The 54,532-nt window shown below is 66.9% G+C and carries 55 protein-coding genes, 3 tRNA genes, 1 other RNA gene and 1 pseudogene (2 of these 60 cut by a window edge); 27 read left to right on the forward strand and 33 right to left on the reverse strand.

Translation table 11 applies throughout. From position 1 onward, the window contains the following. The 3 genes from CJZ82_RS02555 to CJZ82_RS02565 all read left to right on the forward strand — a co-directional run. Window positions 1–1,328: the 3' portion of an ATP-binding protein gene (locus tag CJZ82_RS02555; RefSeq protein WP_094554244.1), read on the forward strand. Its footprint begins 37 nt before the window's first position; only the last 1,328 of its 1,365 coding nucleotides appear in the window; the start codon falls outside the window, past its left edge; it ends in the stop codon at window positions 1,326–1,328. A gap of 66 nt (window positions 1,329–1,394) precedes the next feature. Further along, window positions 1,395–2,423, forward strand: coding sequence for a polyphosphate kinase 2 (ppk2, locus tag CJZ82_RS02560; protein WP_369820010.1), 1,029 nt, complete (start codon window positions 1,395–1,397; stop codon window positions 2,421–2,423). Between the two features lie 35 nt (window positions 2,424–2,458). After that, window positions 2,459–2,821: a hypothetical protein gene (locus CJZ82_RS02565; RefSeq protein ID WP_094554245.1), complete on the forward strand. Its 363-nt coding sequence runs from the start codon at window positions 2,459–2,461 to the stop codon at window positions 2,819–2,821. A 184-nt stretch (window positions 2,822–3,005) separates the two neighbouring features. On the opposite strand, the gene CJZ82_RS18585 is transcribed toward CJZ82_RS02565, so the two are convergent. Next, complete coding sequence (locus tag CJZ82_RS18585; protein ID WP_198949624.1) at window positions 3,006–3,515, reverse strand: hypothetical protein; 510 nt, start codon at window positions 3,513–3,515, stop codon at window positions 3,006–3,008. Here CJZ82_RS18585 and CJZ82_RS02575 point away from each other — a divergent pair. Further along, the gene (locus CJZ82_RS02575; protein ID WP_094554246.1) at window positions 3,514–3,918 is read left to right on the forward strand and encodes a hypothetical protein; all 405 of its coding nucleotides are present in this window, start codon (window positions 3,514–3,516) and stop codon (window positions 3,916–3,918) included. The two genes, CJZ82_RS18585 and CJZ82_RS02575, sit on opposite strands and share 2 nt — an antisense overlap. Here the strand turns inward: CJZ82_RS02575 and CJZ82_RS02580 are convergent. The 3 genes from CJZ82_RS02580 to CJZ82_RS02590 form a co-directional block, all read right to left on the reverse strand. Continuing rightward, a complete protein-coding gene (locus tag CJZ82_RS02580) occupies window positions 3,866–4,075 on the reverse strand; it encodes a hypothetical protein (protein ID WP_094554247.1) in 210 nt (69 codons plus the stop codon). The genes CJZ82_RS02575 and CJZ82_RS02580 overlap by 53 nt on opposite strands. A 107-nt stretch (window positions 4,076–4,182) precedes the next feature. Continuing rightward, entirely contained in the window at window positions 4,183–4,434 is a 252-nt protein-coding gene (locus CJZ82_RS02585) for a DUF6737 family protein (protein WP_094554248.1), read from the reverse strand. 13 nt (window positions 4,435–4,447) lie between these two features. Continuing rightward, window positions 4,448–4,690, reverse strand: coding sequence for a hypothetical protein (locus CJZ82_RS02590; RefSeq protein ID WP_094554397.1), 243 nt, complete (start codon window positions 4,688–4,690; stop codon window positions 4,448–4,450). A gap of 103 nt (window positions 4,691–4,793) precedes the next feature. On the opposite strand from CJZ82_RS02590, the gene CJZ82_RS02595 reads away from it, so the two are divergent. Both CJZ82_RS02595 and CJZ82_RS02600 read left to right on the forward strand, forming a co-directional pair. Continuing rightward, entirely contained in the window at window positions 4,794–6,005 is a 1,212-nt protein-coding gene (locus CJZ82_RS02595) for a glycosyltransferase (RefSeq protein WP_094554249.1), read from the forward strand. A 134-nt stretch (window positions 6,006–6,139) separates the two neighbouring features. Then, window positions 6,140–6,808 (forward strand): sugar transferase, encoded by a 669-nt coding sequence (locus tag CJZ82_RS02600; protein WP_233129990.1) that lies wholly within the window; start codon window positions 6,140–6,142, stop codon window positions 6,806–6,808. Here CJZ82_RS02600 and cbiB read toward each other — a convergent pair. The 6 genes from cbiB to CJZ82_RS02630 all read right to left on the reverse strand — a co-directional run bounded on the left by cbiB (window position 6,802) and on the right by CJZ82_RS02630 (window position 12,512). Further along, window positions 6,802–7,836, reverse strand: a complete 1,035-nt coding sequence (cbiB, locus tag CJZ82_RS02605) for an adenosylcobinamide-phosphate synthase CbiB (RefSeq protein ID WP_094554399.1) — start codon at window positions 7,834–7,836, stop codon at window positions 6,802–6,804. The genes CJZ82_RS02600 and cbiB overlap by 7 nt on opposite strands. A 35-nt stretch (window positions 7,837–7,871) precedes the next feature. Then, the gene (locus CJZ82_RS02610) at window positions 7,872–8,897 is read right to left on the reverse strand and encodes a hypothetical protein (protein WP_094554250.1); all 1,026 of its coding nucleotides are present in this window, start codon (window positions 8,895–8,897) and stop codon (window positions 7,872–7,874) included. Window positions 8,898–8,961: 64 nt separating this feature from the next. Continuing rightward, window positions 8,962–9,957 (reverse strand): ketol-acid reductoisomerase, encoded by a 996-nt coding sequence (gene ilvC / locus CJZ82_RS02615; RefSeq protein ID WP_094554251.1) that lies wholly within the window; start codon window positions 9,955–9,957, stop codon window positions 8,962–8,964. 50 nt (window positions 9,958–10,007) lie between these two features. Next, window positions 10,008–10,610 carry an ATP-dependent Clp protease proteolytic subunit gene (locus CJZ82_RS02620; RefSeq protein ID WP_094554252.1) on the reverse strand — a complete coding sequence of 201 codons (603 nt, stop codon included), beginning with the start codon at window positions 10,608–10,610 and terminating at the stop codon, window positions 10,008–10,010. Between the two features lie 82 nt (window positions 10,611–10,692). Further along, window positions 10,693–11,367, reverse strand: a complete 675-nt coding sequence (locus tag CJZ82_RS02625) for an ATP-dependent Clp protease proteolytic subunit (protein WP_094554253.1) — start codon at window positions 11,365–11,367, stop codon at window positions 10,693–10,695. 32 nt (window positions 11,368–11,399) lie between these two features. Beyond that, window positions 11,400–12,512: a PIN/TRAM domain-containing protein gene (locus tag CJZ82_RS02630; protein ID WP_198949625.1), complete on the reverse strand. Its 1,113-nt coding sequence runs from the start codon at window positions 12,510–12,512 to the stop codon at window positions 11,400–11,402. Between the two features lie 141 nt (window positions 12,513–12,653). Between CJZ82_RS02630 and hemW the strand changes: the two genes are divergently transcribed. Then, window positions 12,654–13,880: a radical SAM family heme chaperone HemW gene (gene hemW, locus CJZ82_RS02635; protein ID WP_094554255.1), complete on the forward strand. Its 1,227-nt coding sequence runs from the start codon at window positions 12,654–12,656 to the stop codon at window positions 13,878–13,880. On the opposite strand, the gene panB is transcribed toward hemW, so the two are convergent. Further along, window positions 13,777–14,619: a 3-methyl-2-oxobutanoate hydroxymethyltransferase gene (gene panB / locus CJZ82_RS02640; protein ID WP_094554400.1), complete on the reverse strand. Its 843-nt coding sequence runs from the start codon at window positions 14,617–14,619 to the stop codon at window positions 13,777–13,779. The two genes, hemW and panB, sit on opposite strands and share 104 nt — an antisense overlap. 46 nt (window positions 14,620–14,665) lie before the next feature. Between panB and ffs the strand changes: the two genes are divergently transcribed. Next, window positions 14,666–14,762: signal recognition particle sRNA small type (gene ffs / locus CJZ82_RS02645), an RNA gene on the forward strand. Between the two features lie 43 nt (window positions 14,763–14,805). Here ffs and ftsZ read toward each other — a convergent pair. The 5 genes from ftsZ to miaB all read right to left on the reverse strand — a co-directional run bounded on the left by ftsZ (window position 14,806) and on the right by miaB (window position 19,965). Beyond that, window positions 14,806–15,912 carry a cell division protein FtsZ gene (gene ftsZ, locus CJZ82_RS02650; protein WP_094554401.1) on the reverse strand — a complete coding sequence of 369 codons (1,107 nt, stop codon included), beginning with the start codon at window positions 15,910–15,912 and terminating at the stop codon, window positions 14,806–14,808. 213 nt (window positions 15,913–16,125) lie between these two features. Further along, complete coding sequence (locus CJZ82_RS02655; protein WP_094554256.1) at window positions 16,126–16,965, reverse strand: cell division protein FtsQ/DivIB; 840 nt, start codon at window positions 16,963–16,965, stop codon at window positions 16,126–16,128. Then, window positions 16,962–17,372 (reverse strand): hypothetical protein, encoded by a 411-nt coding sequence (locus CJZ82_RS02660; RefSeq protein WP_094554257.1) that lies wholly within the window; start codon window positions 17,370–17,372, stop codon window positions 16,962–16,964. Before CJZ82_RS02660 ends, CJZ82_RS02655 begins: the two co-directional genes overlap by 4 nt. Next, window positions 17,369–18,490 (reverse strand): D-alanine--D-alanine ligase family protein, encoded by a 1,122-nt coding sequence (locus CJZ82_RS02665; protein ID WP_094554258.1) that lies wholly within the window; start codon window positions 18,488–18,490, stop codon window positions 17,369–17,371. Before CJZ82_RS02665 ends, CJZ82_RS02660 begins: the two co-directional genes overlap by 4 nt. A 50-nt stretch (window positions 18,491–18,540) precedes the next feature. Continuing rightward, window positions 18,541–19,965 carry a tRNA (N6-isopentenyl adenosine(37)-C2)-methylthiotransferase MiaB gene (gene miaB / locus CJZ82_RS02670; RefSeq protein ID WP_094554259.1) on the reverse strand — a complete coding sequence of 475 codons (1,425 nt, stop codon included), beginning with the start codon at window positions 19,963–19,965 and terminating at the stop codon, window positions 18,541–18,543. Window positions 19,966–19,999: 34 nt separating this feature from the next. Between miaB and CJZ82_RS02675 the strand changes: the two genes are divergently transcribed. Beyond that, a complete protein-coding gene (locus CJZ82_RS02675; RefSeq protein ID WP_094554260.1) occupies window positions 20,000–21,121 on the forward strand; it encodes a dipeptide epimerase in 1,122 nt (373 codons plus the stop codon). A 71-nt stretch (window positions 21,122–21,192) separates the two neighbouring features. Next, window positions 21,193–22,083: pseudogene (locus CJZ82_RS02680) on the forward strand (DUF1611 domain-containing protein); the annotation flags it as partial. Window positions 22,084–22,175: 92 nt separating this feature from the next. Here the strand turns inward: CJZ82_RS02680 and CJZ82_RS02685 are convergent. After that, a tRNA-His gene (locus CJZ82_RS02685) sits at window positions 22,176–22,248 on the reverse strand. A 42-nt stretch (window positions 22,249–22,290) separates the two neighbouring features. On the opposite strand from CJZ82_RS02685, the gene CJZ82_RS02690 reads away from it, so the two are divergent. From CJZ82_RS02690 to CJZ82_RS02700, 3 genes are read left to right on the forward strand one after another with little or no spacing between them, the layout of a single operon-like run. Further along, complete coding sequence (locus CJZ82_RS02690) at window positions 22,291–22,740, forward strand: DUF4359 domain-containing protein (RefSeq protein WP_233129991.1); 450 nt, start codon at window positions 22,291–22,293, stop codon at window positions 22,738–22,740. Further along, on the forward strand, window positions 22,734–24,065 hold the full coding sequence (locus CJZ82_RS02695; protein WP_233129992.1) for an amidohydrolase family protein: 1,332 nt from the start codon (window positions 22,734–22,736) through the stop codon (window positions 24,063–24,065). Before CJZ82_RS02690 ends, CJZ82_RS02695 begins: the two co-directional genes overlap by 7 nt. Window positions 24,066–24,117: 52 nt before the next feature. Then, window positions 24,118–25,605 (forward strand): FAD-binding oxidoreductase, encoded by a 1,488-nt coding sequence (locus CJZ82_RS02700; protein WP_094554261.1) that lies wholly within the window; start codon window positions 24,118–24,120, stop codon window positions 25,603–25,605. Window positions 25,606–25,610: 5 nt separating this feature from the next. On the opposite strand, the gene CJZ82_RS02705 is transcribed toward CJZ82_RS02700, so the two are convergent. From CJZ82_RS02705 to murA, 5 genes are all read right to left on the reverse strand, one after another. Further along, the gene (locus CJZ82_RS02705; RefSeq protein WP_094554404.1) at window positions 25,611–26,243 is read right to left on the reverse strand and encodes a pentapeptide repeat-containing protein; all 633 of its coding nucleotides are present in this window, start codon (window positions 26,241–26,243) and stop codon (window positions 25,611–25,613) included. Between the two features lie 38 nt (window positions 26,244–26,281). Then, complete coding sequence (locus CJZ82_RS02710) at window positions 26,282–27,460, reverse strand: folylpolyglutamate synthase/dihydrofolate synthase family protein (RefSeq protein WP_233129993.1); 1,179 nt, start codon at window positions 27,458–27,460, stop codon at window positions 26,282–26,284. Window positions 27,461–27,504: 44 nt separating this feature from the next. Next, window positions 27,505–28,710 (reverse strand): aspartate aminotransferase family protein, encoded by a 1,206-nt coding sequence (locus CJZ82_RS02715; RefSeq protein WP_094554263.1) that lies wholly within the window; start codon window positions 28,708–28,710, stop codon window positions 27,505–27,507. Between the two features lie 80 nt (window positions 28,711–28,790). Further along, a tRNA-Leu gene (locus CJZ82_RS02720) sits at window positions 28,791–28,872 on the reverse strand. 32 nt (window positions 28,873–28,904) lie between these two features. Beyond that, window positions 28,905–30,206 carry a UDP-N-acetylglucosamine 1-carboxyvinyltransferase gene (gene murA / locus CJZ82_RS02725; protein WP_094554264.1) on the reverse strand — a complete coding sequence of 434 codons (1,302 nt, stop codon included), beginning with the start codon at window positions 30,204–30,206 and terminating at the stop codon, window positions 28,905–28,907. Between the two features lie 196 nt (window positions 30,207–30,402). On the opposite strand from murA, the gene CJZ82_RS02730 reads away from it, so the two are divergent. The 6 genes from CJZ82_RS02730 (at window position 30,403) to CJZ82_RS02755 (ending at window position 35,282) form a co-directional block, all read left to right on the forward strand. Next, window positions 30,403–30,486 (forward strand) — tRNA-Leu (locus CJZ82_RS02730). Between the two features lie 77 nt (window positions 30,487–30,563). Beyond that, a complete protein-coding gene (locus CJZ82_RS02735; protein WP_094554265.1) occupies window positions 30,564–30,812 on the forward strand; it encodes a hypothetical protein in 249 nt (82 codons plus the stop codon). Continuing rightward, entirely contained in the window at window positions 30,787–31,659 is an 873-nt protein-coding gene (locus tag CJZ82_RS02740; RefSeq protein ID WP_198949626.1) for an RNA methyltransferase, read from the forward strand. Before CJZ82_RS02735 ends, CJZ82_RS02740 begins: the two co-directional genes overlap by 26 nt. Continuing rightward, a complete protein-coding gene (locus CJZ82_RS02745; RefSeq protein ID WP_094554266.1) occupies window positions 31,656–33,104 on the forward strand; it encodes a dihydrolipoyl dehydrogenase in 1,449 nt (482 codons plus the stop codon). Before CJZ82_RS02740 ends, CJZ82_RS02745 begins: the two co-directional genes overlap by 4 nt. Window positions 33,105–33,180: 76 nt before the next feature. After that, window positions 33,181–34,065 (forward strand): indole-3-glycerol phosphate synthase TrpC, encoded by an 885-nt coding sequence (gene trpC / locus CJZ82_RS02750; RefSeq protein ID WP_094554267.1) that lies wholly within the window; start codon window positions 33,181–33,183, stop codon window positions 34,063–34,065. Between the two features lie 101 nt (window positions 34,066–34,166). Next, window positions 34,167–35,282, forward strand: a complete 1,116-nt coding sequence (locus CJZ82_RS02755; protein ID WP_158218477.1) for a sialidase family protein — start codon at window positions 34,167–34,169, stop codon at window positions 35,280–35,282. A 94-nt stretch (window positions 35,283–35,376) separates the two neighbouring features. Here the strand turns inward: CJZ82_RS02755 and rpsD are convergent, their stop codons facing one another. Further along, window positions 35,377–35,985 (reverse strand): 30S ribosomal protein S4, encoded by a 609-nt coding sequence (rpsD, locus tag CJZ82_RS02760; protein ID WP_094554269.1) that lies wholly within the window; start codon window positions 35,983–35,985, stop codon window positions 35,377–35,379. Window positions 35,986–36,057: 72 nt separating this feature from the next. Between rpsD and yidD the strand changes: the two genes are divergently transcribed. From yidD to aqpZ, 4 genes are all read left to right on the forward strand, one after another. Next, window positions 36,058–36,354 (forward strand): membrane protein insertion efficiency factor YidD, encoded by a 297-nt coding sequence (gene yidD, locus CJZ82_RS02765; protein WP_094554270.1) that lies wholly within the window; start codon window positions 36,058–36,060, stop codon window positions 36,352–36,354. A 2-nt stretch (window positions 36,355–36,356) separates the two neighbouring features. Next, a complete protein-coding gene (locus tag CJZ82_RS02770) occupies window positions 36,357–36,656 on the forward strand; it encodes a glutaredoxin family protein (protein ID WP_233130008.1) in 300 nt (99 codons plus the stop codon). A 51-nt stretch (window positions 36,657–36,707) separates the two neighbouring features. After that, window positions 36,708–38,234, forward strand: coding sequence for a UDP-N-acetylmuramoyl-L-alanyl-D-glutamate--2,6-diaminopimelate ligase (locus CJZ82_RS02775; protein WP_094554272.1), 1,527 nt, complete (start codon window positions 36,708–36,710; stop codon window positions 38,232–38,234). A 95-nt stretch (window positions 38,235–38,329) separates the two neighbouring features. After that, the gene (gene aqpZ, locus CJZ82_RS02780; protein WP_255380715.1) at window positions 38,330–39,070 is read left to right on the forward strand and encodes an aquaporin Z; all 741 of its coding nucleotides are present in this window, start codon (window positions 38,330–38,332) and stop codon (window positions 39,068–39,070) included. Window positions 39,071–39,074: 4 nt separating this feature from the next. On the opposite strand, the gene CJZ82_RS02785 is transcribed toward aqpZ, so the two are convergent. The 3 genes from CJZ82_RS02785 to CJZ82_RS18220 form a co-directional block, all read right to left on the reverse strand. Then, window positions 39,075–39,386 carry a hypothetical protein gene (locus CJZ82_RS02785; RefSeq protein ID WP_143593518.1) on the reverse strand — a complete coding sequence of 104 codons (312 nt, stop codon included), beginning with the start codon at window positions 39,384–39,386 and terminating at the stop codon, window positions 39,075–39,077. A 179-nt stretch (window positions 39,387–39,565) separates the two neighbouring features. Further along, entirely contained in the window at window positions 39,566–40,768 is a 1,203-nt protein-coding gene (locus CJZ82_RS02790) for an aminotransferase class V-fold PLP-dependent enzyme (protein ID WP_233129995.1), read from the reverse strand. 29 nt (window positions 40,769–40,797) lie between these two features. After that, entirely contained in the window at window positions 40,798–40,953 is a 156-nt protein-coding gene (locus CJZ82_RS18220; RefSeq protein WP_158218478.1) for a hypothetical protein, read from the reverse strand. Window positions 40,954–41,607: 654 nt separating this feature from the next. Between CJZ82_RS18220 and CJZ82_RS02805 the strand changes: the two genes are divergently transcribed. Then, a complete protein-coding gene (locus CJZ82_RS02805; protein ID WP_094554276.1) occupies window positions 41,608–44,073 on the forward strand; it encodes a plasma-membrane proton-efflux P-type ATPase in 2,466 nt (821 codons plus the stop codon). Between the two features lie 66 nt (window positions 44,074–44,139). Beyond that, window positions 44,140–45,042 (forward strand): polyphosphate kinase 2 family protein, encoded by a 903-nt coding sequence (locus CJZ82_RS02810; protein WP_094554277.1) that lies wholly within the window; start codon window positions 44,140–44,142, stop codon window positions 45,040–45,042. A 28-nt stretch (window positions 45,043–45,070) separates the two neighbouring features. Here CJZ82_RS02810 and CJZ82_RS02815 read toward each other — a convergent pair whose 3' ends face one another. Beyond that, complete coding sequence (locus tag CJZ82_RS02815; RefSeq protein WP_094554278.1) at window positions 45,071–46,360, reverse strand: APC family permease; 1,290 nt, start codon at window positions 46,358–46,360, stop codon at window positions 45,071–45,073. 5 nt (window positions 46,361–46,365) lie between these two features. Continuing rightward, a complete protein-coding gene (locus CJZ82_RS02820) occupies window positions 46,366–47,835 on the reverse strand; it encodes an MFS transporter (RefSeq protein WP_094554279.1) in 1,470 nt (489 codons plus the stop codon). A gap of 250 nt (window positions 47,836–48,085) precedes the next feature. Here CJZ82_RS02820 and CJZ82_RS17650 point away from each other — a divergent pair, with 250 nt between their 5' ends. After that, entirely contained in the window at window positions 48,086–48,325 is a 240-nt protein-coding gene (locus CJZ82_RS17650; RefSeq protein WP_143593519.1) for a hypothetical protein, read from the forward strand. 19 nt (window positions 48,326–48,344) lie between these two features. Here CJZ82_RS17650 and CJZ82_RS02825 read toward each other — a convergent pair whose 3' ends face one another. The 3 genes from CJZ82_RS02825 to CJZ82_RS02835 are packed head-to-tail and all read right to left on the reverse strand — an operon-like array spanning window position 48,345 to window position 50,662. Then, complete coding sequence (locus CJZ82_RS02825; protein ID WP_094554280.1) at window positions 48,345–49,436, reverse strand: helix-turn-helix domain-containing protein; 1,092 nt, start codon at window positions 49,434–49,436, stop codon at window positions 48,345–48,347. A 1-nt stretch (window position 49,437) separates the two neighbouring features. Continuing rightward, the gene (locus CJZ82_RS02830; RefSeq protein WP_094554281.1) at window positions 49,438–49,746 is read right to left on the reverse strand and encodes a chaperone modulator CbpM; all 309 of its coding nucleotides are present in this window, start codon (window positions 49,744–49,746) and stop codon (window positions 49,438–49,440) included. Next, a complete protein-coding gene (locus tag CJZ82_RS02835; protein ID WP_094554282.1) occupies window positions 49,739–50,662 on the reverse strand; it encodes a DnaJ C-terminal domain-containing protein in 924 nt (307 codons plus the stop codon). The genes CJZ82_RS02830 and CJZ82_RS02835 overlap by 8 nt, the downstream gene beginning before the upstream one ends. A gap of 132 nt (window positions 50,663–50,794) precedes the next feature. Between CJZ82_RS02835 and CJZ82_RS02840 the strand changes: the two genes are divergently transcribed. Then, window positions 50,795–51,496, forward strand: coding sequence for a VIT1/CCC1 transporter family protein (locus CJZ82_RS02840; protein WP_094554283.1), 702 nt, complete (start codon window positions 50,795–50,797; stop codon window positions 51,494–51,496). A 794-nt stretch (window positions 51,497–52,290) separates the two neighbouring features. Here the strand turns inward: CJZ82_RS02840 and CJZ82_RS02850 are convergent. Both CJZ82_RS02850 and CJZ82_RS02855 read right to left on the reverse strand, forming a co-directional pair. Then, window positions 52,291–53,556, reverse strand: a complete 1,266-nt coding sequence (locus CJZ82_RS02850) for an alpha/beta fold hydrolase (RefSeq protein WP_233129996.1) — start codon at window positions 53,554–53,556, stop codon at window positions 52,291–52,293. A gap of 966 nt (window positions 53,557–54,522) precedes the next feature. Beyond that, window positions 54,523–54,532, reverse strand: the end of a protein-coding gene (locus tag CJZ82_RS02855; protein ID WP_094554285.1) for a hypothetical protein. The gene runs 422 nt beyond the window's last position; only the last 10 of its 432 coding nucleotides appear in the window; the start codon falls outside the window, past its right edge — the gene reads right to left on this strand; it ends in the stop codon at window positions 54,523–54,525.

Raw genomic sequence — 54,532 nt, forward strand, 5'->3', positions numbered from 1 at the left:
GTCTCGGGGTGTTTTTTCTGGGGGGATGGGCCCTCAGCCTGGTGCTGCTTCAGGTCCTGCTCGGCACCCGGACCGGCCAGGCCCAGATCGCTCAGATGGCTCCCCAGGTGGCCCTGAACCTGAGGCTTTCGGAGCTGGCGCTGGAGCGCTTCCCGCCGGCCACGGTCTCCCAGCTCAGTGGGCTGCAGCTGGGGGTGGGCCAGCCACCGCGGCGTCCCCGCAGCTGGGGCCTGCTCGGCCAGGGGGATGATGTCCGCCTCGAGCGGCAGGCCGATCAGCTCCAGCTGGAGCTCTGCCGCCGTCTGCCCCGCTGCCCCGAGGTGGTGCCGAACCATGGCGCTGCCCGTGGTGTCTGGATCGAGCTGGCCTCACCCCTGGAGCCGGTCTGGCTCTATGCCTCGATCCGGCCCCGTTTCGGCTGGCCACCCGACCCGCTGCTGGTCACCCTCTCGCTGGCGAGTGGCAGTGTGATGGCAGGGGCCCTGTTCCTGCTGCTGGAAGTGCAGCGGCCGCTGCGGCAGCTGGAGAGAGCCATGGCTCGGGTGGGCCTCGAGGCACAGCCCGAGCCGATGCCCCAGCGGGGTGCTCCCGAAGTGCGCCGCCTGGCTCAGCGCTTCAACTCGATGCTCCTGCGCCTGGAGGAGAGTGAGCGTGAGCGAGCCACGATGCTGGCAGGGATCGCCCACGACCTCAAGACCCCGCTCACGCGCCTGCGGCTGCGCCTGTCGATGCTGGGGGATGCTTCCGCCAGTGCCCGGGCTGGTGCCGATCTCGACGATCTGGAGCGGATCACCGGTCAGTTCCTGCTCTTCGCCGGAGGCGGGGGAGCGGAGCCAGCGGTGAGCGTGCCCCTCGCGGAGCTGCTGGCGGAGCTGGCCGCCCGTTACGACGGCCAGCCGGTGGAGCTGGATCTGGCCCCGGTCACTGCCACGGTTCAGCCGATCGCCCTGGGCCGAGCCGTGGCCAACTTGATCGACAATGCCCTCAGCTACGGGCAGCCGCCGGTGAGGCTGGTGCTGCGTGCCTGGCAGCAGGACGGTTTCGAGCTGCAGGTGTGGGATCAGGGGGAGGGCATCGCTGAGGATCAGCGCTCCCAGGCGCTGATGCCCTTCCAGCGGCTTGACGAGGCTCGCGGCGGCCACGGCCACTGCGGCCTGGGTCTGGCGATCGCCCAGCGGGTGGCCCGCACCCATGGCGGTGAACTGCGGCTGGGGGGTGAGCCCCTGGTGGACCTCTCGCCCCAGGAGGCTCCCGGGACGTTCTGTGTGAGCCTCTGCGGCCATTCCCTGGTCGCTGGACGTGTCAGGGCCTCAACAATCTGTCCTTAACCCACACCCTGTTCAAGGGGATGCCTCTAGACAGGGGGCATCGTTGGGGGTTCGGAGCTGAGCTTGATGGCTAAAGACAAGAGCAAGAGTGACGGCAAAAAGCCCAGTTCCGCCAAGCACGGCTCCGCCAAGCACGGTTCCGCCAAGACCAAGCTCAAGTCCAAAAAAGGCAGCCATGGAGACTCCAGCCTGGATCTCTCCTTGAGCGGCTCCCATTCCCCATTCCCCCCCAATGGTGAGAATGATCGCTACCACCCCTCCCATCTGCTGGGGGAAAGTGAAGACGATCTGGGAGCCCCCCCAGAAGATAAAGTTGTCAAGCTAAGCCGTAAGTTCTACGAGAAAGAGCTGGAGAAACTCCAGGTCGAGCTGGTGAAGATGCAGTACTGGGTGAAGCACGTTGGCTTTCGCCTGATTATTCTCTTTGAAGGTCGTGATGCCGCCGGCAAGGGCGGAGCGATCAAGCGCATCACCGAACCGCTCAATCCCAGGGGCTGCAATGTGGTCGCCCTGGGTACGCCCTCGGATCAGCAGCGCACCCAGTGGTATTTCCAGCGCTACGTGGAGCACTTCCCGGCAGCCGGAGAGATCGTCATGTTCGATCGCAGCTGGTACAACCGGGCAGGTGTGGAGCGGGTGATGGGCTTCTGCACGGAATCTCAGGTAGAGGAGTTCATGCAATCGGCTCCCCAGTTCGAGCGCATGCTGGTGCGTTCGGGAATTGTTCTGCTCAAATACTGGTTCTCAGTCAGCGACGAGGAGCAGGAAGTTCGTTTTCGCTCCCGGCTGGATGATCCAGCCCGTCGTTGGAAGCTTTCACCGATGGATCTCGAGTCACGTGACCGTTGGGTGGAGTTCTCCAAGGCGAAAGATCAGATGTTCTCGCACACCAATATCCCGGAAGCGCCGTGGTTCACCGTTGAGGCTGATGACAAGCGCAGGGCTCGTCTCAACTGTATCCGCCATCTGCTCTCCAAAATCCCTTACGAGGACATGACGCCTGCACCCATTGAACTGCCTCCGCGCAAGACTGTTGGTGATTACCATCGCCCGCCGATGAACGAGCAGTTCTTTGTTCCCAACGCCTATCGCTGAATCACCAGCCCTCCCGCCCCCATTGCCCCCTGGCCATGACCAGTTCCGACGACGATCCGGCCCCGGGTCCGGACTACTCCCAGCCCTCCCAGTCCGGAGAGGGGCCCGAGGACGCCCTGACCGTGCCCGCCACGGCCCCCTTGCGGGGTCCTGAGGGCAGCCTGCTCTACACGGGAATCGACGGTCGCCAATACATCGTCTGCGGCGATCCTGCCCAGGCCCTCGACCAGGAGCTGATGGCCTCCTTTCAGGCTCTGCGTTCGGGAGCCCAGGATCTGGAGGCCCTGATCCGGGGTGCCCAGGACTGGGTGGAGCACGCCACCGACCAGGGCCTGAGCCCGGAGGTGGCCCGCCGCACATTGCTCTCGCGTCTCAGCCAGGCCCTCGACGATCAATAGGGTGGCTCAGGCTCAGTGGAGTCGCTCGAACCAGAAGCCTGCCAGTTGCCAGCTGCTGAAGAGGAAGATCAGCAGGAACAACCAGTTCAGCCAGGGGGGACGTTGCTTGTTCTCCAAACCCATCAGCCTTTGGCGGCGGCAACGGCCCAAACCTATCGGCTGGTCTGGCCATGGGGCACCTGGGTCAATCCTTGGGCTGCTCAGAGTCGCAGGGGACCAACTCCCCGGAGGAGTCGCTCTGACACAGCCCCCAGCGCTGGCCGCTGGCGCCATCCACCCAGCGCAGCACCTGCGGCCCGCCAGAGCCGCCTGGCGCGGCGGGAACGGTGATCACCGCCAGCCTGGCCCCGCCCCTGCGGTAGTCGAAGCGGCAATAGCCCAGCCCCGTGCCGGCGCAGCCACTGAGGCTGGCCAGAGAGCTGCCGGAGCGCTCCTGGTCAAGAGCAGCTGGGCTTGCGGCTGGGGCAGGCCGCCAGCCCAGCTGCAGCAACCGTTTGTCGGCCGCGATAACCGGTTCACCCACCCGCAACAGTGACGCCAGGCCCTGGCTGTCGTTCCGGCGCTGCTGGGCCAGGGCCAGTCCGGCACAGCCCAGCAGGGCCAGCAACAGAACAGCCCCCAGGGAGCGGCCGCCCCAGCGCCCGATGGGACAGCGGGGGCATTGGGGAAGCGGACCTTTTCGAGCCGTTGCCATGGACATCCCCGCGGTGTATTCCTTCCTGGGTTTTCCCGGCTGGGGACCTGTTCATCTCTATCTTCCCCATCAGGGGGATCCGGCCGGGGCGGCCCTGAGGCTGGGCGCAGCCCTCGAGGCCTGCCAGGCCGATGGGAACGGTCCCGGCGGGCTGGTGGCCGGCTTTCTGCGCTGCCATCTCCAGGCTGAACCCCTGGGATCTCCGGAGTTTCGCCGTGATTGCCGCTACCGCTATCTGATCGTTTACAGGCCTCAGGGGCGCTGGGCGCTGCGGATCACTGTCTGGCGGCATCCGATCGCTGAGCAGGGCTGGCGGCGGCGGTGCGGACCGATCGAGCTGGACGGGTTCCTCAGGCGTTTCCATCCATGCCGGGGGACGCAGCGGCTGGCTTGGTCCGCCTGAGGTCGTGAAGGCCCTCCAGCTGGTTGTAGACCGCCAGCAGCTGCATGCGGATGTGATCGGTGTTCTCAAGCTTGGCCAGGTTGGCGAGGACCGCCTCGATCTGGTCCTTGCTGTCGATCAGCAACCGGCATTCACTGGTACCGGGTTCGTAACTCATGGGGACTCGCGGGTGGAAAGGAACGGAATGGCGTACGCCCTCTGCATCGTGATGGCATCACCATCCAACGGAAAGGAAGGCGCTGATGCTGTTGGATCGGTTGCATTTCAACCGATGTCATCTGGTCCTGACAGGCTGCTGAGCTGACGGGGCATCAGCACCAGGAACAGCCACCACCACAGCAGCACGCCTGCCGCGAGCGGAACGGTAAGCCACCAGCGTCCGAGCCATAACCAGCTGCCGGTGATCATCAGCACACCGGTGAGCAGGATCGACCAGGGCTGGCACCACCAGGGTTTGAGCTGCCAGATCGACACCGCCCCTGGTGCTGGGGCGGTGTTGTCGGGGGCATCGCTCATCGGTTGAGGGGCATCAGGAATGGAACAGCAGCACCAGACCCATGCGCAACTGGTGGAACTCCCGTTCCTCGCGGCTGAGATCCAGCCCTACATCGAGCCCTTCCTTGAGGGCGGCCTCGTAGGGGGGGATGGAGGGTGCTGCACCAGCACGCCAGAGGGCGGCGATTCCCACGGGGGTGGCATGCCAGCTGAAGCATGGGGTGAGCCCGATCGAGGGTTCCTCGAGGGCGTCTTCAAGCAGGTCGCGGATCGGCATGGCTGACTGAGCTCCGTTCAGCATCCAGATCCAGGCCTGGGCACGCAATCAGCTGAGAGTTTTCGTGATGTGGTGGCGAGGGCGCGGGCCCTACCCTGCCGCCATGTCAGGACTGCCCAGCCGGATCGCCCTCGTGCATGAGTGGTTCACACCCCGCTCGGTGGGGGGCTCTGAACTGGTGGTGCAGCAGATCGATCGGCTGCTTGCTGCGGGTCGCCCCGCCGCCAGCCTCTTTGCCCTGGTGGATGGTGAAAGTGACCGGCCGGGCAGCTGGCTGCAGGGCCGGCGCATCCGGACCAGTTTCATCCAGCGCCTGCCCTGGGGGGTGAGCCATGTGCAGCACTACCTGCCGCTGCTGCCCCTGGCCATCGAGCAGCTGGATCTGGCCGGTTATCCCCTGGTGCTCAGCAGCAATCACCTGGTGGCCAAGGGGGTGCTCACCGACCCGGACCAGCTTCACATCAGCTATGTGCACACACCGGTCCGCTACGCCTGGGACCAGATGCAGGCTTACCTTGCCGGTTCCGCCATCGCCCGCGGACCCCTGGGACCGTGGTTGCGCTGGCAGCTGCATCAGCTGCGTCAGTGGGATGTGAGCAGCAGTGCCCGGGTCGACCATCTGCTGGCCAACTCCAGCTTCACGGCGCGGCGGATCTGGCGCTGCTGGCGCCGTTCCAGCCAGGTGCTGCATCCGCCGGTGGAGGTGGACCGCTTCCGCCCTGACCTGCCCCGGGAGGACTTCTACCTCTCCCTCTGCCGCCTGGTGCCCTACAAGCGGGTGGATCTGGTGATCGAGGCCTGCAACCGCCTGGGGCTGCCCCTGCTGGTGGTGGGTGACGGGCCGGAGCGGAGCCGCCTGCAGGCCCTGGCCGGCCCCACCGTGACCCTGCTGGGGGCTTGCTCTGCCGAGCGGGTGACTGATCTGATGGGGCGCTGCCGGGCCTATCTCTACGCCGGTCTGGAGGATTTCGGCATCGCCCCGGTGGAGGCCATGGCCGCGGGGGCTCCTGTGATCGGCCTGGGTCGGGGGGGGCTGCTCGATACGGTCCGCTGCCTGGCTTCAGGGACTTCCCATCCCACCGGCCTGCTGTTCGAGCAGCAGAGCGCCGCAGCCCTGGTCCAGGCGCTGGAGCATTTCGAGCAGGGACAGTTGTGGCACCGTCTGCCGCCGGAGCGCCAGCGCCAGTGGGCCGAGAGCTTCTCGCCTGAACGGTTCCGCCAGAGGCTGCAGGTGGTTCTGGAGCGTCGCTGGCAGGGGCATCAGAGGCGCCTGCGGCGCTGTGCCTCTGGGGTGAGTGACCGCGAAAGCTGGTGATTGAACCAAACGATTTTTAGTATTCCGACACCTCGGGGGCGTTGATGTCCGGAACGTCACTCAGCGCTTACCAGGCCGCCGGTCCCGTTGCCCGGCCCTTGCACCTGGTCCCCCAGCCCGCGGTCGCTGATGCGATGCCACCCGCGGTGCCCACGGCCGAGCAGTTGATCCGGGCGCAGTCGAAGCGCTCCCGCGTCCTCAAGCGCAGTGGCGACATCGTCTTCTCCCTGGCGGTTCTGGCCCTGGGCAGTCCCCTGCTGCTGCTGCTGGCGGTAATAGTGAAGCTCAGCTCCCCCGGGCCGGTGTTCTATGTGCAGCGCCGGATCGGCCGGGGCTACAAGGGTTTCGGCTGCATCAAGTTCCGCACGATGCGCAAGGACGCCGACCGCATCCTCAAGACCCTGCTGGAGCAGTCGCCAGAACTCAAGGCGGAGTTCAAAAAAGACTTCAAGCTCAAGGCCGACCCACGCATCACCCCGATCGGGCGCTTCCTGCGCCGCTCCAGTCTCGATGAGCTGCCCCAGTTCATCAACGTGCTGAAGGGTCAGATGAGCGTGGTCGGGCCGCGGCCGATCGTCTGGGACGAACTGGAGCGCTACGGCCGCCAGATGGATGAGGTGCTGGCGGTCCGTCCCGGACTCACCGGTCTCTGGCAGGTGTCGGGGCGCAACAACCTCAGCTACAAGGCCCGGGTCCAGCTCGATATCAGCTACGCCCGCCGCCGCACTGTCCAACTGGATCTGGCGATCATTCTGCGCACGGTGGGGGTAATCCTCTACCCGCGAGATCGCGGCGCCTACTGAGATCCTCCTGCCCAGCCCGCCAGCCCGCGCATCTGGCTCAGCCCAAGCAGGATGGGCAGGCTCAGGACCAGCCAGAGCCCCTCGAGCCGGGCGCTCAGTTTCATGATCCGGGCCACAGCAGCGGGATCGGCTGCGGAGTAACCCTCGCCGAGGATCGGTTTGGCCCTGGCCACCCCGCCGTAGTGGTTCACGCCCCCCAGCTGGACCTGGCCCGCCAGGGCAAAGGCCGCCATCGACACCCCGGCGTTGGGAGATGGATCGGCCCGCCCTAGGCGGAGGGCTTCCCGCCCCAGCTCAAGCCCCTGCCACAACCGGCCCACGGCGGCTGGCAGCGTGAACGCCACCAGCCGGGCCGGGAACCAGGTGAGCAGGTCATCGAGGCGGGCACCGGCGGTGCCCAGCCAGCGCAGGCGGCCGCGGCGGTAGCCCAGCATGGAATCCAGGGTGCTGGCGGCCTTGAAGGCCCAGGCAAGGCTCAGGGGTCCCGGAGCCCCATCAGCCACTCCCAAGGACGCCCAGATCCCAGCGCCCACCAGCATCCAGAGCAGGGGGCTGAACAGGCCGTCGACGGCGTTTTCAGCGGCAGTCTCCGCCGCCGCCCGCAGGATGGCCGACTCCGTCAGGCCGTCAACGTCGCGGCCCACGATCCAGCCCAAGCGTTCGCGGGCCTGCTCCAGGTCGCCGTCAGATAGGCCTGCCAGCACGCTCTCCACGGCCTGCTCAAGGCTGTGTCCGGCCAGGGCACTGGCGAGGCCGATCAGAAGCAGCGGCAACCCAAGCAGCGGAAGAGCAAAAGCCAGGTGCTCCACCGCCAGGCCTGCGGCGGCACTTCCCCCCACCAGCAGCAGGGTGATCAGCACCCCCCCCAGCCGCAGGGCAGCGGGCCGATCGCCCGCCCAGGTCTCCGCCGGGCTCCGCAGGCCGGTGATCACCCAGCCCATCACCTGCACCGGATGCAGCCAGCGGCGCGGGTCCCCCACCAGGCGATCGAGGCCACAGGCCAGGGCCACCAGCAGCCAGGTCCCCATTGCCGTTGTGGCGGTTGTGTCGAGGCTGGTGGCATTCACGCCTGTTGCAGGCTCCAGCGGCGATGCATCAGCAGGCCGGCGAGCACGAAGGCCGCCAGAACGATCGGCAGGGCACGCTCCAGACCCAGAACCTGACTGAGGGCTCCGATCGACAGGGTGCCCAGCAGGCCCCCCAGGACCCCCGAGCGCTCCAGCACCTGCCAGCGCACGGCCAGGTCCCCCGACGGGGCCAGAGCGTCGATCAGATGGCCATCGCTGGCGGCCGCCAGCAGGCCCATCGGCAGGAACAGCAGCACCGCCCCCCAGCCAGGCAGCGCCTGGGTGGCCGCCAGCACCAAGGCGATCAACAGATAGGGAAGCCCAGGCACCAGCCGGGGCTGCAGCGGTGTGGCCCCCAGGGCTCGCCCGAGCCCGTAGGCGGTCAGCACCATGCCGAAATCGAAGCAGTTGCCCGCGCCCACCTTGCGCACCCACAGCGCCAGCAGGGCGAACAGGCTGCCGAACAGCACCCCCTGCAGGAGGCTGCGGAGCTCGAACCCACCCTTGCGAACCGGCACCGGCACCGGCGCTGAGGCCCAGGCCAGGGGCAACAGGGGCAAGAGCAGCACCAGGGCGCTGGCGTACTGGGCGACGGCCTTGCCGATCGGGAACAGCGCGCCGGTGAGCAGGGTGCCGAGCAGCTGACCGAGGGATCTCCCCTGGCGCTGCTGCTCCATCGCCACCCGTGAGCGGCTGAGCAGGATCTGCTGCAGGGGCAGGTGGCTCATCCTCCCCCCAAGGCCGAACAGAAGCACCGCCAGCAGCGGCCAGAACACCGAAGGTCCGGTGAGTCTGACGCTCACCGCCAGCAGCAGCAGCGCGCCGGCCAACTGCAGGCCGTATCCCTCCCTGGCCTTCAGGGGCAGGGGAAGCAGTGCCGGCAAGGCTCCGAGCGCGGGGAGCAGGCTGTTGACCAGCGGCGAGGGACTGAGCCCGCTTACCAGCCAGCCGGTGGAGGCCACCGTGAGGGCTCCACCGGCCTGGGCACTGCCCCAGGCCAAGGAGGGAAGCACGCCGCTCATGACATCAGACAAGCGATACCTGTTTGCCCCTTGGCGAAGATCTAGGCCGCCTATTGAGCCGTGATCAGGAGGCCTTGAGCCAGCTGAACATGGAACGCAGGCCCACGCCCACCTGCTCGACCGGATGGGCCGCATCGCGTTCGCGGGCCTTGTTCATCTCCGGCTTGCCGGCCTCGCATTCGGCCACGAAGTTGCGGGCGAACGTGCCGTCCTGGATGTCGGTGAGGATGCGCTTCATCTCCGCCTTGGTGTCGGCGGTGATCAGGCGTGGACCGCTCACGTAATCGCCGTACTCGGCGGTGTTGGAGATCGAATCGCGCATGGCGGTGAGGCCACCCTTGACCATCAGATCAACAATCAGTTTCACTTCGTGCAGGCACTCGAAGTAGGCCAGCTCGGGCTGGTAGCCCGCGTCCACCAGGGTTTCAAAGCCTGCCTTGACCAGTTCGCTCAGGCCACCGCAGAGCACCGCCTGCTCACCGAAGAGGTCCGTCTCGGTTTCTTCTTTGAAGTTGGTTTCCAGGATCCCGGCGCGGGTGCCACCGATCGCCTTGGCATAGGCCATCGCCAGGGCACGGGCGTGGCCGGAGGCGTCCTGCTCGATCGCGAACAGCGCCGGTACCCCCTGCCCGTTCTGGTACTCCCAGCGCACGGTGTGACCCGGCCCCTTGGGGGCGATCATCACCACGTCCACATCAGCCGGTGGCTTGATCAGCCCAAAGCGGATATTGAAGCCATGGGCGAAGCTCAGCACTTTGCCGGGCTTGAGGTGTGGTGCGATCTCGGCGTCGTAGACGGCCCTCTGGGTTTCATCGGGCAGCAGCACCATGATCCAATCGGCGCGTTCGGCGGCTTCGGCCACGCTCAGCACCTCAAGGCCATCAGCCCTGGCCTTCGCTGCTGAGCGGCTGCCTTCGTAGAGGCCCACCACCACGTTCACTCCGCTGTCCTTGAGGTTGAGCGCGTGGGCATGTCCCTGGGAGCCGTAGCCGATGATGGCCACCGTCTTGCCGTCGAGCAGGCTCAGATCGGCGTCTGAGTCGTAGAAGAGCTGGGCCATCCGGCGAATCGGGCAGGGCAAACAGCGACTTTACGGTCGCGCCTGACCGCTCAGGCTTCGCCGGGGTGGGAGATCACCCGGTCGATCAGGCCGTAGTCCTTGGCCTCAGCAGCGCTCAGGAAGTAATCGCGGTCGGTGTCCTTGGTCACCTTCTCAAGGCTCTGACCACACATGTCGGCCAGGCTCTGGTTGAGCATGTCCTTGATGCGCAGGATCTCGCGGGCCTCGATCTCGATGTCGCTGGCCTGGCGCTGGCTGGTGCCGCCCAGAGGCTGGTGAATCATGATCCGCGCGTGCGGCAGGGCCAGGCGCTTGCCCTTGGTGCCCGCAGCCAGCAGGAAGGCACCCATGCTGGCCGCCAGCCCCACACAGATGGTGATCACATCCGACTTGACGTACTGGATCGTGTCGTAGATCGCCAGCCCGGCCGTGACCGATCCGCCCGGAGAATTGATGTAGAGATAGATCGGCTTGCTGCTGTCGTCGGAATCGAGGTACAGCATCTGGGCGACAAGGCTGTTGGCGACGCTGTCGTTTACCTCAGAGCCGAGGAAGAGGATGCGCTCCACGCCGAGGCGGGTGTAGATGTCGACCCAGCGCTCGTACTGGCTGCCGGGCAGGCGATAGGGAACGCTGGGGGTGCCGATGGGCATGGCGGTGGGTGTGAAACGGGATGTTGACGAATGAAAGACGAGCCGCGAACTGGCTTGGATCAGCGAGCTCAGCGGGCCTGATTCAGACCGAGCCGGCCAGGGGGACCGGCAGAGGCTTCTGGCTGGTGAGGATCCGGTCGATCAGTCCGTACTCCAGCGCTTCCCTGGGCGTTAGGTAGGTCATGCGGTCGGAGTCCTTCGAGAGCTGCTCCACACTGCGCCCGGTGTTGTCGGAGAGCATCTCCAGCATGACCCTCTTGTTGTGCAGGACTTCCTGGGCGCGAATCTGAATGTCGCTGGCCTGGCCGCGGGCTCCGGAGCGGGGCTGGTGCAGCACGATCGAAGCGTGGGGGAGGGCGGCACGGTGACCCTTGGTACCCGCCGAGAGAATCATGGCGGCCGTGCCCATGGCCTGGCCGATGCAGATGGTGTGCACCGGTGGCTTCACGTACCGGATCGTGTCGCAGATGGCGAAGGCCTCGGTTTCGAAGCCGATGGCATCGCCTGAATACCAGCTGGTGCCGGTGGAGTTGATGTAGAAGAAGATCGGCTTCTCGGGATTGTCGAATTCGAGATAGAGGAGCTGGGCAATGATCAGCTCCGTCACATCGATCCCCATCTGACGCTTGGCTTCGTCGTCGGAGAAGAGGGGCAGACCGAGGTACACGATCCTCTCCTTCAGCATCAGCGACGGCAGATCGGGCGGCGGTGTGCGCATCACGGCGGAATCGCCGTAGTAAGGGGCCGACACCGACATCTGGAAACGCTCTACAGGGCCTGAAGTGGAGCCTAGCGGGGGCCAGCCGGCTGCTGGACCTGGGCGGGCTGTTTCGGCCCCTCCTGGTCGCAGCGGGCGAAAACCATGCGCCCAGCAGGGGTCTGGAGGGCGCCGGTCACGGTCACGGGCAGCCGCTGGCCGATGCGGGCCCGGGCGGATTCCACCACCACCATGGTGCCGTCCTCCAGGTAACCCACGCCCTGATTGGCCTCCTTGCCCTCGCGAACGATCTTGAGCTGCAGGGCGTCACCGGGCTGCACCTCGGGCCGCAGGGCGATCACCAGGGCGCTCAGGTTCATCACCTTGAGGGCCTGCACCTCAGCCACCTTGGCCAGGTTGTAGTCGGCTGTCAGCAGGGTGCCGCCGGTGTCGGCGGTGAGCTTGAGCAGCTTGTCGTCGGCGCCGTTGCCCTCGTAGCGGGTGCTGTTCACCACCAGGCGGCGGCCATAGGTTTCACGCAGGGCCGCCAGCAGGTTCAGGCCGCGCCGACCCTTGCCACGCTTCTCGGCATTGCCCGAATCGGCCAGCTGCTGCAGCTCATCGATCACAGCCTGGGCCACGATCACCTGGCCTTCCAGCAGTCCCGACTCCAGCAGGCCGCGGATTCGTCCGTCGATGATCACGCTGGTATCAAGAATCTTGGCGGTGGCCGGCTGCAGAACCCCGTCGGCGACCAGCAGCGCCTCGGTGCTGGAAGGGTTGAACAGTCGCAGCAGTGTGCGCCCGTGAACCTCGGCGAGGTTGTAACCCAACACACCGAAGAACACGTTGCTCAACACCGCCGCCAGCGGCTTCACGAAAATCACTTCCCAGGGCAGCGGCAGCAGCAGGATCGGTGCCAGCAGCAGGTTGGCCACCAGCAGACCCAGGATCAGCCCCACCGCGCGGCTCACCAGAAGATCGGTGGGCATCGAGCGCACCTGACGCATCAGGCGCCGCCGCAGCAGCTGGAAGAAGAATCCGGCCAGCAGCCCGAAGAAGGCCCCGAAGCCGCCCAGCACCCAGCGCAGGCCCTCGAGGTTGGTCACCTCGATCAGCAGGTTCTCCGGCAGCAGATCCACCCCCAGCCAGCCGGTGGCTGCGCCGGAGATCAGGAACAGCAGCAGGATGATCGGGTCCACCATGAATGGGTTGTGTACTGCCTGGGACCGGGAACTCGCAGCATGGCTGATCCCACTCCATCTGGCTGGGAAAGGTATCCGTACATTTGCCTACGGACATGTGGCGAAACCTGAAGGCGACCGCGCCCAAGTCCACGCCAGCCCGTGACCGCACCCCGCGCCGCCTACCTCCACATCCCCTTCTGCCAACGCAGGTGCCTCTACTGCGATTTCGCGGTGGTGCCACTGGGGGACCATGCCGACGGGGCCAATTCCGGCTCGATCGCCGCCTATCTGCCCCTGCTGCAGGCTGAGATCGCCGCCAGCCCGAACCCTGCGCCGCTCTCCACCGTCTACATCGGAGGTGGCACCCCCTCGCTGCTCACTCCCCGGCAGATGGAGGGGGTTCTCGATGGCCTGCGGCAGCGATTCGGCTTCGCCCCCGGGGCTGAGATCACCCTGGAGATGGATCCGGCCAGCTTTGATCGTCCGCGGCTGGAGGGGATGCTGGCTCTGGGCATCAATCGGGTGAGTCTGGGGGGACAGAGTTTCGATGACGGGGTGCTGGAGCGACTGGGGCGCCGCCATCGCCGCCAGGACCTGCTCCAGGCCGCCGGCTGGCTGCGCGAGGCCCTGGCCGCCGGTGATCTGGCCAGCTGGAGTCTGGATCTGATCCAGGGGCTTCCCGAGCAGGATCTGTCCCACTGGCGGCAGCAGCTGCTGCAGGCCCTGGAACTGGGGCCGCCCCATCTCTCCGTCTACGACCTGATCGTGGAGCCCGGCACCGTGTTCGAGCGCCTGCAGCAGCGCGGGCAGCTGCCCCTGCCGGATCCGGATCTGGGGGCCGACCTGATGGACCTCACCGGGGAGCAGCTGCGCAGCGCCGGCTACGGCCGCTACGAGATTTCCAACTACGCCCTGCCGGGGCATGCCTCCCGTCACAACCGCGTTTACTGGAGCGGGGCCGGTTGGTGGGGTTTCGGCCTGGGGGCCACGTCGGCTCCTTACGGACAGCGCCTGGCCAGGCCCCGCACCCGTGAGGCCTATGCCGCCTGGCTGCAGAGCAGAGCGGCCAGCCCGCCGGCAGGGCGGCCGCCGTTCGATGAGTGGCTGATGGTGGGTCTGCGCCGGCGCGAAGGGGTGAACCTGGAGCGGCTCGCCCGGGCCGCGGGTCTGAGTACCGCTGGCTGTGCGTCGTTGCATGCCTCGATGGCCCCCTGGCGCGAGCGTGGCCTGCTGCTGGTGGAGGGACGGCGCTGGCGGCTGGCGGATCCCCGGGGGCTGGCTCTCAGCAATGCGGTGCTGAGGGAGCTGCTGGCCTGGTGGGATGACCATCAACCTCAAGAGGTGCCTCTGCCTCTGGCCGGGTCGCCGATTGCAGCCAGCCCCTGAGGGCGTCCACGCAGAGCTCGCGGCCCGCCAGCAGCGGCGCACTGAAAGGAGGTTGGCTTGGGGTCAGGCCCAGCAGGTCCGCCGTGACCCGTACCTGGCCGTCGCAGTCGTCGCCGGCGCCGATCCCGATCACCGGAATGGCCAGCTGCCGGCGCAGGCTGCCGGCCAGATCCGCCGGCACGTGTTCCAGCACCAAAGCGAAGCAGCCGGCGGCCTCCAGATCCAGCGCCTGGCGCCGCAGGCGCTCCTGGCTGATCGGGTCCCTGGCCTGGCGCCGGTAGCCCAGCCGGTGCACCGACTGGGGAGTCAAGCCGAGGTGGCCCATCACCGGGATCCCGCTGCGCACCAGCCGGTCGATCACGGCCACGGTTTCCGGCTCACCCCCCTCCAGCTTCACGGCGGCCGCCGCGCTTTCCTTGAGCACCCGCCCAGCTGCAGCAACCGCCTGATCAGTGCCGCACTGGTAGCTGAGGAAGGGCAGATCGCAGATCAGCAGCGGTTGCTGGCCCAGGGGCCGCCGCAGTCCCCGGGCCACGGCCTGGGTGTGGCCGATCATCTCCGCCAGGGTCACCGGCAGGGTTGTGGCATGGCCGAGCACCACCATCGCCAGGGAGTCGCCCACCAGCACCACCTCGGCACCGGCCTCCTCCACCAGCGCCCCTGAGAGGGCATCCCAGGCGGTGAGCATCAGGATCGGCCGCCCCGCCTGTTTGCGGGCCACCAGATCACGGGGTCTCAGGGGCACGGGCAGAAACCTCTCGGGCTTCCATTGCTACCATTGACCAGACTCGGACCCACGCGGCCCGGACGCCCAAATCTGGTCAGGACCGGAAGGGAGCAGCCACACGGGATGCTCCAGGCAGGCGTGGACTCCGGGTCACCCTCTTCAAAACCTGGAGCCTTCAGGCCTGGTCGCGCTGCCCGATCAGGGGTTGCTGGAGCGGCTCTGGCGGTTGAGCAGGAAGGGAGGGATCTTGGCGCCGCGCTGCTCTGCTTCGGCTTCGGAGTGGGTCAGCTCGGGGCTGGCGGCAAATTTCTCGCGTGGGCGCTCGGTGCGGTAAATGCTGCCCGCCTCGAAACCGGTGGCGATCACAGTCACGTGGATCTCACCTTCGAGCTTCTCATCCACAACTGCGCCCACAATGATGTTGGCGTCGGGGTCGACCACGTCGTAGATCACCTCGGAGGCGGTGGTCATGTCCTCGAGGGTCATGTCCTTGCCGCCGCTGATATTGATCACGCAGCCCTTGGCCCCGTCGATTCGGGCGGCTTCCAGCAGAGGGCTGCTGATGGCGGCCTGTGCAGCTTCCACGGCCCGTGAGCGGCCAGAGCCCACGCCGATGCCCAGCAGGGCTGTGCCTGCAAGGGTCATGACCGAGCGCACATCGGCAAAGTCAACGTTGACCAGGCCAGGACGGGTGATGATGTCGCTGATTCCCTTGACGCCCTGTCGCAGCACGTCGTCGGCGGCTCGGAAGGCCTCCTGCAGGGGCGCACCGGAGATGGCATCACGCAGGCGATCGTTGGGGATCACGATCAGCGTGTCGACGTGCTCCGCCAGCCGGGCAATGCCTTCCTCGGCCTGCTTCATGCGCTTACGTCCTTCAAAGCTGAAGGGTTTGGTGACGATGCCCACGGTGAGGGCACCGCATTCCTTGGCCACCTCCGCGAGGATCGGAGCCGCTCCGGTGCCGGTGCCGCCCCCCATGCCGGCGGCGATGAACACCAGGTCGGCTCCCTCGAGGGCGCTCTGCAGGTCGTTGCGGGATTCTTCGGCCGCCTTCTGACCGATCATGGGGTTGCCGCCAGCCCCAAGGCCCCGGGTGAGCTTCTGGCCGAGCTGCACCCGCCGCTGGGCGGCCGATTGCAACAGAGCCTGGGCGTCGGTGTTCAGCACCCAGTAGCCGACGCCTTCGAGATCCGAGGCGATCATCCGATTGACGGCGTTGCTGCCGCCACCTCCAACGCCGATCACCTCGATCCTGGCGCTCTGGCTGGGAACAATGCCGTTACTGGAGGGCGAGGAGGTCAATGGGGATCCGAGTAAGGCGTCTTGTGGGATGGGGAAGATTCCTGCGGTGAGCTGGCCGCCCGGGGAACCGTTGGCACTCATCTCGGGCAGCATTATGTCGGTGGAGGGCTGAGGAAATCCTGTGCGATGCGGCACTTTTGCGTGAAATCGATTTTCTCGCAATGCTCCGGTGAGGGTTTGCGCTCCATTTGGGAGTCCCACTCCCCTGGCGCATCAGTCCACTCCTTGCCCTGCTCGTTTCGGCTGAGCGGAATCGACCGCCGGAGCCGGCAGCCCCAGTTCGGGTTGGTTGGGGTCGCTCAGATCGATGGAGCGCACCCCCTGGCCCTTGACCTGCTTCGGCAGTTCTCCGGACAGATAACGCAACACATAGAGGCGGCGGGCGAGGTCGCCGTCAGGGCCACCGAGCTTGACCTCTCCCAGAGTGCCGGTGCTCAGAAAGAGGGTGCCGTCCGGTTCGAATCGGATCGTCTGGAGCGGACTGCCCAGGTCGTTGCGGCGGCCGATGAGCTGCACGATGGTGGGCTTGAACCGGTCCTGCCAGCCCTGCACACGGATCGCCGTTTCGGGCTGGCTACCGCTGGACCCGATGGTCGTCTGACTGATGCTTATCCAGTTGCCCAGGCGGTCGATGTAGCCCTGCTCGTTCCCACTGGCTGTGCGGCGCTCAGCCCGCGCCACCAACTTTCGGTCCATAAGCTCAATGCGCAGGCGGGGCGGCAGGATCAGGCGCTGCACCGTCACCTGTTCCACCGGCAGGGCGCCCAGGAGTTCGGAGCGCAGCCGCCGGGGGTCGAGGGTCAGCAGGGGCATGGGGAAGCGCAGTTCGGCTGCGGTGATCACCTGCTCACGGCTCACCCGTTCGCTGCCGCTCACCTCCACCTGGGACGGGCCGCTAAGGCTCCAGCCCTGGCGCAACAGTCCGTAGCCAAGGCCCGCGGCTGCCGCTGAGAAGACCACAAGCCTCCAGAAGTTGCGAAGGCGTTCCTGCCGGCGCTGCAACCGCAGCTGCCGCCGTCTTTCAACCCCTGGCGCCAGAGGACCGGGACTCACAGCTCACAACGGGATCGGGCCATCAGCTCATCCATCCAGCTCCGGGCTCGCTCGGCATCGGAGAAGGGCAGGTCCTTTTGCTGGCCATCTCCCACCAGCCGAACACGGCAGCTGCCCTGGCTTTCTTCAGTGAGGGGAGCATCACCTGATCCCAGTGACATCAGCTCCAGCAGTTCGAGCTTGCTGATGACAAACGATCCCTGGGGCTTGAGCACCCCGGCCTCAAAGGTGCTCCATGTCAGGACCCCATCGGCGAGCCGCGCCGCACCGCAGCCATCGAGTTTCGAGAGTTCCGAGCCGGCTGCCCAGTCGCGGAACAGTCGTTGACGGCGCCGCTCTAGCCAGCCGAGGGCCGTGAGCAGCACAAAAACCACCAGCAGGGGCAGCCAGAGCAAGCCGTGACTCATTCCGCCAGGTCCTCTCGAGATGATTCACCATCCCATTCTCCCGCGCTCTCCACCAACTGGTGCACGAGGTCGGCCAGTGGCACCCCGCTGGCGGCCCACAGCATCGGATACATGCTCTGGCTGGTGAAGCCGGGCATGGTGTTGATCTCGTTCAGCCAGAGCCGCTGCGCCGCTTCGTCGTAGAAGAAATCCACCCGCGCCAGCCCCTCGGCCGCCACGGCGGCACAGGCCTGAAGCGCCATGGCGCGCAGGCTCTCGCTCACGACCTCGGGCAGCTCGGCGGGGATCACGGTGGAGCTCAGCCCTGCGGTGTATTTCGTCTCGTAGTCGTACCAGTCAGCTGAAAACTGGATCTCCCCCACCACTGAGGCCTGGAGGCCGCCCCGGCCTCCAGGCCCGTGACCGAGCACGGCACACTCCAGTTCCCTGGCCGTGACCCCCTGCTCCACCACCAGCCGTGGATCGAGGTCAGCAGCCAGTTCAAGCCCCTGCAACAGGGAGGCGCGGTCGCTGGCCTTGCTGATGCCCACCGAGGAGCCCATGTTGGCCGGCTTGACGAAGCAGGGGTAGCCCAGATCGCTCTCCAGGCGCTGCAGAAGCCCCTCCGGGTCCTGGCGCAGGTCTGTTGCCTGAACGCCGGCGTAGGGCACCTGGGGCAGGCCTGCGGCGGCGAAGGCGGCCTTCATGGCCTGTTTGTCCATGCCGAGGGCCGAGCCGAGCACGCCAGAGCCCACGAAGGGCACCTGCATCAAGGTGAACAGGCCCTGGATGGTGCCGTCCTCGCCGTTGGGCCCGTGCAGCACCGGAAACCACACGTCAACGCCAGCGGCCTGGGGTGGAAGGCCCTTGAAGCCAGGTCCCTCCAGGGGCCGATGAGTTGCGGTGTCGAGCAACTGCTCGTCGGAGGCCGGTTCACCGCTGGAGAGAACGGTCTCGGCCAGCTCTGGGCCCCACCAGCGGCCCTGGCGATCGATGTAGAAGGGCCGAACCAGATAGCGCAGGCGGTTCTCGTCGTCCCTGAGGCCTGCCACCACGGTGATGGCCGAGCGGATCGAGACAGCGTGCTCATCGGATGCCCCCCCGAACACCAGGCCGACGCAGCGGAGGGAGCTGGGCATGGGGTCGGTCAGATCCGGATCGGCGCCAAACGTATCAGCGCCACCACGTCTCAGCCCACCGCAACGCCGGTGAGGGAGAAGGCGCGCACCTCCTCGATCCTCACGTTCACCAGATCCCCCGGCCGGATGGCGCCGCCCTGGAGTTCGCTGTTATGGCTGGACGGGTCCCTGGCGGGGAAGAACGTCAGCCGATTGGTGCGCGTGCGGCCCATGCACTGGCTGGGATCACGGGGGTTGCTGCCTTCCACCAGCACCTGCTCGATCCGCCCCCGGTAACGCTCACTGCGCAGGCGGGCTGTGCGCTCCACCAGGGCGTTGATCTCCTGGAGCCGATCCACCTTAACGGCCTCGCTCAGCTGATCGGGCCAGTCGGCTGCAGGGGTATGGGGCCTGGGCGAGTAGGCGGCGGTGTTCACCTGGTCGAAGCCGATCTCCTCAATCAGCGCAAAGGTGCGCCGGTACTGGGCTTCGGTTTCGCCGGGGAAGCCCACGATCACATCGGCGCTGATCGCCGCATCGGGCATGCGACTGCGGATGCGCTCGAGAATGCGCCGGTACCGCTCCACCGTGTAGCCGCGTGCCATCGCCTTGAGCACGTCGTCATCACCGCTCTGGAAGGGGATGTGGAAGTGCTCGCACAGCTTGGGCAGCTCGGCGCAGGCCTCGATCAGGCGCTCGGTGAAGTAGCGGGGATGGCTGGTGGCGAAGCGGATCCGCTCGATCCCCTCCACGTCGTGGACGTGCTGGAGCAGGTCAGTGAGGGTGTGCTGACGGCGGCCCTCCGGGGTGATGCCGGGCAGGTCGCGGCCATAGGCATCGATGTTCTGGCCCAGCAGGGTGACCTCCTTGAATCCGCGCTCCGCCAGCCCCTCCATCTCCAGCCGGATCGCCTCGGGGCGACGGCTCTGTTCGGCGCCACGCACCGAGGGAACAACGCAATAGGTGCAGCGCTCGTTGCAGCCGTAGATCACGTTCACCCAGGCGCAGACCTGGGAATCGCGGCGGGCGGTGGTGATGTCTTCAAGGATGTGGTGCTCACCAGTGGCCACCACCTGCTGACCGCTGGCCACCTGCTCCAGCAGGGTGCCCAGCCGGTTGGCGTGCTGGGGACCCATCACCAGGTCGAGTTCGGGCACCCGCCGCAGCAGCGACTCTCCCTCCTGCTGGGCCACGCAACCAGCCACCACCAGGGTGAGATGGGGGTTGGTTCGTTTGCGCTGGGCCTGACGGCCCAGGTAGCTGTAGACCTTCTGCTCAGCGTTGTCGCGAATCGTGCAGGTGTTGTAGAGCACCAGATCAGCGCTGTGCTCATCGCTTCCGGGCTGGTAGCCCATGCTTTCGAGGATTCCGGCCATGCGCTCGGAATCGGCTTTATTCATCTGGCAGCCGAAGGTGGTGATCCAGTAGCTGCCGCCCCGCCCAGTCAGTGCTGGGGCCGATGCTGTGGCACTCGCCGTTGTGGTGGTAACGCTCATCCCACAAGTTTCGACCATGGCCGAAACTTGTGGGATGCAGGTTCGTCTTCACTGGATCACGCTTACCAAAGCGGTGCCCCTGGCGATCAGCCGGGGCACCACGGCATCGGTGCGGCGGCTGGTGGTCGAGCTGGAGCACGAGGGGCTGGTGGGTCGCGGCGAAACCGGCGGCTTCGAGACCGGTCACCGGGCCTATGCCATCGAGGCGGTCGCGGCGGAGCTGGAAACCCTGCTGGCGCGCTTCGCCTCAGCCGAGGGTCTGGCCCTCGGCGATGACCTGCCGGCCTTTCAGGCCCTCGAGCCCTGGCTGACCCCGCTGTCGCCACCGGCCCGCTGCGCCATCGACCTGGCCCTGCACGACTGGTGGGGCCAGAAGCTGGGCCAGCCCCTCTGGCGCCTCTGGGGCCTGGATCGGGCCGCCTGCAGTCCCACCAGCGTCACCCTCGGCCTGGGCGAGGTGGAGCGGGTGCTCGCCAGGCTGGATCTGTGGCAGGAGCGCCTGGGCTGCTGGCCCCAGCGGGTGAAACTCAAGCTGGGCAGTCCTGATGGCCCAGCCCACGACCGTGCCCTGGTGTTGGCGGTGGGGCGGCGGCTGCAGGAGCAGGCCGGAACGGTCAGTGAGCTGCAGGTGGATGCGAATGGCGGCTGGGACCTGGCCACCGCTCAGCAGCTGATCCCCTGGCTGGCGGAGCAGGGGGTGGTGCTGGTGGAGCAGCCGCTGCCCGCCCAGCTCGACCCCGACGCCGATGCAGCCAGCTTCGAGGCCCTCGATCTGAGCTGCCCGATTCCCCTGGTGGCCGATGAGAGCTGCTGGAACCTGGCCGACCTGCTGCGCCTTGCCCCCCACGTGGATGCGGTCAACATCAAGCTGCTCAAGAGTGGCGGCCTCACGGAGGCCCTGCTGATGGCCCAGACCGCACGGAGCCTCGGGCTTGATCTGATGCTGGGCTGCTACTCCGACAGCGCCCTGCTCAACGGGGCTGCCTCCCAGCTGCTGCCGCTGGTGCGCTGGCCCGACCTCGACAGCCACCTGAACCTGATCGACGACCCCTTCGAGGGCCCCGAGCTCCAGGGCGACAGGCTGTTGCCCTCCTCTCGTCCCGGGCTTGGGGTGATTGAGTCCTCAGATCCCGCTGCAGCGGCTGCCCCGTGCTGAGCGCCGATGCGCCCGTGGTGCTGCTGCTCCACGGCGGCCTCGACAACCTTTCGGGCAAGACGGGCCTGGCGATGTTGCGCTACCGGCACGGTCCTGTGGTGGCCGTGGTGGATCCGGCCCATGCCGGCGCTGAGCTGGAGGCCATCTCCGGCATCTCCCGATCGGTGCCCATCGTGGCCGACCTCAACGCCGCACTGGCTTTCCGGCCGGAGGTGGCGGTGGTGGGGCTGGCCCCATCCGGTGGGCAGCTGCCGCCGGAGCTGAAGGCTGATCTGGCCGCTGCCCTGCGGGCCAGGCTTCACCTGGCGAGTGGTCTGCATACCCCCCTGGCCTCCGATCCGGAGCTGGCTGCCTTGCGGGGTCCTGGGCAGTGGATCTGGGATCTGCGTCAGGAGCCCCCTGGCCTGCAGGTGGCCGCGGCCCGTGCGGCAGATCTGCCCGGCGAGCGGCTGCTGGCGGTGGGCACCGACATGGCCGTGGGCAAGATGAGCGCCTGCCTGGAGCTCACAGCGGCCGCCCGCAGGGCGGGGCTGGATGGCCGGTTCGTCGGCACCGGCCAGGCCGGCATTCTGATCAGCGGCAGGGGCGTCCCCCTGGATGCCGTTCGTGTCGACTATGCAGCCGGTGCAGTGGAGCGTGCCCTGCTGGAGGCGGCCTCTGACCCAGCCTGCACCGAGGAGAGCCTGTTATTCGTGGAGGGTCAGGGCTCCCTCTGCCATCCCGGCTCAACAGCCACCCTGCCCCTGATCCGCGGCAGCCAGCCGACGGCACTGCTGCTGGTCCATCGGGCTGGCCAGAGCCATGTGAACAAGCATCCCCAGGTGGCGGTACCACCCCTGTCAGAGCTGATCGGCGTTTTGGAGGGGTTGGCGGCCCTTGGCCGGCCCATGGGCACTCCACCGCCCCGGGTGAGAGCCGTGGCCCTGAACACCGCTGGATTGGCGGAGGACAGCGCGGCCAGGGCCTGTGGAGCCATCAGCGACTCCCTGGGGCTCCCCTGCGCCGATCCGGTAAGAGATGAGCCAGCAGCCGATCGACTGCTGGCTTCAATGAGGGCGAGCGAGGGGATTCGAACCCCCGGATGGCGGCACCACAAGCCGCTGCCTTAACCACTTGGCGACGCCCGCCGTGGTCTTTGCCAATGTATCAAGCAGCCTTGCACCCTCGCCTTGCGGCCCGCCCCTTCAGTTCGCCTTGCCCGCTGGTCCTCCGCTCTGGCCGTGGCGGGAGGGGTAAGCGGGGTTGCCCTGGTCTTCACCAATCCCGGGCTGGATGAGTTCGAGAGCTTCGCGGGTGACCAGCTGGCTGAACTGGCGGTTGAGGAGGTGTGCGTCAATCGCCTGCCGATGCCCCTCAAGCTGGCGATCCAGAACTGTCCTGAGTTGGTTCGCAGTCAGCACAAGGTGCTCGGTGACCTGGCCCGGCGTAGCACTGGGCGGCAGAACTTCGGACTGTTCAGCGTCTACCGCACCCAGATTGGAGGCCCTTCGGTGCTGCCGTTTCTCGAGCTTCCTGTGTATCGCGTGCTCACGGTGGCGGCCGCCGGGCGCTTCAAGATCCTGAACACCTCCAGCGACAACGACCCAGAAAGCGCCTCAGCCGATCGTGGGCCGTGGTGAGCGCGGTTGAGTCGCTGCCGCCGCTGCTGCTGCCGCGTGCCCTGATCGATCCCCAGCGCCGTGATCTGCCCCCGGCGGATGCGGCTGGCCTGGTGGCCGTGCGTCTGATCCATCAGCATGGGCGGATCACGGCGATCGAGACCCATCTCCGCGGCGATGGGGAGCAGTTGCCCCTGGCACTGACCCCCCTGGTGGAGCCCCATGCCCACCTCGACAAGGCCTTCAGCTGGGAGCGGCACCCGAACCCGGCGGGCACGATGAAAGGGGCTCTGGCGGCCAACTTGGCCGAGCACCAGGAACGCAACCTCGAGCAGGTGTTGGAGCGGGGTGAGCGAGCCCTGGAGCGGGCCTGGCGCTACGGCCTGAGAGCCGTGCGCAGCCACATCGACAGCCTCGGTCCCGGTGCCGAGCCGGGATGGGAGGGATTGCTGCAGCTGCAACGCCGCTGGGCGCCACGGCTGGCGCTGCAGCTGGTGGCTCTGGTGCCGGTGCAGCACTGGGGCACGGCCGCGGGAGGCGCCCTGGCCCGCCGGCTCGTCAGCCGCGGTCCGCGGGGATCGGTGCTGCTGGGGGGTGTGCTGGGCGCCCCCATGGCCCCCAGCGGTGCCGATGGCGAAGGGCTGCTGGCCCTGCTCCAGCTGGCCGACAGCCTGGGAGCCCCGGTGGATCTGCACGTCGATGAAAGCGGCGAGGGGGGCGGGGCGGGAGTGGCCCTGGTAGCCAGGCTGGTGCGGCGGCACCGCATCGGCGTGCCGGTCACCTGCAGCCACAGCTGCTCGATGTCGCAGTTGAGGGCACCGCGCCTGAACCGGCTCGCCGAGGCAATGGCGGACGCGTCCCTTTCGGTGGTGGCCCTGCCCCCAACCAACCTCTGGCTGCTGGGACATCACGCTCAAGACACCCCGGCCATCCGGCCCCTGGCCCCGATCCGCCAGCTGCAGCGCGCCGGCGTCACGGTGGCGGTGGGGGGCGACAACGTCCAGGACTCCTGGCATCCGGGTGGGGATTTCGATCCACTGGAGCTGCTGCGCTTCTGCCTGCCGGCGGCCCATCTGGCTCCCTGGCAGCGGCAGGGGCTGGCTCCGTTCACCACCTCCGCCTCCCGCTTGATGGGTCTGGAGTGGGACGGGGTGCTGCGCCCCGGGGCACCCGCTGATCTGGTGGTGATCGCCGCCGGCAGCTGGAGTGAGCTGCTGGCCCGCTCTCCCCAGCGGCGGGTGCTGCGCGCTGGCCAGTGGCTGCCGGCCCCGGCGCCGCCGCAGCTGGCAGCACAGCTGGAGATGATGGCTGGAGGCGATGGCCGCGGCTATGCCCAGCGGGGCTGAGTAGACCGGACGGAGGTGAGGCCCCTGCCTGCCGTTCGCCGCTTCGGTCGCTTTGCCCCTCGATCCAGTCACCAGGCCCCCTGCCCCGGCCATTGCCACCCAGCTGCCAGACGATCTTCCAGCGCCGCCCACGCAAGCCCAGCTGGAGGCTCTGGTGGCCGAGCTGAGTTCCGTGGCCGCCTCCTCTGCCGGGGAAGCCGGCAAGGGTCTGGTGCTGATTCGCGCCGGGTCTGAGCTGGAGCGGCTCTCCCGGGATTTCTTCAGCTACTCCCCGGTGCTGACGCCCCTGCTGCAGGACAGGCTGGCCCAGCTGGTGGTCAAGGCCAGCAGCACCGAGCAGGTGCAGCTGGTGGCAGGAGCCTGCGCCCGTCATCGGGTGCCGATCACGCTGCGGGGAAGTGGCACCGGCAACTACGGCCAGTGCGTCCCCCTGGCCGGGGGGGTGGTGCTCGACCTCAGCGGTCTCAACCAGGTGCGGCAGCTGGATCCCCTCAGTGGGGTGCTGACCGCGGAGGCGGGCTGCCTGCTGGCCGACCTGGAGCAGCAGCTCGCTCCCCATGGGCGGGAGTTGCGCCTCACCCCCAGCACCCGCCGCAGCGCCAGTCTGGGAGGGTTCATCGCCGGCGGCTCCGGCGGCATCGGCTCGGTGCGCTGGGGCTTTCTGCGCGACCCCGGCCATCTGCTGGGGCTCGAGGTGGTCACGGTGGAGCCGGAGCCAAGGCTGCTGCAGCTCGATGCCAGCGCCAGTGCCCCTCTCAACCATGCCTACGGCAGCAACGGAATTCTCACGGCGGTGAGCGTGGCCACAGCCGCGGCGGTGGCCTGGCAGCAGCTGGTGATCGACTTCAGCAGCTGGAAGGCAGCGGTTGCGGCGATCCGCGCCCTCCCCGCCACGGCCATGGTCCTGAACGGCCTCTGCCTGCTGGAAGCGGCGGTTGCGAGGAATCTGCCCTGTCCGGGGGGGCATGGCCAGCCTCCGGATGGAAGCTCAGCACCCACCCTTTGCCCACCGGCCGATGGCCATCGCCTGCTGCTGCTGGCTGCACCCGATGCCCTGCCGGCGCTGGAGCCGCTGCTTGGGGCGATGGGCGGGCGGCTGGTCTGGCAGGCGCCGGAGCGGGGATGCCGCGGCGTGCCCCTGCGGGAACTCTGCTGGAACCACACCACCCTGCACATGCGTGCCCATGACCCCGGCTGGACCTACCTGCAGATGCTTCTTCCCCAACCGGAGCTCCCGGCGCTCGAAGCCCTCAAGCAACGCTGGGGGGATGATCTGCTCTGGCATCTTGAAGCCGTGCGCCAGCAGGGTTGCCAGCGGTTGGCAGCCCTGCCTCTGGTGCGCTGGCGCGGCCCCGAGGCTTTGCTGGAGCTGATGGAGCAGGCGCGGCAGCTTGGGGCCTTGCTGTTCAACCCCCATGTGCTCACGGTGGAGGACGGGGGCCTGGGGGTGATCGACGCCGATCAGGTGGCGGCCAAGTACGCCCATGACCCGGCTGGTCTGCTCAACCCAGGCAAGTTGCGGGGCTGGAGCGAACGCTGAATGGCCTAAGGACAGTCGAGGCTGAGGCGGGTGCTGACTCCCGTGGTGGGATTGGTGCCCCGGGCCCGGCGGCAGAGGACGCGCTGATCGGAGCGATCAAGTAGGGCGTCGCTGAAGTCGGCGTCATCGATCACGGCATCACTGAAGCTGCTGCCGGCGGCGATCACGCCCCGCAGCAGGGCTCCGCTCAGGTCGGTGCCGGTGAAATCAGTCCGGTCCATCAGGGCATCGGAGAGGTCGGCGCCGCTGAAATCGGAGCGCAGAAAGGAGGCCTGGGTGAGGATCGCCCCGTGAAGATCCGCGCCACTGAAATCGGCATCCCGGGCGGTCACCCCGGCGAAGGAGCTGTTGGCCAGCTGCTGCCCGCTGAAATCCTTGCCGTCCTGATTGGTGAGGGTGTAATCGACCCGCTCCTGAGCCAGGGCAAGATCCTGTACTCCCCCCATTCCTGCGCCGGACTCAAGGGCGATTGCGGCAGAGATCCAGGGGCCGCCCAGCAGTGAGATCGCGAGCAGGGCCAGCGCCATAGAAGTCAGAGCCCCCGGCCAGCCGCGCCGCTGGCGTCGGTGGTGGAGTTGGTGCTGGTGGATCTGGTCGTGCATACCCCGGGGCTTGATCAGGCGCGTGGCATGGGTCATGACGCTGCTGCGGGGTGCGCTCTCCACTCTCTCCCGGATCACCCCGATTCCTGGAGGCTGCCTGAACGGATCAGGGCACCGATCAGGTAAAGAGATCCCGCCACGACCACCGTCCGTCCGCCGGCACTGGCTGTGGCGGCGCCGAGTGCCTCAGTCAGCGAGGCGCTCGCCTCCAGGCGTCCGCTCAGCTCGGGTGCCGCTGCCAGCAGCGCCTCCAGGCTCCAGCAGGGATGCTCAGGCACCGGGACCAGCCAGGCCCGATCGGATGGGGCCAGCAGGGCCCGGACCATCGCCGGCGCCGGCTTGTTGGCCAGCACCCCCAGCACCCAGCAGCGTCGGTGCTCGGCGGCCTCGGCCTGATCCAGTTCCCGGCGCAGGGCCTGGATCGCCGGCAGGTTGTGGGCACCATCCAGCAACAGGGGCTGCCCCTGCCAGAGCACCGGTTGCAGCCGTGCCGGCCAGCGGGCGTTTTCGAACCCCTCAACGATCGCCTGATCGGGGATTCTCCAGCCCCGCTGGCGCAGGGCACGCACCAGGCCGAGGGCCACGGCTGCGTTGTGGCGCTGGACCAGGCCGGGCAGACCACTCCGCCAGCGCAGGTGGCCGGCCACCAGATCCCCTCCGTTCGTGCTGAGCGGGTCGACCCAGAGCAAGGTGCTGCCGCTTTCAACTGCGCGCCGGCGCAGCACGTAAGCGGCCTCTGGCTCCTGGGGGCCGCTCACTGCCAGGCTGCCTGGGCTCAGGATCCCCGCCTTCTCCGCGGCGATGGCCGCGATGGTGGAGCCGAGCACCTCCGCATGGTCCATGCCGATCGCGGCGAATCCCAGCACCTGGCGCTCGGGATGGACGGTGGTGGCATCCAGCCTTCCCCCCAGACCCACCTCCAGCACCACCAGATCGAGGCCGGCGTCGGCGAAGGCCTGGAAGGCCGCCAGGGTCACCAGCTCGAAGGGGGTGAGATCGTGGCGGCGGGCCAGGGGCTGCAGGTCGCTCAGCAGCCTGCGCAGGGCTGGGGCGGAGATCGGTTGGTCCCCCAACCGGATCCGCTCGCACCAACTCACCAGGTGAGGAGAGGTGTAAAGCCCGGCGTGCAGGCCACTGGCCAGCAGGGCCGCGTGCACCAAGGTGCAGATGGATCCCTTGCCGTTGGTGCCCGCCACCTGCACCGCCGCAAAGCGGCGCTCGGGATGGTCCAGGTCCGCCAGGGCGCTGCGCATCCGATCCAGGCCCAGATCAACGCCACGGCGGCTGAACGGCTCGATCAGGTCGGCGAATGAATCGATGGCTCCTCAAGGATCGACAGCAGGGCCTGCTCCAGGAGCGCCACGGCCTGGCGAAGCTGGCGGGGCTTGATCACCAGGGGTGGCACCAGCCGCACCACCCTTGGACCGGCGGGAACCACCAGCAACCCCTTCTGGATCGCCGAGAGCACGATCTGGGGGGCGGTGGGTGCTTCCGGGCGCAACACCAGGCCCTGGAGCAGGCCCCAGCCGCGCACCCCCTCCAGGAGCTGGGGGTGTCGGCTCACCAGCTCAGCCAGCAACTGCAGCAGCAGCTCGCCCATCCGCTGCACGTGGGGCACCAGCAGTCGCCGCTCCAGCTCCTGGGCCACGGTGAGGGCGGCACGACAGGCCAGGGGGTTGCCCCCGAAGGTGCTGGCGTGGTCGCCGGGACGGAAGTGATCGAAGGCCTGCTTCACGGCCAGGGCGCCAATCGGGAAGCCCCCGCCCAGCCCCTTGGCCGTGGTGAAGGCATCAGGTTCGACGCCCAGCTTTTCGTAGCCCCAGAGGCAACCGCTGCGGCCCATGCCGATCTGCACCTCATCGAAGATCAGCAGGATGCGGTGCTGGTCGCAGAGCTGGCGCACCCGCTGGAAGAAGGCGGGATCGCCGGGGTTGACGCCCCCTTCTCCCTGCAGGGGCTCCAGCATCACGGCTGCCACGCGGGGACCGTCGGCTTCGCTGCGGCTCAGCAGCTCTTCAAAGGCGGAGGTGTCGTTGTAGGGGAAAAAGTGAAACCCCTCCACCATCGGCTCGAAGCCCTGGTGGTACTTGGGTTGGCCGGTGGCGCTCACGGTGGCGAGGGTGCGGCCATGAAAACTGGCCTGGGCCGTGAGGATCAGCGGGCGCTCGATTCCGCGGACCTGATGGCCGTGCTTACGAGCCAGCTTGATGGCGGCTTCATTGGCTTCGGCGCCGGAATTGCAGAAGAAGACGCGATCGGCGCAGCTGCGCCCCACGATCCAGCGGGCCAGATCCTCCTGCTCGGGGATCCGGTAGAGGTTGGAGACGTGTTGAAGGCGGCCCAGCTGCTTGCTCAGAGCCCGGCGCATCACCCCATCGCTGTGGCCGAGGGTGCAAGTGGCAATCCCGGCGACACAGTCGAGGTAGCGGCGCCCCTGGCTGTCGCGCACCCACACCCCCCGGCCTTTGACAAGCTCCAGGGGCAGGCGGGCATAGGTGCCCATCACCGCTGAAAGCGGGGTGTGAGACACCGTCAGCGGAGTCTGCGACTCCGGGGCCGGCTGGCTGGCCCGTGGCAACGTGATGGGAGCGGTGGGACTTGAACCCACATGCCCGAGGGCGCTCGATTTTGAGTCGAGTCCGTCTACCAATTCCGGCACGCTCCCGCGGGAGTTAGCTTACTTGTGAAGGAAGAGGCTCATGGCTCCAGGCGCCGGATTGAGGCTCCGACCGCGTTGAGCTTGCCCTCGAAATCGGCGTAGCCCCGATCGAGGAACTCCAGGCCCTGAACGGTGGTGATGCCATCGGCGGCCAGGCCGGCCAGCACCATGGCGGCCGAGGCGCGCAGGTCGGTGCCCTGCACGGGAGCGCCGCTGAGGCGGGCCACCCCTTCCACCAGGGCGGTGTTGCCCTGCATGCGGATGTCGGCACCCATGCGCTGCAGCTCAGCCACGTGCTGAAGGCGGTTTTCGAAGATGTTCTCCACCACCATGCTCGTGCCCTGGGCGGTGGCCAGCACGCTCATGAACGGGGCCTGCAGATCCGTGGGGAAGCCGGGGAAGGGCTGGGTGCGCAGGTCCACGGCCTGGATGTGTGAGGCGCGCAGGGTCATGCCTTCCCCGTCGGGGATCAGTTCGCAGCCCGCATCGACCAGCTTGGTGAGCACGGCACCGAGGTGCTCGGGAATCACCGGGGTGACGCGCAGGGCGGAGCGGGTGATGGCAGCGGCCAGCAGGAAGGTGCCGGCTTCGATGCGGTCGGGGATCACGGCGTAATCGGCGCCGTGCATCCGCTCGACCCCATCAATGACGATCGTGGGGGTGCCGGCACCCAGGACTCGTCCGCCCATGGCGTTGAGCAGACCGGCCAGATCCACCACCTCAGGCTCGAGAGCTGCGTTCTCGATCACCGTTTCGCCATCGGCCAGGGCGGCCGCCATCATCAGAGTTTCGGTGGCGCCGACGCTGGGGCATTCAAGATGGATGCGTCCGCCGGTGAGCCTTTGGCTGCGGCCAGGAACTGCGGCCGAGACCACCCCATGCTCAATGCTCACCTGGGCACCAAGGGTCTTGAGGCCCTTGACGTGCTCGATCACGGGCCTGGAGCCGATCTTGCAGCCGCCTGGAAGGGGAACCTTGGCCATGCCCAGCCGGGCAAGCAGGGGGCCGATGCAGAAGAAGCTCGCCCGCAGGCTGTTCACCAGCTCGTAGGGGGGAGTCGATTGGCTCAGGTGGCTGGCATCGAGCTCAACCCAGTCTTGGCCCCGTCTGACGCGCACACCCAGCGCAGTGAGGATCTCGCCCATTCCGGCGATGTCGGTCAGGGGGGGGACGTTGGTCAGGCGCAGGGTGTCGCGACTGAGCAGGCAGGCTGCCATCAGCACCAGGGCGGAGTTCTTGGCTCCGCTGACCCGTACTTCGCCGGACAACCGTCGTCCACCCGTGATCTCCAACTGAGGCGCAACAATGGAGGTGGGTGTCGGTACGACGGTCAATGTCATGGCGCTCGGTCCGACTTTTGGTCCCAGAATCTTGACAACCAAGACCGCGACCGTCTAGGCGTCCGCCCGAGGAACTGTCATGGTTGGTAGCAACTCTGGCTGATCACCACGAGCCGCCTTCAGCCCAGGGCCCGGAGTCAGGAGGGGTCGGCCCTCCGTGATTTAAGATTTTCTGGTCGCTTTTGCGGCACTGCCAGCGGATGTGGCGGAATTGGTAGACGCGCTAGTTTCAGGTACTAGTGGCAGCAATGTCGTGGGAGTTCAAGTCTCCCCATCCGCACTTTCCACCAGTTCAGCCCACGCTCCCCTCTCCCCCTTGCCGGGGCCAGTGCTTTCAGCCGTGGTGCCGCATCACCCATGATTGTCATCAAGATCACAAATTCTTCTGAGGTTGTTGCCAAGAAGATCGGCAAGTTTCTGGAAAGTCTCACCCCTGATGGCATGGATGAATCCACCATCGAAGACATTGTGGTGAGCCGGTTGGTTGACAACCTCAGAAGCGAGGGCATAGAGGGTGAGGTGGCTTCGATCCGCGGCATCGATCTGGAGGATGCCGGGATTCTGATTCAGGCCCCCATGCATGTGCGCTGCCGTCAGTCGTTCTGAGGCCAGCGATGGGACCGCTGCGGTGACCCAGACAGCTGAGCTGATCACGAGCCGCCGTAATCCACTCGTGGGCCGTTGCCGCGCCCTTCATCAGCCCCGGGGCCGCCGGGATCAGGGCCTGCTGCTGCTGGAGGGCACCCATCTGCTGGAGGAGGCTCTGCGCCTGGGCCTGCCACCCCGGCAGGTGCTTGCCACTCCTGGCTGGATCGAGCGTCACCGCTCACTTCTTGAGGCCCACCCCCGGGTGGCCTCCGTGCTGCAACCGGTCGCTGAGCCGGTGCTGGAGGCGATGGCCACCACCGCCCATCCCGATGGGGTGCTGCTGACGCTGCCGTGGCCGGAGTTGCCGGCTTCCCCCCGCGTCGAGTTCGTGCTGGCGCTCGATCGCCTTCAGGACCCCGGCAACCTCGGCACCTTGATACGCACTGCCCTGGCGGCCGGGGTGGAGGAGATCTGGCTGGCGGAGGGGGCCGACCCCTTTCAGCCGAAGGTGCTGCGCGCTTCGGCCGGCGCGGCCCTGGCCATGCCCTGCCGCCGGTTCGAGCGGCTGCTGCCGCGCCTGGAGTCCGCCCGCACGAACGGCGCCCAGGTGGTGGCCTCGGTGGTTGCCGGCGGGATGCCCTACTGGCAGCTCGATTGGACCCGTCCCACGGTGCTTCTGCTCGGCAATGAGGGAGCGGGCCTCGCTCCGGATCTGCTGGCGGTCAGCAGCCACCGGGTCACCATTCCCCACAGTGCGGCGGTGGAATCCCTCAATGTGGCGGTGGCCGCCGCACCGCTGTTGCTGGAGCGCTGGCGTCAGCTGACGGGGGAGAATGCGGGGCAACAACCGCAGCAGCCCAGGTGAGCGACGCCAGCGCAGCCAGCTTTGACTTCGATCTGATCGTGATCGGTGCCGGTTATGGCGGCTTTGACGCCGCCAAGCACGCCGCCGACCATGGCCTGCGCACCGCGATCGTGGAGTCGCGCGACATGGGCGGCACCTGCGTGAACCGGGGCTGCGTGCCCTCCAAGGCCCTGTTGGCCGCCAGCGGCCGGGTGCGGGAACTGGCGGACGTCGAGCACCTGCGCGGCTTCGGCATCCATGCGGCTCCGGTGCGCTTCGAGCGCCAGAAGATCGCCGACCATGCCAACCAGCTGGTGGCCACGATCCGCACCAACCTCACCAAGACACTGGAGCGGGCCGGTGCCACGATCCTGCGCGGCAAGGGACGGTTGGATGGCTCCCAGCGGGTGGCGGTGCGAGAAGCCAGCGGCATCGAGCGGGTGTATTCAGCCCGTGACGTGATCATCGCCACCGGCTCCGACCCCTTCGTCCCCCCCGGCATCGAAACCGACGGGCGCACCGTTTTCACCAGTGATGAAGCCATCAGCCTGGAGTGGCTGCCGCGCTGGATCGCGATCATCGGCAGCGGCTACATCGGTCTGGAGTTCGCCGACGTCTACACCGCCCTTGGCTGTGAGGTCACGATGATCGAGGCCCTTGATCGGGTGATGCCCACCTTCGATCCCGACATCGCCAAGATGGCCGCTCGCAACTTGATCGATGGCCGCGACATCGACGCCCGCTCCGGTGTGCTCGCCAAGTCGGTCACACCTGGATCACCGGTGCGGATCGAGCTGGTGGAGATGGCGAGCCGCGAGCCGGTGGAGATCCTGGAGGTGGATGCGGTGCTGGTGGCCACCGGCCGGGTGCCCGTGAGCAAGGACCTCAACCTGGCCAGCGTCGATGTGACCACCAACCGCGGCTTCATCCCGGTGGATGAGGCGATGCGCGTACTGGTGGATGGCAACCCAGTGCCCCATCTCTGGGCCGTGGGCGATGTGACCGGCAAGATGATGCTGGCCCACACCGCCGCTGCCCAGGGGGGCGTGGCCGTAGACAACATCCTGGGCCACCAGCGCCTGATTGATTACCGCTCGATTCCGGCGGCCACCTTCACCCATCCTGAGATCAGCTCCGTGGGCCTGAGTGAAGCCGACGCCAAGGAGCTCGCTGCCGCCGACGGCTTTGAACTCGGGCTGGTGCGCAGCTATTTCAAGGCCAATTCCAAGGCGCTGGCGGAGCTCGAAAGCGATGGTCTGATGAAACTGCTGTTCAACCGCTCCAGCGGTGAGGTGCTCGGAGCCCATATCTATGGCCTCCACGCCGCCGACCTGATTCAGGAGATTGCCAATGCCGTGGCCCGCCGCCAGAGCGTGCGCGAGCTGGCCCATGAGGTGCACACCCACCCCACCCTGAGTGAAGTGGTCGAGGTGGCCTACAAGCAGGCGGCCGCGACCCTGGTCTGATCAACCCGGTCTGGCTGTATCGGTCTGACGGCCCGCCGCTCCTACGATCACTTCATGCGTCCACTGCCGCCAGTCCTTGGAGATCCGTCGTCGCCCGCCCAATCCGCCCGTGCGGGTGGCCCACCTGCAATTCGGCATTCCCCATGAGGAGGCAGCCCCGCGCCACATCCTCGAAGAGATCCTCTGGGAGAAGGACCGTGAGCTGACCGCCTCGCGCGATCGCGTGCCACTTGAGAAGCTCAAGCAGCAGGTGGCGGATCTCCCCTCCTGCCGTGACTTCGTGGCAGCCCTGCGGGCCAGTTGCCGCAAACCGGCCGTGATCGCCGAGGTGAAGAAGGCAAGCCCTAGCAAGGGGGTCATCCGCGAAGACTTCGATCCCGTGGCCATCGCCCGCGCCTACCAGGCGGGCGGGGCGAGCTGCCTTTCGGTGCTCACCGACAAGGCCTTCTTCCAGGGGGGGTTCGAGGTGCTGGTTGAGGTGCGCCAAGCGGTGGAGCTGCCTCTGCTTTGCAAGGACTTCATCCTCACCCCTTACCAGCTTTATCAGGCCCGCGCCGCCGGGGCCGATGCCGCCTTGCTGATCGCCGCCATCCTCTCCGACCAGGACCTCTCCTACCTGCTGAAGGTGGCCCATGCCCTTGGCTTGGCGGTGCTGCTGGAGGTGCACGACGGCGCCGAGATGGAGCGGGCACTGGCGCTTGAGGGGGTGGAGATGGTCGGCATCAACAACCGCGATCTCACCAGCTTCCACACCGACCTGGCCACCACCGAGGAATTGATGGCCCGTTACGGGGAGCGTCTGCGCCAGAAGGGCGCTCTGCTGGTGAGCGAGTCGGGGCTGGGCAGCCGGGATGATCTCGATCGGGTGATGGGCGCCGGCGCCGATGCGGTGCTGGTGGGCGAGGCTCTGATGCGCCAGGCCGATGTGACGGCTGCCCTGGAGACCCTGATCGGGATCTGAGGCCGGTGGTGTCAGCGCGGCGCGACGCTCCCGCCGGTGCCGGCGGGATTCTGTCCAGGAGGGTTCTGCTGCGCCGGCTTGGTGGCCTGACAGTCGGGTCGATGCTGGCTTTCTCCCCCCGGCTCGGGGCCCAGCCCCGGGTCACCGGCATCCGTTTTGCTGTGGCGGCCGGCGAGGAAGGCCGTTTTCTGGCCTGGCCGGCCAACAACGGCTGCTGGTCATGGGATGGTGGTCGCGAAGTCCTGGTGGGCTACAGCGAGGGGCCGTGGGTTGAGAAGGAGGGGCACCGCATCGGCAGCCCCCAGACCAACCGGCTGGTCCGTTCCCGCGATGGAGGCCTGAGCTGGGTGTCGGAGATGCCGACCCCGTTTGTGGGCCGAGCCGGCGGCCCGCAACAGCTGGAAGCCCCGATCCGCTTCGATGATTCTGATCTGGCGCTGCGGGTGGTGGCGGGAGACTCCGGCTCAGGCGAGGAGCGGCTGGGCGGTTTCTTCGTGTCCTCCGATCGTGGTCTGTCCTGGCGCGGGCCGTTCCCTTTCAAAGGCCTCGAGAGCGAGCCCGCGCTCAAGGGGCTGGTGCTCACCTCCCGCACCTGCTACCGGATCACCGGCGAACGCTCCGCCCAGGTCTTCCTCTCCGCCCAGGATCCACGGCTGGGCCGCCATTCCAGCCGTCTCGACAAGACCTTCGTGGCAAGCACCGAGGACGGTGGTCGCCGGTTCAGCTTTGTCGCCTGGGTGGTTCCCTGGAGCGATCCCTACCGCGCCGTGATGCCGTCCCTGGTGTCTCTGGGTGGCGGCGCGCTGATCACGGTGCTGCGACGCAAGGATCCACGCGCCGGCGAGGACAAGCCCAACTGGATCGAGGCTTACGCCTCCGAGGATGGCGGCAGCAGCTGGTCGTCGCTCGGCCGTGTCGCACAGACGGGAATCCACAACGGCAATCCCGGCGCACTGGTGCGGCTGCGCGACGGACGCCTGGCCTGCGCCTATGCCAACCGCAGCCGGCAGCAGCTGCTGCTGCGCCTCAGCGGCGATCGTGGCCGCACCTGGGGACCCGAGGTGGTGATCCGCGACAACCCCTTCAGTTACGACATGGGTTATCCCCAGATGGTTGAGAATCACCGGGGGGAGCTACTGGTGCTCTATTACCTGGCCACCGAGCAGAGGCCGCACTCCTACATCGAGGCAGCGTTGGTGCCAATCACCGGAACATGAAAAAGCCCCCGGCAAGGAGCCATGGGCTCTGTGCCGGGGGGTGGCTGTTGGGCCTGGCTGGTCCCTGGATGGGCCAGATCAGACGGGCGTGAACTCAGACCTTGCGGCTGTAGAACTCAACCACCAGCAGTTCGTTGATCTCCAGGGCGACCCATTCGCGCTCGATCCGCCCGTTGACCTTGGCGGTGAACTTGTTCTTGTCGAGTTCGAGGTTGGGGGGGATGTTGGCCAGACCTGGAAACTCCAGGTTGCCTTCAGCGAGCTGGCGACTGGCCTTGCGTTCGCGCACGACGATCACGTCGCCGGCACGGCATTGGTAGCTGGGCACATCGACCACACGGCCGTTCACGGTGATGTGGCCGTGGTTCACCAGCTGGCGGGCACCAGGGACGGTGGGGCCGAAGCCGAGGCGGAAGCAGATGTTGTCGAGGCGGTTCTCCAGCAGCTTCAGCAGGTTGGTTCCAGTGGAACCCTCCTGGGCGCGCGCTTTCTTCACGTAGCGCACGAGCTGGCGCTCGGAGATGCCGTAGTTGAAGCGAAGCTTCTGCTTTTCTTCGAGGCGGATGGCGTATTCGGAGCGCTTGCGACGGGCTTGGCCGTGCTGACCGGGGGGATAAGCCCGCTTGGCGGACTTACGGGTGAGACCGGGAAGGTCTCCCAAGCGCCGCGTCACCCTCAGGCGAGGACCGCGGTAGCGAGACATGCAGACAGAAACAGAGGACGGGGTTCTGGAACGAAGCGCAGGCCAGCCCGTGGGCCGGACCTGCCGGGGAGCATGCTGGAGGCGTCCTCCAGGCTTCCGGTCGTGCAACGCCAGTTGTCGATCCTATCCGTTGGCATCGCAGGCCTCAGCCAGGCGCTGCAGCTTGCCCTGATCGCCCTGATCACTGGCTACCGCCGCTGGCTCTCGCCCCTGCTGGGTCCCCGCTGCCGGTTCATTCCCAGCTGCAGCGCCTATGGCCTTGAGGCGATCCAGCGCCATGGCCCCTGGCGGGGTGGCTGGCTCACCCTGAGGCGCCTGCTGCGCTGCCATCCCTTCACCCCCTGCGGTTGCGATCCGGTGCCCGAGTGAACCTGCCCGTGCCCCCCTGGCCGGCTCTGCTGCTCTACAGCCGGGACGGCTGCTGCCTGTGCGATGGCTTGGAAGAACGGCTGCGGGCACTGGAGCCACCTCCGCCACTGGAGGTGGTGAATGTGGATCACGATCCCCACCTCCAGGCCCGCTACGGCCTGGAGGTGCCACTGCTGGCGGTGGTGCGACAGGGGCGGCCTGAGCTCCTGCCGAGGGTGGGGCCGCGGCTGGCGGGCGATGGCCTGCAGCGCTGGCTGCGGAAGTGTCTGGTGGAGCTGCCTGGCCCGCCTCCCTGCGCCTAAAACAGCCCAAATCCAACCGCGCCGGCCCCCGTCCCTGGGGACGACCTCCTGATGCCCCAGCTGCTCCATTCCCTCCTCCAGGACTGTGCTGTGGCGATTCCTGCCCAGCTGCCTGATGCCGTTGTCACCGGCCTGAGCTGTGATTCCCGCAGCGTCGCGGCCGGCACGCTTTTCATCGGTCTGCCGGGGGGGCAGGTGGATGGGGGCAGCTTCTGGCCCGCCGCCCTGAAGCAGGGAGCGGTGGCGGCGCTGATCGGGCCGGCGGCGGCGGCCCAGTGCCCCCCGGCGCCAACCGATCCTGTGCTGGTGCTGCAGGAGCCGGTGGCGGAATGGGCCGGCCGGCTGGCGGCTTCGTTCTGGCACGACCCCAGCCGTCGGCTGGTTCTGATCGGTGTCACCGGCACCAACGGCAAGACAACCACCACCTACTTGATCGAGCACCTCAGTGCCGGCTGCGGCCAGGCGACGGCCCTGTTCGGCACCTTGATCAACCGCTGGCCGGGGCACAGCGTCACGGCGTCGCACACCACGGCCTTCGCCGATGTGCTGCAGGGCCAGCTGGCCAGTGCTGTGGAGGCCGGAGCCCAGCTGGCTGCCATGGAGGTGAGCTCCCACGCCCTCGACCAGCGCCGGGTGGCCGGCTGCCATTTCGCCGGTGCAGTGTTCACCAACCTCACCCAGGACCACCTCGACTACCACCCCTCGATGGAGGCCTACTTCGAGGCGAAGGCGCGTCTGTTCTCGCCGGAGCGCCTGGATGGCACGGCGGTGGTGAACATCGACGACCCCTGGGGCGCGCGGCTGGCCGAGCGGCTCTCGGGGCCGCTTGGGGAGGGTCTTTGGCGCAGTTCCCTGGCTGTGCCCGTTGATGGCGTGCGCCCCGAGGATCTGGCCGAGCTACGGCTTGAAGACCTGGTCTTCGCGGCCGATGGGGTGAGTGGCACCCTGATCACGCCCCTGGGGCGCGGGACATTCCGCTCACCCCTGGTGGGCCGCTTCAACCTGATGAACCTGCTTCAGGCGGTAGGGGTGCTGCAGCAGCAGGGATTGCCCCTGGATCAGCTGCTGGAGGCGATCCCCAGTTTCCGGGGCGTGCCCGGCCGGATGGAGCGGGTGCAGCTGCCCGAGGCCAGTGAGCTGCCGGCGGTGCTGGTCGACTACGCCCACACCCCCGATGGTCTGGAGAATGCCCTGGCGGCCTGCCGGCCTTTCGCCCAGGGCCAGCTGGTCTGTGTGTTCGGCTGCGGCGGCGACCGCGACCGGGGCAAGCGCCCCCAGATGGCCGCGATCGCCGCGCGGCTGGCCGACCGGGTGGTGGTGACCTCCGACAACCCCCGCACAGAGGATCCCCAGCGCATCCTTGACGACGTGGTGGCGGGCATTCCGACCGGCACCGACCTGCTGGTGGAGGTGGATCGGGCCGCGGCGATCGCGGCGGCCATCGCCGCGGCTGGCCCGGCCGATCTGGTGCTGATCGCGGGCAAGGGCCATGAGGATTACCAGATCCTGGGCACCACCAAGATCCACTTCGACGACCGGGAGCAGGCGGAGCAGGCGCTGCGCTCCAGGCTCGGCTGAGGGTCGGGCAGAGTCAGAAAGTGGCCGCTCATGGATTCCCCCCGGCGTCCTGACCCGTACCTTGGCCAGGTTTCAGCTCTTCGTTCCGCCTTCGTATGGCTTCGTCCGTGCCCATGTCGAGGAAGTTCCTCGCTGAACTGATCGGCACCTTCTGGCTGGTGTTCGGTGGCTGCGGCAGTGCTGTGCTGGCTGCCGTATTCCCATACGCCCAGGCCGAGGCCAATCCTCTGGGTCTTGGTTTCCTGGGGGTGTCGCTGGCTTTCGGCCTCACCCTGCTGACGATGGCATACACCATTGGCCACATCTCTGGCTGCCACATCAATCCCGCCGTCACCTTCGGCCTCTGGGCGAGTGGCCGCCATCCAGGCTCACAGCTTCTTCCCTACATCGTCGCTCAGGTGCTGGGGGGCCTGATCGCCGGCGGACTGCTTTTCGGCATTGCCAGTGGTCGACCCGGCTTTGCGCTGACCGGCAGCAACCCCCTGGCGACCAACGGTTTCGGGGCCCACTCCCCCGGTGGCTATGGATTGCTGCCGGCGCTGGTGATCGAGGTGGTTCTCACCTTCATCTTCCTGCTGGTGATTCTTGGCACCACCCACCGGGATGCGATCAAGGACCTGGCAGGCGTTCCGATCGGTCTGTCGCTGGTGCTGATCCACCTGATCAGCATTCCGGTCACCAACACCTCAGTGAACCCCGCCCGCAGCACCGGCGTGGCCTTCTGGGTGGGAGGTGATGCCGTGGGCCAGCTGTGGCTGTTCTGGCTGGCGCCCATTGCCGGTGCCCTGTTGGCTGGCTGGGTGCACCGCCACCTTCTCGAAGGTCCCAGCGACTGAGCACTCAGGCGTCTTCGTTGCCTTCCCGGCTACGCAGCACCAGGTAGCTGCCTGTGGCCAGCACGATCGGCACCAGCAGGCCCCAAAGCTTGCCGGTGTCGACCATGGGGGCAGAGGCAATACTCTCCTTGGGAGCTGCATAGGGCGATTCCTTTTCGCTCCCAGGCGCCTGGGTGCCTTCCATCGGCTCCACAGGTGTGGGGGCTTCCTTGGCCGCGGCGTAGGGGGATTGCTTCTCACTTCCTGGTGTGGCGGTTCCTTCCAGCTGCTTCGTGGGAGTGGTGGGATTGGCCCAGGCTGGTGTGGTCGATGCCATCAGACAGGAGGCACCGAGTATTGCCGCACCCAGCAGTGACAAGCACGGATGCATCGTCAGGTGAGGGGCACGCATGGAAGGAGGGACGACAACCCAAAAAGTCTGATCGCCTTGCTTATCGCTTACAGCAAATGGTGACCAAATGATGTTCCTTGACCAAGCTGGCGCAAGCAGCTGAGTTAGGCCAGGGCATCAAGCAGCAACTCCACCTCTTCTTCGGTGGTGGTGATGTGGGTGCAGGCCCTGAGGCAATGGGGATCGTCGAGGGTGCGCAACCAGATGGCCCGCTGCCCCAGCTGGTGCACCAGCTCCCCTGGATCCGCTCCCTCCACCACGAAGCTCACCAGTCCCGCCGGTGGCGGCACGTCCAGAAGGGGATGCACCCCCGGCAGCTGGCCAAGCCCCTGCCAGAGCTGGTGGCTGCGCGCCTGGATCAGCTCCAGCCGTTGCGGCGCCGGCGCTACCGCCTCCAGTAGCTCCAGGGACTGTCTCAGACCCGCCAGCAGCGGAGCACAGGAGGTGGCCACTTCGAAACGCCGGGCATCGTGGTGCCAGGCACTGCTGGCGTCGCTGCTCCCAGCCATGTTCTCGTTGGCCAGGCTGCGCCAGCCGCCCATGGTGGGCTGCGACTCATGGAGCAGGCGTTCCGACAGCGCCACACCGCCCAGCCCCTCGGGGCCACAGCACCACTTGTGGCCGGTGAAGGCGTAGATATCGGCCACGGATGCCGCACCAGCGCCGAAGGCTTCCGCCCCGCCCTCCGCCAGCGGCAAGCTGCCCATCGACTGAGCCGCATCCACCAGTAGCCAGGGCCGACGCGGGTGCTCCCCCAGCCGCTGGGCCAGAGCCGCAATCGGCATCAACTGACCGGTGTTCCAGAGCAGCTGGGAGAGCACCACCAGGCGTGTGGTTGGTGTGAGGCTGTTCTCGAGGGCCTCCAGCACGGAGGCATTGGTGCTGGTCAGGTCGCCCCGCAGGGCCTTCACCTGCAGGGTGGAGATCGTCAGCTTTTCGCGGCGGGCGAGCTCACGGCAGGCGGCCACAACGCCCGGATGCTCGCAATCGCTGATCAGCAGCTCATCGCCCGCTTGCCAGGGCAAGCCCCACAGGGGCAGCACACAGCCACTGGTGACGTTCTCGGTGAGTGCCAGGCGCTCGGGCGGCACCCCGCAGAGCGCGGCCAGCGCACCTCGCAGCCCCCTTGTCTCCTGCTCCAGCCAGGGCCAGATGTCGGCGGTGAAGGGCCCCAGCTCCTGGATCCGCTCCCAGCTGGCGGTGATCGCCTTCAGCGAGGGCGTGGGCAGCGGCCCCTGGCCTCCGTAGTTGAAGTAGGTCTTGTTGGCCAGGGCGGGCATCAGCTCTCGCAGCTGAACTGGGGTCATGGCCTGCCGGGCAGGATTGCCGTCGCTCGTCACAGGTCGGAGGTGATGGGCTGAAAGCATCGCAGCCGGAACAGGACGCCTGGATCAGTAACCCTCTCGGCCAGGGGTCCCATCTGGCTGATCAGCTGCCGAAGCAGACGTTCTTCGTTGATGTCGTTGCGCCAGTCGCTCTGGGCATAGTCCACGCCCGCATTGTCTCGCCGCAGTGAAAACAATGATGTCCTTGAGTGTGAGGGTCCTGAACAGCTGAGCGTGGATCAAGCGCCCTGAACGAAGCAGAGGCCGATGGGGCTTGTTCTCAGAGCTCCGGCGACCCAAGTGGTTCACCCAGTGGAGGCAGAGCCTGGGAAGGGTTCTGAGGTGGGAAGAGTTGCAACTCCGGCATTGATTCCTGCAGTTCCTCCGTGCTTTCTGGAGACAAAGGCGATGAGCCGGAGTCATTGAAGAATGGCGCTCCTCCCTCCATCTGTTGACCGAAGCTGAGATCCATGGATCCAAGCAGCAGGAGGCTGAGCATGAGGTTGAACAGCAAGTTCAGACGTAGAGCTCTGGGGAGCAACATGATCGACTCGCGATGCCCCTCAACCATAGGGGAGCTGCCCCCAACGCAAGCAGCGTGGCGGGTAGAACAACATTCTGCGCGAATGAACTGGTTCTGCGTTGCTGAACTGTTGCGATGCTTATGAATGTCTCTGAAGACGGTTCTTGGCCAAATGATGGCCACTCCAGATTGCAGATTCGTTACGAGCGGACGGAAATAGGTGGCATCGATCGCCACGATGCTGTCTGTCTACTGGCCTGGCCCGATTCCCCGCGGACCAGCATGCTTCTTTGGCTGTATGACTAATGAAAAATTGCCGACTCTCCCCGAGCGGCTCAAGCAACTCGATACGAGCGGGGATGGCCTCAGCAGTACGGAGGCCACACAGAGGCTAAAGAAGACAGGGCCAAATGCGCTACCTGAGAAGAAGCGCAGCAAGCTGGCGATGCTGCTCTCCTATCTCTGGGGCCCGATGCCCTGGATGATCGAGGCGGCGATCCTGCTCTGCGCCATCGTGGGCGACTGGGTGGATTTCGCAATCATCCTGGGGCTGCTGGTCGGCAACACCGTGATCGCCTACGTGGAGGAGTCGTCGGCCGGCGATGCCGTGGCGGCCCTGAAGGCGAAGCTGGCGCTGGAGGCGCTGGTGATGCGCGACGGCCAGTGGCAGAAGCTGCCCGCCCGAGCGCTGGTGCCCGGCGATCGGGTGCGCATCGCCATCGGCGCCGTGATCCCCGCTGACATGGCGGTGCTCACCGACGATCCGCTGCAGGTGGATCAGGCGGCCCTCACCGGTGAATCCCTGGCGGTGAAGCGGGGCAAGGGCGATCTGCTCTATTCGGGCTCGGTGCTCAAGCAGGGCCGCGCCGAAGGGTTGGTCACCGCCACAGGGGCCAACACCTTCTTCGGCAAGACCGCCAAGCTGGTGGGAGAAGCGGAGAGCAACGACCACCTCCAGGAGGCGGTGGTGAAGCTCTCCGACTACCTGATCGTGATCAATATGGTGCTGGTGAGCAGCATCCTGGTGGTGCGGATTCACCTGGGCGACAACATCCTGCAGGTGGTCAAGTACTGCCTGGTGCTCACCGTCGCCTCGATCCCGCTGGCCACCCCCACCGTGCTGGCCGTCACCATGGCGATCGGTGCCCAGGCCCTGGCCAAGAAGGGAGCGTTGGTGACCAAGCTCTCGGCCATCGATGAGCTGGCCAGTGTGGACATGCTCTGCTCCGACAAGACGGGCACCCTCACCCTCAACCAGCTCAGCCTCGGCGCCCCCTTCACCCTGCCGGGCATAGGCGCCGATGAGCTGCTGCTGGGCGCGGCCCTGGCCAGTGAGCAGCAGGAGGGGGATGCGATCGATCAGACCGTGCTCAAGGGCCTCAAGGATCCGGCCAGCCTCAAGGACTTCAAGCGCGAGCACTACACCCCCTTCGATCCCGTCGGCAAGCGCACGGAGGTGCAGGTGAGTGATCGCTCCGGCCAGCAGATCCGCTATAGCAAAGGGGCACCGCAGGCGATCCTGGCGCTGATCAAGGATCAGAGCGCCATCGCCCAGCCGGTACAGGCCCAGATCGAGGCGCTGGCGGGCCGGGGCTTCCGGGCCCTGGGGGTGGCCAAGGCGGTGGGTGAGGGCCCCTGGCAGATGCTCGGCATCCTGTCGCTCTCCGACCCGCCCCGGCCCGATTCGAAGGCAACGCTGGCCGCCGCCGGCCAGCTGGGGGTGCCGGTGAAGATGGTCACGGGGGATCAGGTGCTGATCGCCCGGGAGATGTGCCACGAGCTGGGCCTGCCTGACAACGTGCTCGACGCGGGGATCTTCCGCCAGACCCCCGCCAGCCAGATGGGTGCGCTGGCCCAGCAGATCGAGCAGGCCGACGGCTTCGCCCAGGTGTTTCCCGAAGACAAGTTCCACATCGTCGAGACGTTGCAGAGCCACAACTACGTGGTGGCGATGACCGGTGATGGCGTCAACGACGCCCCGGCGCTCAAGGAGGCGAACTGCGGCATCGCCGTGTCGGGAGCGACCGACGCCGCCCGCGCCGCCGCCGACATCGTGCTGCTGACGCCGGGCCTCTCGGTGATCATCGATGCGATCCGGCTCAGCCGCAAGATCTTCCTTCGCATGGACAGCTACTGCTTCTACCGGGTGGTGGAAACGGTGCGCATCTTGATCTTCACCACCCTGGCGATTCTCTGGTTCGGCAACTATCCGGTGACAGTGATCATGCTGGTGATCCTGGCGTTGATCAACGACGGCTCGATGGTGACGATCGCCTACGACAACACCCTGACACCGTCCAAACCGCTCCACTGGGACATGCCGCGACTGCTGATCATGTCGAGTGTGATCGGCTTGGTTGGGGTGGTTGAAACGATGCTGCTGTACGACTTCGTCGCCAACCGGCTGGCCATGCCGCTCAATCAGGTCCAGACGCTGATCTATCTGCAGCTGGCCATCGGCGGCATGCTCACGATCTACTGCACCCGGGTGAGGGGTCCGTTCTGGTCGATCAAGCCGGCGGCGAAGATGCTCTGGGCCACCGGAGCCTCAGTGGCGCTCTCCACCTTGATGGGCACCTACGGCTGGCTGATGAGCCCCGTGGGCTGGAGCTGGGCCGCCGCCAGCTGGGGCTACGCCTTCCTCTGGTTCCTGATCTTCGATGCGGTGAAGCTTGCGCTCTACAGGCTGATGGACCCGGAGCGCTCCGTGCTGCTGGGGCGCACTCGCCGTTTCTTCTCCAGGCCCCTGGCGGCCCAACTCTGATCACTCGGCGCCAAGCACGCTCCAACACCGCTCCGCCACCGCTCCTCCTCCCACCTGGTCCGTCCCATGAACCCGAACGACATCCTCAAGCAGGCCAACCACATCAGCGCCCCGTTCAAGGTGAGTGACGGCAAGGGGTTTCAGCTGAAATCGGTGGATCCCGGCAGCACCCTTCACTTCAGCTCGGGTGACAAGCCGGAGGCGAAAGAGGCGTTGGCGGATGGGGTGACGATGCTCTCAGCCCTGCAGGACAAGCTCTATGCCCAGGACCGCTGGGCCCTGCTGCTTGTGTTTCAGGCGATCGATGCCGCCGGCAAGGACGGCACGATCAAGCACGTGATGAGTGGAGTGAACCCGCAGGGTTGTCAGGTGAGCTCCTTCAAGATGCCCTCCTCGGTCGATCTCAACCACGACTACCTGTGGCGTTGCAACGGCTCCCTGCCGGAGCGTGGCCAGATCGGGATCTTCAACCGCAGCTACTACGAGGAGACCCTGGTGGTGCGAGTGCACCCCGAGCTGCTCGCCAAGGAGACGATTCCGCCGGCGCTGGTGGGCAAAGACATCTGGAAGGAGCGCTTCACGGACATCCGCAACTACGAGGACTATCTCGGCCGCAACGGCGTTGTGGTGCGCAAGTTCTTCCTGCATCTCTCCAAGCAGGAGCAGAAACGGCGCTTCCTGGAGCGGTTGAATACCCCTGAGAAGAACTGGAAGTTCTCCGCCAACGACATCAAGGAGCGCGCCTACTGGGACGACTACATGACGGCCTATGAGGAGATGATCCAGCACACCTCCAGCCCGGGCGCCCCCTGGTATGTGGTGCCGGCCGACAACAAGTGGTTCACCCGGCTGGTGGTGGCGGCTGCGGTGATCGACACGCTCGAATCACTCAACCTGGCCTATCCCGAGCTGAGCGACGCTGCCCACAAGGAGCTGGAGGAGGCCAAGCAGAAGTTGCAGGCGGAGTGAGGGCTGCTGGCGGACGAACAGCCTTGCCTCAGCGGCCGCGACGTAGCACGGTTGTGAGCGCAAAGCTGCCAGCCAGCACTGCCAGAAAGGTGATCCAGGTGGCGGGCGATCCGGTGCGGATCGTGTCGATCAGCAGCGACACGAACAGGGCGGCATTGATCACCACCGCCAGCAGCAGCGGCCAGGCGCGGGCGCCGGTCTTGCCGCGCACGCGCAAGTGGGCGGCGCTGACGGCCCCATAGACGATCAGGAACGCCAAGCTGGTCATCTGCCCGACGGCATCGAGCGGGAAGAACAGAACAAGCAGGATCACTATCCCTGCCGAGACGGGCAGCGAGACGTTGGCGCTGCGCAGGAAGGGTCGGGCCAGGGTGCCCGGCAGCTGGCGGCTGCTGGCCAGGTCGGCGCCGATGTTGGCCGAGGCGAACAGGGTGGCGTTGACCGCCGAGGCTGTGGCCAGGATGGCGGCGGCGGCAATCACGAGAAAGCCGGTGCGGCCCAGCACGGCACCACCGGCGTTGGCGAGCACATGGCCGGCGACCCGCTCGATCTCGGCCAGGGGCAGCAGGGTCACCACCAGGGTGCTCACCAGCAGATACACCACCAGCACAATGGCGAGCGCCATGAACATCGCTTTCGGCAGCTGGGTTTTCGGTGAGCGCATGTCCTGGGCGGCATTGCTCACCACCCCGAAGCCCTGGAAGGTCACATAGAGCAGGGCCGCAGCCGTCACCACGCCGGCGCCGCTGGGCCATGGGGTGGCGGTGAGGCGGGCCGGATCGATGTGGGCACTGCCCAGCAGCAGCAGCAGGGCCAGGATCACCAGCTCGGCGGCGATGATCAGCTTCTGGGAGCGATCCACGAGCTGCGCCCCCACCAGGTTGACCACGGTGAACACCACCACCGCCGCCGCCCCGATCAGCCGCAGGGCGACCGTGGGCAGCTGACCGCCGGCCAGGGCCCCCACGTATTCCGAGAAGCCCGCCCCATAGAGCGAGGTGGCGATCAGATAGGCGACGTACTGAAAGACGTTGAGGGAGGCGCAGAGGTCGGTGTCGCCCAGGGCGGCCAGCAGGAAGTGGGCGCCGCCACCGCGGCTGGGGAAGGCCGTGCCCAGCCGGGCATAGGAATAGACCGAGAAGCAGGCGGCAACACCGGCCAGCAGGAAGGCGAGCGGCAGCAGCACCCCGGAGCTGCGGGCGGCCAGGCCCAGGAGCGTGTAGAGGCCAGCCCCCATCATCCCGCCCACCCCGAGGGCGGTGGCTCCGATCAGGTCGATGCTGGCCGGAGCACTGGGGGAAGCGTTGGAAGAACTCATTGCCTTCAGGTTGGGGTGAGGGTGGTGGCCAGCGAACCGGTGCCCCGGGGCAGGTGGCGGGAGAACAGCACGGTCACGAACCAGGCCAGCAGCGACACCGCCACCATCAGCACCAGCACGGTGGTGATGCCGGCCCGCTCCCGCACGATCGGCAACAGGAAGATGCCCAGGGTGGCGCCCACCTTGCCCGTGGCGGCGGCGAATCCGGCGCCGGTGGCGCGCACGCTGGTGGGGTAGAGATGCGCCGGCAGCAGGAAGGTGGTGGAGTTCGGCCCGGCGTTCATCAGCAGGTTGAAGACGATGAAGCCCAGGAACACCAGGCCGATGCGGTGGGCGTTCGCCTCCGGCAGCAGCGATCCGAAGGCGAGGATCGCCATGCCGGCCGCCATGCCGAGGAAGCCGATGCTCTGCATCCTGATCGGGCCGAAGCGCGGCACCAGCACGATGCCGAGCCCGAAGCCCAGCAGCAGGAAGCTGTCCACCAGAGCGGTGCCCGAAATCGTGCTGAACTCGCTGGCGATCACGGATCGGCCAGCACCTGCAGGCCCCGCCGGGCTTCCCAGCAGCGCCGCCAGGATGATCGGGGTGAACAGCCCCACCCCATAGGTGGCGATGTCCATCAGGAACCAGCTGCCCGCCGTGAGGGCGGTGGTGCGCCGGTAGGCGCCGGTGAACAGCAGCCCCCAACCGCTGGCGGTCGTGGCTGTGGCACCGGAAGCCGTGGCGCCTGGGGCCGCTTCCAGCTGCTCGCCCGCCTGGCGCCCGAGGGCGAGCACGGACTCGCGGGGCTGGTCGCTGAGGCTGGCGATGATCTGGGCGGCCTCCCGGTTGCGGCCCTGCTCCATCAGCCAATGGGGGCTTTCGGGCATGCCGAGCCGGGCCAGCAGCAGCAGCAGGGCGAATGCCGCCCCCGAGCCCAGCAGCCAGCGCCAGGATTGCGGCTCGGGCCAGCGTTGCAAGAGCAGCCAGGCCGTGGCGGCTCCCACCAGTTCACCGACGGCCTGGAAGCTGATCGTGGCGGTGAGCAGGCGGGTGCGCAGGCGGGCGGGCATCAGCTCCGAGACGTAGGCGCTGCTGACCGGAAAATCCATGCCGATGCCGAGGCCCACCAGCAGCTGGAAAGCGATGGCGGAGAGCGGATTCCAGGCCACCGCCAGCAGCAGGAAGGCCACCGCCAGGATCGCCATGTCGAGGCGGTAGACGAAGCGCCGCCCACGGCGATCCCCAAGGTGGCCGCCGAGGATCGCCCCGACCACCGCCCCCAGCACCAGGGCGGCGCCCAGCAGCCCCACCTGCACCGGGTCGGGATCCTCCCGCAGCTTGAACAGCGGCAGGGCGACGCCGGTCATCAAGGTGGCGTAGCCATCCATGAAGGTGCCGCCGATCGAGATCAGAAACAGGCGGAGATGACGGCCCCGGAAGGGTGCCTGGGCGGCCAGTTGCTCCAGCGCCTGCTGCGGAGAGATGTCGGCCATGGGCCTGGGCTGTGACGACTAAATGTAGAGGTTAAGGACAGTCCTACAAACAACTTGGTCGCTCAATCGATCCATAATGTGATCAGTTGACGCCCTTGGATCGTGCGGCGCAAACGGGATTCAGGCGCGCAATTCTGCTCAGTCATTCATCCTCATGCTGGCCAACAGCCTTAACCTTCTCATCATCCTGCAGCTGGTCTGAGCTGTGGTGCCTGACGTCAGAACAACCATCCCAGCCTTGGGCCCAGCCGTGACCGGTGCGTCTAACTCCATCGTTCCGCGAAGCCTCACCCAGCCGGCACCCCTGCGCTGCCATGCCAGCCTGCTGGCCTGTCCGCCACCGCCGGACGCACCAGCCCTGCTGCGCTCCCTGCCAGGGATCCGTTGCGATCAGGCCGATCCCTCGCGCTGTCAGTGGTGCATTCATCCCAGCCGTGAGGCGGACGCACCCATGGACCAACCACCCCGACGGGCGCGATTGTTTTTCTGAACTCTGATCAATCGGTGGATCAGCTGCTGCGCCGCTGGGAAGCTCGCAACAGCTCCGAGGGCGTCTGTCCGAAGCTGATCTGAAAAAGCTTCGCGAAGCTCGATGAACTGATGAAGCCGAAACGGGTGGCGATCGCTCCGACCGTGTCGCCCGGCACCCCCTCCCGCAGACGGCGGCAGACGGCCTGCAGGCGTTGCTGACGTAGCCATTGCATCGGGCCCAGCCCGAAGCGGGAACGGAACATGTACTGCAGCGAGCGACGCGAATAGCCGCTGCGCCGCTCCAGCTGCGAGAGGGTGAGCGGCCGGGTGAGATCGGTCTGGATCCACTCGATCAGCTCATCGAAGATCCTGTCCCGGCCCGTACTGCCCAGCCTGGCCACCACCCGATCGGCTTCGGTCTCGGCGAGAAGTTCCGGACAGAGCAACAGGATCACCAGCCGCTGGAGAGCATCCTCCAGGGCAAGGCTGTGGATACCGGAGCCGCCCAGCAGCGCTGAGCCGTTGTACACGGAGAGCAGGCGGCGCAGATTTAGCAGCAGCTCGGCACGGAGCGAAGTGTCGTTCGCCAGGAGCTGCGGCCGTTGCAGGGTGAGGCGGCAGTGGCGAGCGGCCCCCTCACCACCGGCGATCGCCTGGGCCGTGCGCGCCAGGCTCTGGTGCGGCAGGTTGAGCATCACACCTGCATAGGCGTTCGTGCGGCCGCTGAAGGCTTCGCCCGGCATGTAGATCGCCGTGGCACCGGGCTGCATCAAGCGTTCTCGCCCCTCGATCGTGATCGTGGTGTTCCCGGCATAGGGAAGGGCCAGGGAGGCGAAGGGATGCTCCCCGAGCTCGATCTCCAGGGCGGAGTGGACGGTGCTGCTTATGGTGAGCTCCCCACAGGTGAGGGCGGTTCCGCTCTGTACGAAGCCTGCCGCCTCGCCCAGTTGCGCGAAGTGATTCAGGGGAAGCAGCGCGCTCACGCGCTCCGCGAACGCCTGCGGATCGTTGTCGAGGTTCACCAGATCGTTCTGCAATGGCAGATCCAGCAGCGGGGCACCGGCGAGGCCCAGGCTCCGGCACATGCTGGTGAACAGGGCGGGTTCGGGGGTGAGCAACTGGCTCTCCATCTCAGCGGGGCTGGCTGGCTTCCAGCACCCGCAGGCGATGTTCCAGCTGCTCGATCCGCTCCAGGTAGGTGAGCGCCAGGGCCATGCCGGGGGTGTTGAGGCCGAAGTCGTCGCGCAGGCGGGCGGCGCGGCGGGCCTGGACCACGGTGCGGGAATAGAAGAGGAAGCCCGTGCGGCCGTCGCAGGTTTCGAGCACGCCCAGCTCCACCAGCTCGATCACCTCGGCCTGCACCAGGCCGGTGCTCGCGATCAGATCGTCGAGGTCGATCGCCTCCTCGGGGCTCGACGGATTCAGGGGAAGGTCAGACATGGCTGGGCTCTCCGGTGAGGTGGGCACGGGGATCGAAGCTGGAGCTGGCGGCGAGTTCCTCGAACAGCTGCTTCTCCTTCTCACTGATCACGCTGGGGGTGACGATCTGGAGCACGGCGTAGAGGTCGCCGGCGCCCTCGCCACGCCGGGGCAGACCCTTGCCCGACAGGCGCAGCTTCTGACCGCCGCGGGCGCCGGGTTTCACGGTCAGCTTCAGGCGCCCATCGAGGGTGGGCAGCTCGATCTCGGCGCCGAGCACCGCCTCCCAGGGGGCGAGGGGCACCTGCAGATAAAGATCGTGACCGGCCACCTCGAAGCGGGGATGGCGGGCCAGGCGGATGTCGATGTAGAGATCACCGGGTTTGCCGCCCCCCAGCCCCGGGCCGCCCTTGCCCGGCACGCGCAGGCGCTCACCATCGCTGATGCCCTTGGGTACGCGCACCCGGGCGGTGTGGGGGCGGCGCTGCACCCGGCCGTCATCCCCCAGCTCCTGGACGCTGAACTCCACGCTCACCTCGGTGCCCGTGGCGGCGTCCTCGAGGCTGAGGCTGGTGGCGATCTCGAAATCCTGGCCGCGGCGGGGGGCGCCGCCATGAAAGCCGATGCGCTCAAGCAGTTCGGCCAGGTCGATGTCTTCGCCGGGGGCGCCCTGCCAGAAGCGACTGTCCCATTCGGCGCTGGGCTGGACGCTCTCGCCCGTGCGGTGGCGGCCGAGCTGGTCGTAGGCCTCGCGTTTCTCGGGATCGGAGAGGGTTTCGTTGGCCTCGCTGATCGCCTTGAAGCGCTCCTCGGCGTCAGCCTCCTTGGAGACATCCGGGTGGTAGCGGCGGGCCAGGCGCCGGTAGGCCTTGCGGATCTCCTCGGCCGTGGCGCCGCGCTCCACCTCCAGGGCGGCGTAATAGTCGACGTAGTTCATGGCGCCTGGGCGGGAGTGAGCTGCTGCCCGGCGAGCGGCTGGGCGATCAGGGTCACGACAGGATCCAGGCGGGGCACCCATCCTTGCCCCCCGGCAGGATGGCTGCACAGGTCCGACTGAATCCCGCTCTCCATGCCACGGCAGAACCTCATCAGTGCACTCAGGTCCTCGTTCGAGGCCTCGATCGGGGATGTCGTCTTCGGGATGGAGGACGGAACCGTGTCGATCTTCGGCCTGGTGGCCGGGGTGGCACTCACAGCCAGCTCCGGCAAGAGCGTGCTGATTGCGGGTGCCTCCGGGGCCGTGGCCGCCGCCGTCTCGATGATGGCGGGGGTGTTCCTCGACCTGCAGTCGGAGCAGGACCGGGAGCGGGTGGACAGCCGCCGCCGCCTGAGGGCCGTGGGGGCTGATCCATCGGGCGAGATCACCGCGCTGATGGGACGCCTGGGCCGCACGGGGCTGCAGCCGGCCACCCTGGCGGCGATTGAGAGCGACCTGCAGCAGCGGCCGGCGACGCTGCCGGAACTTGAGCGCCGCGCAGCGGTGCCCTCCGCCTCCAGTCGCCAGCAGCCGTGGGCCCATGCGCTGTGGATGTTGGTTTCGGATCTGTTCGCGGGGCTCACGCCGGTGCTGGCCTTCGCGCTGTTGCCGCTGGAGCAGGCCCGGCCGGTGTCGTTGCTGATGACCCTGGCGCTGCTGGTGCTGCTGGGCTACGGCCGCGCCCGGATCGGTGAGCGAGCGGTGCTTCCCACGGTGCTGACCACGGTGTCGATCGCCGGTTGTGCCGCCCTGGCCGGGGTGGCGATCGGCCTCTGGTTGAACCGAATCGGTTGAAGGGGCCAATGGCGGGCTGAATTGTTGGTGTCCTCAGGTTCAATCCCCCTGATCAAGTCGCATACATCAAGCGGCAACAAGGATGATCAGATTGTTCAGGTCCACCAGGGTGAAAACCTCATTGCTGTTTTAGATTATCCTTCGCAACAAGGGGTTGCGGAACCGAGATCGCTGCTTAATCGCCCGGAATGGATGTTCCAGTTTGACCGTGCTTTGAGCCCTGGCTCATTCGCGCAACCTATCTACCCATAATCAAGGTGTCTTGGATGGGAGCTTCCGCTTTGTAAGTGCATTGCGGTGTCGAATCTCGACAGCTAGAATGCGGCCATTTGATTTGGCGGTGGTGGCATCAGGCCTGTAGATAAGGCCTGTGTTCTTGTCAAAATCAGTATGTAGCTTCATAGCGTAGGCGAACCCTTTTGCGAAGTGCTTGATCTACTGGTTTCCACCCTTGGTCGGTTCATCACGGGATGCCGCTCTCCTCTCTTGTTCTTGAAGAATCTGGCCGTAGCGATCAATGTGGCACCACGATTGCGCTCTGGTGCATCATCACGCCTAGACGCTTCAGGTGGACCTTGACCCTTTGAAAGATCAGCTCGCCGAGGTTGTGTTTCTCCGGCAGCTGCCTGTAGCGGAAGCCTTCTCAGAAGGAGTGGCTCAGGATCGTGGTCTCATCCGGGATGCGGTCGCTGATCAGGTCGATGCCGGCAAACCTGCCCATGGTGGACTCCTTGATCAACACCCATTCATCGATCGCAAGGTTCTGGCCCGGGAGGGCCTGGCCCCGAGAAACTTCAGGGCGTGAAACTCCGGAGCTGACCAGTGACGTCCGCCAGGGCGACGCTGGCATCCCCCCAGCCGTCAGGCGGCAACAACGCGGGGGACTTGGAGCCGGGGGCTACGACGGCCCCAGCTGCAAAGGCCCCGTTCACCCAGGCCAGCAACAGACCCCGCAGGGGACCACCCCCTTCCTCGTAGCGGGCGCCGAGGTTGAAGTGGTCACCGCCCTTGGCCAGCACCAGTCGATAGCCACCGACGCCATTGCGGACCTCAGCGGCCATGGGCCAGATCGCCTCCGGTCCCGGCGGCACCACCCAATCGCGGCTACCGCTCACCACCAGCACCTGGCCGTTCATACCTTGAATCGCCTCTGCATCGAACAGCAGCGACATCGGCGGACTGACCGCCACCACCGCCTTGACCCGGCGATCAGCCAGGGCCGCCTGGTCGGCGGAGTTCAGGAAGCTGCACTGGAGAACCCAGCTCAGGTTGCGGGACGGATCATTGAGATCGCTGCATCGCTTCTTCAGCCGGGCGGAGCTGGGCCGGGCTCCCGCCAGTTGCAGGGCGGTGGTGCCCCCCCAGGACTGGCCCAGCACCACCACCTCATCGGTGCGCAGGCCCGGTGCGAGAGCCAGTTGGCCGGCTGCGGCCGCATCTATCAAGGCCGACACGTCGAGGGGCCGCAGGCGCAGTTCAGCGGGACCCGGCGGCGGCACCTTGCCGGAGAGCATCTCCTGCTGCTGTCTCTGGTCGCTGCCGGGGTGATAGGGCAGCAGCACGGTGTAGCCGTAGCTGGCCAGGTGACTGGCCCAGCCCTCGAAGCTGGCGGGGCTATCCCAGAGGCCATGGGAGATCACCACCAGTCGGCCGTTGCTCCCCTGGGTGGGACTGATCACCACCAGTCGCAGGAGGTCCGGCCGGTAGGGCACCGGGATGGTGGTTTCGCCGCGCTGCACCTTGAGGGGGCCAGCCTGGCTGAGCGACGGGCTCACTGTGGCCGCCGACTGGGCCGCCAGCAGTCGATCGGCTGGCTGAAGCTGGCGGGCGAGGCGCTGGACGGCGGACAGGGCCCGATCCAGATCCACCGAGGCCGTCTTGCCTGGAAGCGCCTGGAGCACGGTCAGCATGGTGAGCGGACCCTTGGCGGCGGAGGTGTCGAGCGCCCGCGAGATCTCTTTGCCACCGAGGCTGGAGGGCAGGCCATCGATGCCCCCGAGCGAGGAGACCAATAGCAGGGCCTGGGTGAGCAGGGGGGAGCCCACAGCCTGGTTGACCACCGCCTTGGTCTGCAGCGGCAGGGGGGGCGTTGAACAGCTCGACCAGCTTGCGTCCGACGGCCCCGTTGGTGGCCCGGTCAAGCTCAGCCAGATCGCTGTTGCCCGCAAACAGCTTGCTGGTGCTGGTCAGTTCCTTGAGCTGGATATAGAGGCTCGTCTGCAGGATCGGTAGCCGCAGATCGATCTCCTGCAAGGCGGCCGCCGGCTGGGCGGCGGCGGTGAGCACGGCCCCCGACGCCAGCGAGAGGGCCAAGGCGCGGCAAAGGAACGGGAGCGGCGACATGGGGAGCGAGAAGCGAAAGCGGCCCCGGGGGGATGCTGGGCAATCATCGGCCGGAGTTGAAGCACCAGTGTGTCTGCTGGGCGATCCCGCGCCTACAGGGCATTCCTGAAAACCCCAACCTTGCCAGCCTCGCTAATTCCACCTCATGTGAGCAAGTCCCAAAATGAGGACAAATCTGAATGGTGAGCACGGCTGGATAGCCAATGGCGCCAAACGACGTGGTACCACTCCGATGGTCCGAGCAGTCTATAACTCAGGGCAGTTGATACTAGAGGAGCTCTATATCCTAACCAAGATGGGGCGAGATGGACTCAAATCGTCGAACATCGACGGTATCAGGAGGTTGTGGACGGCAGTCGTCGCGTCCGCGTTTATGGCGACATAAGGCTTGCATGGAAGATCAGCATGCTCAAGTAAGGCGACGTGGGAGTGCTCGAGTTCGCCGAGGGGGTCTGAAGTTTGCCGTCTGCCCCTAAACCCATAGCGATAACTACTGGAAGAACTAACCAACGCCAACCGCATGATCGTGGAAATGCAAGGCAGCAATGGCTTCCCAACTCCCAGAATTCCTGTGGAGATGGTTGGCAACGCTCCGAACTGGTTCCGCGCCACCTCACTGAAAAGCCCGCCCGGAGTTCCGAGCGGGCTATTCAATCCATGGTGCTTAACGAAATCTGTGCCTGTCAGAGCACC

This window comes from Synechococcus sp. 1G10, assembly GCF_002252625.1.
Lineage (GTDB): Bacteria > Cyanobacteriota > Cyanobacteriia > PCC-6307 > Cyanobiaceae > Regnicoccus_A.

What these genes read in the sequence shown, in the direction of transcription:
- CJZ82_RS02575 (WP_094554246.1), top strand. Translation starts at nt 3,514, where the DNA reads ATGGACATCCCCGCGGTGTATTCCTTCCTGGGTTTTCCCGGCTGGGGA.
- CJZ82_RS02590 (WP_094554397.1), bottom strand. Translation starts at nt 4,690, where the DNA reads ATGCCGATCCGCGACCTGCTTGAAGACGCCCTCGAGGAACCCTCGATC.
- ilvC (WP_094554251.1), bottom strand. Translation starts at nt 9,957, where the DNA reads ATGGCCCAGCTCTTCTACGACTCAGACGCCGATCTGAGCCTGCTCGAC.
- CJZ82_RS02600 (WP_233129990.1), top strand. Translation starts at nt 6,140, where the DNA reads ATGCCACCCGCGGTGCCCACGGCCGAGCAGTTGATCCGGGCGCAGTCG.
- CJZ82_RS02705 (WP_094554404.1), bottom strand. Translation starts at nt 26,243, where the DNA reads ATGACCCATGCCACGCGCCTGATCAAGCCCCGGGGTATGCACGACCAG.
- CJZ82_RS02835 (WP_094554282.1), bottom strand. Translation starts at nt 50,662, where the DNA reads ATGAACTACGTCGACTATTACGCCGCCCTGGAGGTGGAGCGCGGCGCC.
- CJZ82_RS02565 (WP_094554245.1), top strand. Translation starts at nt 2,459, where the DNA reads ATGACCAGTTCCGACGACGATCCGGCCCCGGGTCCGGACTACTCCCAG.
- CJZ82_RS02630 (WP_198949625.1), bottom strand. Translation starts at nt 12,512, where the DNA reads ATGGTGGACCCGATCATCCTGCTGCTGTTCCTGATCTCCGGCGCAGCC.
- CJZ82_RS02840 (WP_094554283.1), top strand. Translation starts at nt 50,795, where the DNA reads ATGCCACGGCAGAACCTCATCAGTGCACTCAGGTCCTCGTTCGAGGCC.
- CJZ82_RS02775 (WP_094554272.1), top strand. Translation starts at nt 36,708, where the DNA reads ATGCCCCAGCTGCTCCATTCCCTCCTCCAGGACTGTGCTGTGGCGATT.
- ppk2 (WP_369820010.1), top strand. Translation starts at nt 1,395, where the DNA reads ATGGCTAAAGACAAGAGCAAGAGTGACGGCAAAAAGCCCAGTTCCGCC.
- CJZ82_RS02790 (WP_233129995.1), bottom strand. Translation starts at nt 40,768, where the DNA reads ATGACCCCAGTTCAGCTGCGAGAGCTGATGCCCGCCCTGGCCAACAAG.
- rpsD (WP_094554269.1), bottom strand. Translation starts at nt 35,985, where the DNA reads ATGTCTCGCTACCGCGGTCCTCGCCTGAGGGTGACGCGGCGCTTGGGA.
- CJZ82_RS02825 (WP_094554280.1), bottom strand. Translation starts at nt 49,436, where the DNA reads ATGGAGAGCCAGTTGCTCACCCCCGAACCCGCCCTGTTCACCAGCATG.
- CJZ82_RS02810 (WP_094554277.1), top strand. Translation starts at nt 44,140, where the DNA reads ATGAACCCGAACGACATCCTCAAGCAGGCCAACCACATCAGCGCCCCG.
- CJZ82_RS18585 (WP_198949624.1), bottom strand. Translation starts at nt 3,515, where the DNA reads ATGGCAACGGCTCGAAAAGGTCCGCTTCCCCAATGCCCCCGCTGTCCC.
- miaB (WP_094554259.1), bottom strand. Translation starts at nt 19,965, where the DNA reads ATGAGCGTTACCACCACAACGGCGAGTGCCACAGCATCGGCCCCAGCA.
- CJZ82_RS02830 (WP_094554281.1), bottom strand. Translation starts at nt 49,746, where the DNA reads ATGTCTGACCTTCCCCTGAATCCGTCGAGCCCCGAGGAGGCGATCGAC.
- CJZ82_RS02585 (WP_094554248.1), bottom strand. Translation starts at nt 4,434, where the DNA reads ATGAGCGATGCCCCCGACAACACCGCCCCAGCACCAGGGGCGGTGTCG.
- CJZ82_RS02820 (WP_094554279.1), bottom strand. Translation starts at nt 47,835, where the DNA reads ATGGCCGACATCTCTCCGCAGCAGGCGCTGGAGCAACTGGCCGCCCAG.
- murA (WP_094554264.1), bottom strand. Translation starts at nt 30,206, where the DNA reads ATGACATTGACCGTCGTACCGACACCCACCTCCATTGTTGCGCCTCAG.
- CJZ82_RS02740 (WP_198949626.1), top strand. Translation starts at nt 30,787, where the DNA reads ATGTGCGCTGCCGTCAGTCGTTCTGAGGCCAGCGATGGGACCGCTGCG.
- CJZ82_RS02660 (WP_094554257.1), bottom strand. Translation starts at nt 17,372, where the DNA reads ATGAGTCACGGCTTGCTCTGGCTGCCCCTGCTGGTGGTTTTTGTGCTG.
- CJZ82_RS02805 (WP_094554276.1), top strand. Translation starts at nt 41,608, where the DNA reads ATGACTAATGAAAAATTGCCGACTCTCCCCGAGCGGCTCAAGCAACTC.
- CJZ82_RS02625 (WP_094554253.1), bottom strand. Translation starts at nt 11,367, where the DNA reads ATGTCGGTGTCGGCCCCTTACTACGGCGATTCCGCCGTGATGCGCACA.
- cbiB (WP_094554399.1), bottom strand. Translation starts at nt 7,836, where the DNA reads ATGGGGACCTGGCTGCTGGTGGCCCTGGCCTGTGGCCTCGATCGCCTG.
- CJZ82_RS02715 (WP_094554263.1), bottom strand. Translation starts at nt 28,710, where the DNA reads ATGGGCACCTATGCCCGCCTGCCCCTGGAGCTTGTCAAAGGCCGGGGG.
- CJZ82_RS02580 (WP_094554247.1), bottom strand. Translation starts at nt 4,075, where the DNA reads ATGAGTTACGAACCCGGTACCAGTGAATGCCGGTTGCTGATCGACAGC.
- CJZ82_RS02710 (WP_233129993.1), bottom strand. Translation starts at nt 27,460, where the DNA reads ATGCGCAGCGCCCTGGCGGACCTGGACCATCCCGAGCGCCGCTTTGCG.
- CJZ82_RS02665 (WP_094554258.1), bottom strand. Translation starts at nt 18,490, where the DNA reads ATGCCCAGCTCCCTCCGCTGCGTCGGCCTGGTGTTCGGGGGGGCATCC.
- aqpZ (WP_255380715.1), top strand. Translation starts at nt 38,330, where the DNA reads ATGGCTTCGTCCGTGCCCATGTCGAGGAAGTTCCTCGCTGAACTGATC.
- CJZ82_RS02815 (WP_094554278.1), bottom strand. Translation starts at nt 46,360, where the DNA reads ATGAGTTCTTCCAACGCTTCCCCCAGTGCTCCGGCCAGCATCGACCTG.
- CJZ82_RS02620 (WP_094554252.1), bottom strand. Translation starts at nt 10,610, where the DNA reads ATGCCCATCGGCACCCCCAGCGTTCCCTATCGCCTGCCCGGCAGCCAG.
- CJZ82_RS02755 (WP_158218477.1), top strand. Translation starts at nt 34,167, where the DNA reads ATGCTGGCTTTCTCCCCCCGGCTCGGGGCCCAGCCCCGGGTCACCGGC.
- CJZ82_RS02735 (WP_094554265.1), top strand. Translation starts at nt 30,564, where the DNA reads ATGATTGTCATCAAGATCACAAATTCTTCTGAGGTTGTTGCCAAGAAG.
- CJZ82_RS02675 (WP_094554260.1), top strand. Translation starts at nt 20,000, where the DNA reads ATGCAGGTTCGTCTTCACTGGATCACGCTTACCAAAGCGGTGCCCCTG.
- CJZ82_RS02610 (WP_094554250.1), bottom strand. Translation starts at nt 8,897, where the DNA reads ATGAGCGGCGTGCTTCCCTCCTTGGCCTGGGGCAGTGCCCAGGCCGGT.
- CJZ82_RS02785 (WP_143593518.1), bottom strand. Translation starts at nt 39,386, where the DNA reads ATGGCATCGACCACACCAGCCTGGGCCAATCCCACCACTCCCACGAAG.
- yidD (WP_094554270.1), top strand. Translation starts at nt 36,058, where the DNA reads ATGCTGGAGGCGTCCTCCAGGCTTCCGGTCGTGCAACGCCAGTTGTCG.
- CJZ82_RS02595 (WP_094554249.1), top strand. Translation starts at nt 4,794, where the DNA reads ATGTCAGGACTGCCCAGCCGGATCGCCCTCGTGCATGAGTGGTTCACA.